This window comes from Streptomyces sp. SA15 (assembly GCF_002291145.1).
Lineage (GTDB): Bacteria > Actinomycetota > Actinomycetes > Streptomycetales > Streptomycetaceae > Streptomyces.
In genome coordinates this window covers 1-56774 of sequence record NZ_NTGE01000210.1, presented here as the reverse complement: position 1 = coordinate 56774, position 56774 = coordinate 1, and the positions used below count along the sequence as shown (strand labels likewise).

52 protein-coding genes and 2 pseudogenes (1 of these 54 running past the window's edge) are annotated in these 56774 nt (G+C 69.5%); 21 read left to right on the top strand and 33 right to left on the bottom strand.

Annotation, left to right across the window (positions count from 1 at the left end; all coding sequences use genetic code 11):
• The 5 genes in view from CLM62_RS44720 to CLM62_RS44700 are tightly spaced (at most 58 nt apart) and all read left to right on the top strand, a layout consistent with a single transcriptional unit that may run on beyond the window.
• Nucleotides 1–456, top strand: partial view of a nitrate- and nitrite sensing domain-containing protein gene (locus CLM62_RS44720; RefSeq protein ID WP_095755636.1) — the 3' portion only. The gene continues 2379 nt to the left of window position 1, outside the view; the window shows 456 of its 2835 coding nt (coding positions 2380–2835); its start codon lies off the left edge, out of view; the stop codon is at nucleotides 454–456.
• Nucleotides 453–977 carry a roadblock/LC7 domain-containing protein gene (locus CLM62_RS44715; RefSeq protein WP_095755635.1) on the top strand — a complete coding sequence of 175 codons (525 nt, stop codon included), beginning with the start codon at nucleotides 453–455 and terminating at the stop codon, nucleotides 975–977. Before CLM62_RS44720 ends, CLM62_RS44715 begins: the two co-directional genes overlap by 4 nt.
• Complete coding sequence (locus CLM62_RS44710; protein ID WP_095755634.1) at nucleotides 974–1393, top strand: DUF742 domain-containing protein; 420 nt, start codon at nucleotides 974–976, stop codon at nucleotides 1391–1393. Before CLM62_RS44715 ends, CLM62_RS44710 begins: the two co-directional genes overlap by 4 nt.
• Nucleotides 1374–2039 (top strand): ATP/GTP-binding protein, encoded by a 666-nt coding sequence (locus CLM62_RS44705; RefSeq protein WP_095755633.1) that lies wholly within the window; start codon nucleotides 1374–1376, stop codon nucleotides 2037–2039. Before CLM62_RS44710 ends, CLM62_RS44705 begins: the two co-directional genes overlap by 20 nt.
• A 58-nt stretch (nucleotides 2040–2097) precedes the next feature.
• Nucleotides 2098–3351: a styrene monooxygenase/indole monooxygenase family protein gene (locus CLM62_RS44700; RefSeq protein ID WP_095755632.1), complete on the top strand. Its 1254-nt coding sequence runs from the start codon at nucleotides 2098–2100 to the stop codon at nucleotides 3349–3351.
• Here the strand turns inward: CLM62_RS44700 and CLM62_RS44695 are convergent.
• From CLM62_RS44695 to CLM62_RS44675, 5 genes are all read right to left on the bottom strand, one after another.
• Nucleotides 3269–4453 carry a C40 family peptidase gene (locus CLM62_RS44695; protein WP_095755631.1) on the bottom strand — a complete coding sequence of 395 codons (1185 nt, stop codon included), beginning with the start codon at nucleotides 4451–4453 and terminating at the stop codon, nucleotides 3269–3271. The genes CLM62_RS44700 and CLM62_RS44695 overlap by 83 nt on opposite strands.
• Nucleotides 4454–4582: 129 nt before the next feature.
• Nucleotides 4583–4882: a hypothetical protein gene (locus CLM62_RS44690; protein ID WP_095755648.1), complete on the bottom strand. Its 300-nt coding sequence runs from the start codon at nucleotides 4880–4882 to the stop codon at nucleotides 4583–4585.
• 142 nt (nucleotides 4883–5024) lie between these two features.
• Nucleotides 5025–5672 (bottom strand): TetR/AcrR family transcriptional regulator, encoded by a 648-nt coding sequence (locus tag CLM62_RS44685; protein WP_095755647.1) that lies wholly within the window; start codon nucleotides 5670–5672, stop codon nucleotides 5025–5027.
• Nucleotides 5673–5708: 36 nt separating this feature from the next.
• Nucleotides 5709–6647 (bottom strand): diiron oxygenase, encoded by a 939-nt coding sequence (locus tag CLM62_RS44680; RefSeq protein WP_095755630.1) that lies wholly within the window; start codon nucleotides 6645–6647, stop codon nucleotides 5709–5711.
• A 121-nt stretch (nucleotides 6648–6768) separates the two neighbouring features.
• Nucleotides 6769–7107, bottom strand: a complete 339-nt coding sequence (locus tag CLM62_RS44675) for a hypothetical protein (protein WP_143659265.1) — start codon at nucleotides 7105–7107, stop codon at nucleotides 6769–6771.
• Between the two features lie 177 nt (nucleotides 7108–7284).
• Here CLM62_RS44675 and CLM62_RS44670 point away from each other — a divergent pair, with 177 nt between their 5' ends.
• Nucleotides 7285–9243, top strand: a complete 1959-nt coding sequence (locus CLM62_RS44670) for a nitrate- and nitrite sensing domain-containing protein (protein WP_179382488.1) — start codon at nucleotides 7285–7287, stop codon at nucleotides 9241–9243.
• A 182-nt stretch (nucleotides 9244–9425) separates the two neighbouring features.
• On the opposite strand, the gene CLM62_RS44660 is transcribed toward CLM62_RS44670, so the two are convergent.
• The 6 genes from CLM62_RS44660 to CLM62_RS44635 form a co-directional block, all read right to left on the bottom strand.
• A complete protein-coding gene (locus CLM62_RS44660) occupies nucleotides 9426–10895 on the bottom strand; it encodes a penicillin-binding transpeptidase domain-containing protein (protein ID WP_095755627.1) in 1470 nt (489 codons plus the stop codon).
• Between the two features lie 16 nt (nucleotides 10896–10911).
• Nucleotides 10912–12282, bottom strand: a complete 1371-nt coding sequence (locus tag CLM62_RS44655; protein ID WP_179382487.1) for an FtsW/RodA/SpoVE family cell cycle protein — start codon at nucleotides 12280–12282, stop codon at nucleotides 10912–10914.
• 49 nt (nucleotides 12283–12331) lie between these two features.
• Nucleotides 12332–12793 carry an SH3 domain-containing protein gene (locus CLM62_RS44650; RefSeq protein ID WP_095755626.1) on the bottom strand — a complete coding sequence of 154 codons (462 nt, stop codon included), beginning with the start codon at nucleotides 12791–12793 and terminating at the stop codon, nucleotides 12332–12334.
• A gap of 72 nt (nucleotides 12794–12865) precedes the next feature.
• Entirely contained in the window at nucleotides 12866–14143 is a 1278-nt protein-coding gene (locus CLM62_RS44645; protein WP_095755625.1) for an ATP-binding protein, read from the bottom strand.
• Complete coding sequence (locus CLM62_RS44640) at nucleotides 14140–14883, bottom strand: hypothetical protein (RefSeq protein WP_095755624.1); 744 nt, start codon at nucleotides 14881–14883, stop codon at nucleotides 14140–14142. The genes CLM62_RS44645 and CLM62_RS44640 overlap by 4 nt, the downstream gene beginning before the upstream one ends.
• A gap of 181 nt (nucleotides 14884–15064) precedes the next feature.
• Nucleotides 15065–15571: a dual specificity protein phosphatase family protein gene (locus CLM62_RS44635; protein WP_179382486.1), complete on the bottom strand. Its 507-nt coding sequence runs from the start codon at nucleotides 15569–15571 to the stop codon at nucleotides 15065–15067.
• 123 nt (nucleotides 15572–15694) lie between these two features.
• Here CLM62_RS44635 and CLM62_RS44630 point away from each other — a divergent pair, with 123 nt between their 5' ends.
• Nucleotides 15695–16498 carry a nuclease-related domain-containing protein gene (locus CLM62_RS44630; protein ID WP_095755623.1) on the top strand — a complete coding sequence of 268 codons (804 nt, stop codon included), beginning with the start codon at nucleotides 15695–15697 and terminating at the stop codon, nucleotides 16496–16498.
• 52 nt (nucleotides 16499–16550) lie between these two features.
• On the opposite strand, the gene ligD is transcribed toward CLM62_RS44630, so the two are convergent.
• Complete coding sequence (ligD, locus tag CLM62_RS44625) at nucleotides 16551–17432, bottom strand: non-homologous end-joining DNA ligase (protein WP_095755622.1); 882 nt, start codon at nucleotides 17430–17432, stop codon at nucleotides 16551–16553.
• A 73-nt stretch (nucleotides 17433–17505) separates the two neighbouring features.
• On the opposite strand from ligD, the gene CLM62_RS44620 reads away from it, so the two are divergent.
• Entirely contained in the window at nucleotides 17506–18657 is a 1152-nt protein-coding gene (locus CLM62_RS44620) for a Ku protein (protein ID WP_257004458.1), read from the top strand.
• A gap of 60 nt (nucleotides 18658–18717) precedes the next feature.
• Here the strand turns inward: CLM62_RS44620 and CLM62_RS44615 are convergent, their stop codons facing one another.
• The 3 genes from CLM62_RS44615 to CLM62_RS44605 form a co-directional block, all read right to left on the bottom strand.
• The gene (locus tag CLM62_RS44615; RefSeq protein ID WP_095755621.1) at nucleotides 18718–19218 is read right to left on the bottom strand and encodes a peptidylprolyl isomerase; all 501 of its coding nucleotides are present in this window, start codon (nucleotides 19216–19218) and stop codon (nucleotides 18718–18720) included.
• Between the two features lie 85 nt (nucleotides 19219–19303).
• A complete protein-coding gene (locus CLM62_RS52505) occupies nucleotides 19304–19564 on the bottom strand; it encodes a hypothetical protein (RefSeq protein WP_257004455.1) in 261 nt (86 codons plus the stop codon).
• Nucleotides 19565–19658: 94 nt separating this feature from the next.
• A complete protein-coding gene (locus CLM62_RS44605; RefSeq protein ID WP_095755620.1) occupies nucleotides 19659–19877 on the bottom strand; it encodes a hypothetical protein in 219 nt (72 codons plus the stop codon).
• A gap of 319 nt (nucleotides 19878–20196) precedes the next feature.
• On the opposite strand from CLM62_RS44605, the gene CLM62_RS44600 reads away from it, so the two are divergent.
• Complete coding sequence (locus tag CLM62_RS44600) at nucleotides 20197–21507, top strand: phytase (RefSeq protein WP_095755619.1); 1311 nt, start codon at nucleotides 20197–20199, stop codon at nucleotides 21505–21507.
• A gap of 52 nt (nucleotides 21508–21559) precedes the next feature.
• Here CLM62_RS44600 and CLM62_RS44595 read toward each other — a convergent pair whose 3' ends face one another.
• Nucleotides 21560–21934 (bottom strand): helix-turn-helix transcriptional regulator, encoded by a 375-nt coding sequence (locus tag CLM62_RS44595; protein ID WP_095755618.1) that lies wholly within the window; start codon nucleotides 21932–21934, stop codon nucleotides 21560–21562.
• A 95-nt stretch (nucleotides 21935–22029) separates the two neighbouring features.
• Between CLM62_RS44595 and CLM62_RS44590 the strand changes: the two genes are divergently transcribed.
• Nucleotides 22030–23403, top strand: a complete 1374-nt coding sequence (locus tag CLM62_RS44590; RefSeq protein WP_095755617.1) for an FAD-dependent oxidoreductase — start codon at nucleotides 22030–22032, stop codon at nucleotides 23401–23403.
• Nucleotides 23404–23422: 19 nt separating this feature from the next.
• On the opposite strand, the gene efeB is transcribed toward CLM62_RS44590, so the two are convergent.
• Entirely contained in the window at nucleotides 23423–24745 is a 1323-nt protein-coding gene (gene efeB / locus CLM62_RS44585) for an iron uptake transporter deferrochelatase/peroxidase subunit (RefSeq protein WP_095755616.1), read from the bottom strand.
• 40 nt (nucleotides 24746–24785) lie between these two features.
• Nucleotides 24786–26894, bottom strand: a complete 2109-nt coding sequence (gene efeU, locus CLM62_RS44580) for an iron uptake transporter permease EfeU (RefSeq protein WP_095755615.1) — start codon at nucleotides 26892–26894, stop codon at nucleotides 24786–24788.
• Between the two features lie 314 nt (nucleotides 26895–27208).
• Between efeU and pepN the strand changes: the two genes are divergently transcribed.
• The gene (pepN, locus tag CLM62_RS44575; RefSeq protein WP_095755614.1) at nucleotides 27209–29653 is read left to right on the top strand and encodes an aminopeptidase N; all 2445 of its coding nucleotides are present in this window, start codon (nucleotides 27209–27211) and stop codon (nucleotides 29651–29653) included.
• On the opposite strand, the gene CLM62_RS44570 is transcribed toward pepN, so the two are convergent.
• Nucleotides 29640–30143: an ATP-binding protein gene (locus CLM62_RS44570; protein WP_095755613.1), complete on the bottom strand. Its 504-nt coding sequence runs from the start codon at nucleotides 30141–30143 to the stop codon at nucleotides 29640–29642. The two genes, pepN and CLM62_RS44570, sit on opposite strands and share 14 nt — an antisense overlap.
• A gap of 143 nt (nucleotides 30144–30286) precedes the next feature.
• Between CLM62_RS44570 and CLM62_RS44565 the strand changes: the two genes are divergently transcribed.
• On the top strand, nucleotides 30287–31144 hold the full coding sequence (locus CLM62_RS44565; RefSeq protein WP_095755612.1) for a helix-turn-helix transcriptional regulator: 858 nt from the start codon (nucleotides 30287–30289) through the stop codon (nucleotides 31142–31144).
• A complete protein-coding gene (locus tag CLM62_RS44560; protein ID WP_095755611.1) occupies nucleotides 31141–31335 on the top strand; it encodes a DUF397 domain-containing protein in 195 nt (64 codons plus the stop codon). Before CLM62_RS44565 ends, CLM62_RS44560 begins: the two co-directional genes overlap by 4 nt.
• 74 nt (nucleotides 31336–31409) lie before the next feature.
• Here the strand turns inward: CLM62_RS44560 and CLM62_RS44555 are convergent, their stop codons facing one another.
• Nucleotides 31410–32300, bottom strand: a complete 891-nt coding sequence (locus CLM62_RS44555; protein WP_095755610.1) for a LysR family transcriptional regulator — start codon at nucleotides 32298–32300, stop codon at nucleotides 31410–31412.
• 119 nt (nucleotides 32301–32419) lie between these two features.
• Between CLM62_RS44555 and CLM62_RS44550 the strand changes: the two genes are divergently transcribed.
• The 4 genes from CLM62_RS44550 to CLM62_RS44535 all read left to right on the top strand — a co-directional run bounded on the left by CLM62_RS44550 (nucleotide 32420) and on the right by CLM62_RS44535 (nucleotide 35586).
• Nucleotides 32420–33262, top strand: coding sequence for an LLM class F420-dependent oxidoreductase (locus tag CLM62_RS44550; RefSeq protein WP_095755609.1), 843 nt, complete (start codon nucleotides 32420–32422; stop codon nucleotides 33260–33262).
• 37 nt (nucleotides 33263–33299) lie between these two features.
• Nucleotides 33300–34241 carry a zinc-binding dehydrogenase gene (locus CLM62_RS44545; RefSeq protein WP_095755608.1) on the top strand — a complete coding sequence of 314 codons (942 nt, stop codon included), beginning with the start codon at nucleotides 33300–33302 and terminating at the stop codon, nucleotides 34239–34241.
• A 296-nt stretch (nucleotides 34242–34537) separates the two neighbouring features.
• Nucleotides 34538–35395, top strand: coding sequence for a helix-turn-helix transcriptional regulator (locus tag CLM62_RS44540; protein WP_095755607.1), 858 nt, complete (start codon nucleotides 34538–34540; stop codon nucleotides 35393–35395).
• A complete protein-coding gene (locus CLM62_RS44535; protein ID WP_095755606.1) occupies nucleotides 35392–35586 on the top strand; it encodes a DUF397 domain-containing protein in 195 nt (64 codons plus the stop codon). The genes CLM62_RS44540 and CLM62_RS44535 overlap by 4 nt, the downstream gene beginning before the upstream one ends.
• A 197-nt stretch (nucleotides 35587–35783) precedes the next feature.
• Here CLM62_RS44535 and CLM62_RS44530 read toward each other — a convergent pair whose 3' ends face one another.
• From CLM62_RS44530 to CLM62_RS44510, 6 genes are all read right to left on the bottom strand, one after another.
• Complete coding sequence (locus tag CLM62_RS44530; RefSeq protein ID WP_095755605.1) at nucleotides 35784–37271, bottom strand: class I SAM-dependent DNA methyltransferase; 1488 nt, start codon at nucleotides 37269–37271, stop codon at nucleotides 35784–35786.
• 59 nt (nucleotides 37272–37330) lie between these two features.
• Complete coding sequence (locus CLM62_RS44525) at nucleotides 37331–38278, bottom strand: GIY-YIG nuclease family protein (RefSeq protein WP_095755604.1); 948 nt, start codon at nucleotides 38276–38278, stop codon at nucleotides 37331–37333.
• A complete protein-coding gene (locus CLM62_RS49135) occupies nucleotides 38278–39657 on the bottom strand; it encodes a restriction endonuclease subunit S (RefSeq protein ID WP_143659263.1) in 1380 nt (459 codons plus the stop codon). The genes CLM62_RS44525 and CLM62_RS49135 overlap by 1 nt, the downstream gene beginning before the upstream one ends.
• Entirely contained in the window at nucleotides 39654–42446 is a 2793-nt protein-coding gene (locus tag CLM62_RS44520; RefSeq protein ID WP_179382485.1) for a DEAD/DEAH box helicase family protein, read from the bottom strand. The genes CLM62_RS49135 and CLM62_RS44520 overlap by 4 nt, the downstream gene beginning before the upstream one ends.
• 605 nt (nucleotides 42447–43051) lie before the next feature.
• Nucleotides 43052–44362: an aspartate--tRNA(Asn) ligase gene (gene aspS, locus CLM62_RS44515; protein ID WP_095755603.1), complete on the bottom strand. Its 1311-nt coding sequence runs from the start codon at nucleotides 44360–44362 to the stop codon at nucleotides 43052–43054.
• Between the two features lie 480 nt (nucleotides 44363–44842).
• Nucleotides 44843–45523 carry a DUF899 family protein gene (locus CLM62_RS44510; protein ID WP_095755602.1) on the bottom strand — a complete coding sequence of 227 codons (681 nt, stop codon included), beginning with the start codon at nucleotides 45521–45523 and terminating at the stop codon, nucleotides 44843–44845.
• Between the two features lie 269 nt (nucleotides 45524–45792).
• Here CLM62_RS44510 and CLM62_RS44505 point away from each other — a divergent pair, with 269 nt between their 5' ends.
• Entirely contained in the window at nucleotides 45793–46545 is a 753-nt protein-coding gene (locus CLM62_RS44505) for an SDR family oxidoreductase (RefSeq protein WP_095755601.1), read from the top strand.
• A gap of 108 nt (nucleotides 46546–46653) precedes the next feature.
• Here the strand turns inward: CLM62_RS44505 and CLM62_RS44500 are convergent, their stop codons facing one another.
• Entirely contained in the window at nucleotides 46654–47337 is a 684-nt protein-coding gene (locus CLM62_RS44500) for a hypothetical protein (protein WP_257004454.1), read from the bottom strand.
• A gap of 272 nt (nucleotides 47338–47609) precedes the next feature.
• Between CLM62_RS44500 and CLM62_RS44495 the strand changes: the two genes are divergently transcribed.
• Entirely contained in the window at nucleotides 47610–48938 is a 1329-nt protein-coding gene (locus CLM62_RS44495) for a nucleotide disphospho-sugar-binding domain-containing protein (protein ID WP_257004453.1), read from the top strand.
• Between the two features lie 61 nt (nucleotides 48939–48999).
• Here the strand turns inward: CLM62_RS44495 and CLM62_RS44490 are convergent, their stop codons facing one another.
• The gene (locus CLM62_RS44490; protein WP_095755598.1) at nucleotides 49000–51015 is read right to left on the bottom strand and encodes a serine/threonine-protein kinase; all 2016 of its coding nucleotides are present in this window, start codon (nucleotides 51013–51015) and stop codon (nucleotides 49000–49002) included.
• Between the two features lie 246 nt (nucleotides 51016–51261).
• Here CLM62_RS44490 and CLM62_RS44485 point away from each other — a divergent pair, with 246 nt between their 5' ends.
• Nucleotides 51262–52044: a polysaccharide lyase family 7 protein gene (locus CLM62_RS44485; RefSeq protein ID WP_095755597.1), complete on the top strand. Its 783-nt coding sequence runs from the start codon at nucleotides 51262–51264 to the stop codon at nucleotides 52042–52044.
• 39 nt (nucleotides 52045–52083) lie between these two features.
• On the opposite strand, the gene CLM62_RS44480 is transcribed toward CLM62_RS44485, so the two are convergent.
• The 4 genes from CLM62_RS44480 to CLM62_RS44460 all read right to left on the bottom strand — a co-directional run bounded on the left by CLM62_RS44480 (nucleotide 52084) and on the right by CLM62_RS44460 (nucleotide 55238).
• On the bottom strand, nucleotides 52084–52962 hold the full coding sequence (locus CLM62_RS44480) for a cytochrome c oxidase assembly protein (protein ID WP_095755596.1): 879 nt from the start codon (nucleotides 52960–52962) through the stop codon (nucleotides 52084–52086).
• On the bottom strand, nucleotides 52959–53450 hold the full coding sequence (locus CLM62_RS44475; RefSeq protein WP_257004452.1) for a DUF2243 domain-containing protein: 492 nt from the start codon (nucleotides 53448–53450) through the stop codon (nucleotides 52959–52961). The genes CLM62_RS44480 and CLM62_RS44475 overlap by 4 nt, the downstream gene beginning before the upstream one ends.
• A 124-nt stretch (nucleotides 53451–53574) precedes the next feature.
• A complete protein-coding gene (locus tag CLM62_RS44470) occupies nucleotides 53575–54177 on the bottom strand; it encodes a hypothetical protein (protein WP_257004451.1) in 603 nt (200 codons plus the stop codon).
• A 329-nt stretch (nucleotides 54178–54506) separates the two neighbouring features.
• Entirely contained in the window at nucleotides 54507–55238 is a 732-nt protein-coding gene (locus tag CLM62_RS44460; protein WP_095755593.1) for a YqjF family protein, read from the bottom strand.
• A gap of 180 nt (nucleotides 55239–55418) precedes the next feature.
• Here CLM62_RS44460 and CLM62_RS44455 point away from each other — a divergent pair.
• Nucleotides 55419–56576 (top strand): annotated as a pseudogene (locus CLM62_RS44455) (glutamate--cysteine ligase); the annotation flags it as partial.
• A 32-nt stretch (nucleotides 56577–56608) separates the two neighbouring features.
• On the opposite strand, the pseudogene CLM62_RS52845 reads toward CLM62_RS44455, so the two are convergent.
• Nucleotides 56609–56774, bottom strand: a pseudogene (locus CLM62_RS52845) (amidinotransferase); the annotation flags it as partial.

Genomic DNA, 56774 nt, shown 5'->3' with positions numbered 1-56774 from the left:
GCCCCGGCACCGGAGATCCCGGCCGAGACCACGATGGCACTCCTGGTCCCGACTCCCGCGGCCGCCGACGGTGAGGACGCCCCACAGGGGCCACCCGCACCCGACGACGAAAGCAGCACGGGTGGTGCGGGTGGGAACGAAACCGTCGAAGGCGAAGCCGAGACGGAACACGAACGCACCCCGGACGCCCCGGAAGAACTTGTCACCGACAAGGGCCTCCCCAAGCGCACCCCCAAGATCACCGCCCCCGCCCCGCTGCCCCGCCAGCGCAGCGGCTCCGTGGACGCCGAAGCTCTCCGCCGCCGCCTCGGCGGCTTCCGCCGGGGGGCGGAGGCCGGCTACCGCGACGTAGAGGTGGAGATCGCCGAACAGACCGGCCGGACGAACAGGCCCGCAGTAGGAAACGCAGCATCCGAAGAAGCCACGGGGGGCACAGTCGAGGAGGCAAGCAGTTGACCGCGCCCAGTACCTTCGGAACCTTCGGACTGAGCCGTGAGGCCCGCAATCTTCACTTTCTGCTGACCAATCTCGTCGAGGAGGTGCCGGGCATCCGGTCGGTCGCCGTCGTCTCCTCCGACGGCCTGCTGCTGCTCTCCTCGGACCCCGGCCGAAACGCAGAAGCACGGGAAACACGCGACGAGAAACCCACCGGCCCCCGCGGCTCCTCCGCCGACCTGGCCACCATCGTCTCCGGCATCGGCAGCCTCACCATCGGCGCCGCGAAGCTGATGGAGTCCGGGCCCGTGAAACACACGATGGTCGCGATGGACGAGGGCAGCCTCTTCGTGATGTCGATCAGCGACGGCTCGCTGCTCGGTGTACACGGCTCCGCGGACTGCGACATGAGCGTGGTGGCGTACCACATGGCGCTGTTCGTGGGCCGCGCCGGACACGTCCTGACACCCGAACTCCGCAGCGAGCTACGGCAGTCCCTGGAGAACGACCTGGAGTCCAAGTCGACGGGGAGTACCCGATGACCAGTACGCCGAAGAAGCTGCCCGTGCGCGGCGCGGACCGCAAACCCGCCCGCGTGCGCCCCTACTCGCTCACCGGCGGACGTACCCGCTTCGGGCACGTCCTGCTGGTGGAGACGTTCGTAGCGAGCACCGCGGCCCTCGAAGCCCCCGAGGACCGCAAGGAACTGACGAATGGGTCCCTCACCACCCGGGTCATGCCGGAGATGAGGGCCATCGTCGAACTGTGCCGCCGTATGCGCACGGTGGCCGAGATCGCCGCGCTGCTGAAGATGCCGCTCGGCGTGGTCCGCGTGCTGCTCAGCGACCTCGCGGACCAGGGAAAGATCCGTGTGTACGGAACCGGAACCGGTCACGGCACGGGCCGTCCGGACCGCGCTCTGCTGGAAAGGGTGCTGAGTGGACTCCGTCGTCTCTGATGCCGCCCGTGGCATCCCCGCCCCTCGGGGCTTCGCTCCCCTTGTTGGGTCCGGCGATCCCGACGAAAACCTGAAGTCCTGGCAGACGGACCCCACCCGGGCCCCCATCGCCACGAAGATAGTCGTGGCGGGCGGGTTCGGCGTCGGAAAGACCACGCTGGTCGGCGCCGTCTCGGAGATCACGCCCCTGCAGACCGAGGCGCTGATGACCGAGGCGAGCGAGGAGCACGACGACCTCACCGCCACGCCCGGCAAGTCGACGACCACCGTGGCCATGGACTTCGGCCGCCTCACGCTCGACGACGACTTGGTGCTCTACCTGTTCGGCACGCCGGGCCAGCAGCGGTTCTGGTTCATGTGGGACGACCTGGTGCGCGGTGCGATCGGCGCGGTCGTGATGGCCGACACCCGGCGCCTGAAGGACTGCTTCCCGGCGCTGGACTACTTCGAGAGCTGCGGGCTGCCGTACGTCGTCGCGGTGAACCACTTCGACGGCAGCGAGCGGTTCGAGCCGGAGGACGTGCGGGAGGCGCTCACGATCCCGCGGCACATACCTGTCATGATCATGGACGCGCGGCGCCGGATCTCGGTGATCGAAACCCTGCTGGCGCTCGTGGCTCACGCACTCGAGGAAACCCCCGAGTAACCGTCCAGTAGCCGTCGTCCAGTAGTCGTCGTCCAGCAGTCGAGGAGACACCACCCGCATGCGGAAGATACTCGTCGTCGGAGCCGGCCAGTCCGGGCTCCAGCTCGCCCTCGGACTCCAGTCGCACGGGTACGAGGTCACCCTGATGTCCAACCGGACCGCGGACGAGATCCGCTCCGGCCGGGTGATGTCGACGCAGTGCATGTTCCACACGGCACTCCAGCACGAGCGCGACCTCCAACTGAACTTCTGGGAGTCCCAGGCCCCGAAGATCGAAGGACTCGGCGTCTCGGTCGCGGCCCCCGGCTCGCACGACCCCGGCCCGACGCAGCGGGCGATCGACTGGGTGGGCAAGCTGGACGGGTACGCGCAGTCCGTCGACCAGCGGGTGAAGATGGCCGGCTGGATGGAGACGTTCGCGCAGCGCGGCGGCCAGCTGGTCATCCACGGCGCGGCGGTCGGCGACCTCGACTACTTCTCCCGTACGTACGACCTGGTGCTGGTGTCGGCGGGCAAGGGCGAGCTGGTGCAGATGTTCGGCCGGGATCCGGAAAGGTCCCCCTACAGCGAGCCGCAGCGGGCCCTGGCGGTCTCGTACGTCCACGGCCTCGGCCCCCGCCCGGAGCACCCGGACCTGGAGGCGGTCCGCTGCAACCTGGTCCCCGGCGTCGGCGAGCTGTTCGTCATGCCGTGCCTGACCACCTCCGGCCGTGCGGACATCCTCTTCTGGGAGGGCATACCCGGCGGCCCGCTCGACGTCTTCAACGGCGTCAAGGACCCGGCGGAGCACCTCTCCCTGACCCTGGAACTCATGGAGAAGTTCGTCCCCTGGGAACACACGCGGGCCGACAAGGTGGAACTGACCGACGCGGGCGGGGTGTTGAGCGGCCGTTACGCTCCGACCGTCCGCAACCCCATCGGCCGGCTGCCCGGCGGAGGCCTCGTCCTCGGCGTCGCCGACGTGGTCGTCGCCAACGACCCGATCACCGGGCAGGGCTCCAACTCGGCGTCCAAGTGCGCGGCTTCGTATCTCGCGTCGATCCTCGAGCACGGGGACAAGGAGTTCGACGAGGCGTGGATGACGGCGACCTTCGAGCGCTACTGGGACACCGCGCAGTACGTCACCAAGTGGACCAACGCGATGCTGGCTCCGCCGCCGGAGCATGTGCTCAACCTGGTGGGGGCGGCGGGGCAGATGCCGCCGGTCGCGGATCGGTTCGCCAACGGGTTCAATGATCCGGCGGACTTTGAGAACTTCTTTTATGAGCCGGAGAAGACGCAGGCGTATCTGGCTTCGGTGGCTGGGGTCTAGTCGCCGTGGGGGGTGCGGGGGCTGGCGGCTGCGGGTCTTGTGTGGCCGGCCGCGCCTCTGGTGGGTCATCCGGGCGTACGGCTCCCAGGATCGGGTTGGATGCGATCGGGGAGAACGAGACCTGCTCGCCGGGGCGCGGGGCCTCCACCACCACCCCGTCCCCGAGATACATCGCCACGTGCGTCGCCTCAGGGAAGTAGATCACCAAGTCCCCGGGTCTCAGCTCGTTCAGCGGGATCTTCGGCAGCCGTGCCCACTGCTCCTGGCTGGTGCGGGGGATGGGCTTTCCGGCGCTCGCCCACGCCTCGGACGTCAGGCCTGAGCAGTCGTACGACTTCGGGCCCTCCGCACCCCATTCGTACGGCTTCCCGAACTGCTGTACGGCGTACCGCAGCGCGCGGTCGCCCTCCTTGGACGGTTTCCGGTCGTCGCCGAGCGCGCCGGACGCCATGAACCTCTCCTGCGCCTTCGCGATGCCGTTCTTCTCGAACTCGGCCAGTGCGGTGAGCTGTTCGGCGGTGAGGGAGGCGAGGAGTTTCTCGACGTCCTTGAGACGCTTCTGTACGGCGTCCCGGTCCTTCTTCTGCCGTTCGGCGAGGGCGAGCTGCTTGTCCAGGGCCTTGCGGGCCTCGCGCGTCAGCTCGCCGGCCTTCTTCTCGCTCACCGTCAGCCTGCCCACGGTCTCGGCTCGCTCCCGTGCCAACTGGCCGATCACATGTCCCTGGTCGAGGGCGTGCTGCGGGTCGCGCGCGAGCAGCAGCCGTACGTAGGGGGAGATGTCGGTGCTGTTCTGGTACTGCTGCCGGGCCAGGCGCCCTGCCACCCCTCGGCTGTCGTGCAGGGAGAGCCGGGTGCGGGCCAGTTCGGCGTCCAGCCGGGCCACCTCGGCGCGCTGCTTCTTCAGTCGCTCCTCGGTGGCGTTGTAGGTCTCGGTGGCCCGCTCGGCCTCCCGGTACCGGCGCTGAAGGTCCGTCAGCAGTTCGGAGACGGGGCGCTGACCCGGTGCGCGGGGCTCGAGGGCGGCCGCCGCGGGCAGGGGCGTAAGGGCGGTGCCGGCCGCCATCGCCGCCGTACAGACCAGACGTAGAAGCCTTCCTGACACGTCATCACCTCCGGTGCGCGGTAGGCGGACCCTCCGCGTCGTTCCGCATCGTGAGGATTAGACGTATATGAGGATTAGAGGCGTGTGCCGGGTTTACGTGCCCGGTGTACGCGGTTCGGCGCAACGAGGTCACCCATCGGTGTCGCCCGGCTTGCCAACCGGCCCGGCGTCCGGCTTGGACCAGGGCCACCTGAGCTTGCTCCCACGCTTGCCCTCGGGGTCGTACTCGTACTTCCACCCCTGCTGGAAGCCCAGCTTGCTGTGCCCGCGCGGCACGCGGCGGTAGACGAGCACGGTGGGCGGGCCGCCGGCGGCGTCCGGGACGGGGATGCGGTACGTCTTGGGCGGGTGCCCGGTGGGGCCCAGCAGTACGGGCAGCACGCGGCCGTCCATGGGGCCGCCCTCGAAGGGGGTGTCTTCGCTCTTCACGGCACCAGTGTCAGCCATCGGCCGCCGAGCCGGTTGTCACGGGCGTCCTCCGCCGGTGCCGGTTGTCCCGGGCATCCTGCCGGTTGTCCCGGGCGTCCTCCGCCGGTGCCCGTTGTCCCGGGCATCCTCCCCGCCGGTCGTTTCAGACGTCCTCCGCGAGCGCCTCGACCAGCGCCGAGGTCTGCGGGTCGCGGCGCGCGGTCACCGACAGGACCGCCACGAACTGCTCGACGAGCCAGTCCCGCAGTTCGTCGGCGGGCGGCTGCTTGTCCTCGTCCAGCCAGATGAGGGAGGCCGCCTCGACCGCCGTGATCCACATACGGACGGTCATCCGCAGCCGGGGACCGGGCTCCGTGACCTGCAGATGCCGCAGGATGTGCTCGGCGGCGGCCCGCCGTACGCCGTCCACGATGGCCGTCGTGCGGGAGGTCTCCACGACGCTGCCCCCTTGCAGCAGCGCGCTGAAACCGGCGTCGTGCTGGTCGACGAAGGTGAGGTAGCGGTCCAGGGCGCGGGCGAGCCGGGGGAGGAGCGGGCCCTCGCGGGGCTCGTCGAAGCACTGCTGGAGCTCCTCGGCGGCGGAGCGCAGGGCCGCCTCGTACAGCTGCTGCTTGCCGCCCGGGAAGTAGCGGTACACCAGGGGCCGCGACACCCCGGCCGCCTCCGCCACGTCGTCGAGCGACACGTCCTCGGGCACGCGGTGTGCGAAGAGGGTGAGGGCGGCGTCGAGGAGCTGGCTGCGGCGTTCCTCGACGCTCAGGCGGCGGTACGCGGGGGCCTGGGGGGTCATGACCAGCAGCGTATCGGCCCCGGCCCACGTCACACGCTAGGCCAACAGGCCAGACGACCTCCACAGCCGCCGCCCCACGCCCCGCAGCACCCCGATGTCGTCCAGGAAGTCGGTCAGCCGCTTCGCCCCCGTCCGCATGACCTCCCGGCGGTGCCCGCTCGCCTTCACCTGCGCCATGGCCTCCCGTTTGTCCAGTCCCACGTTCGTGTAGACCTCGGGATTTACGAACGCCACCGAGAACACCCGGGCGAACTCACCGGAGGTGACCCGGGTGAACTCCTGCGACCACTTCGGCGCCGTCACCATCTGCCGCCGCAGCTCCTCCCGGGCGTACCGCACATGCCGTGCCTCCTCCACCACGTGGATCCGCGTGACGCCCCGGATCAGCGTCTGCACCCGCTCGTCCGGGAAGGTCAGCCGCTGCATCCAGTCCAGGACCTCCTCGCCGAGCAGCGTGGCCGTGAAGGAACCCGGCGTGGTGGAGATGGTCTTGAACAGCCGACCGAGGGCCTGGTGCGGCCGGCTCACCGGGTACCAGGGCGTCCCGCCGTGCCTGATCAGCCGGGCGAACATCTTCGAGTGCCGGCACTCGTCCTCGATCTCGGTGAGCGCGTACCGCACATGCGCGCTCGTCGCCGCCTTGTCGTAGATGTGCCGCACGAGCAGCTGCATCAGGATGATCTCGAACCAGATCCCGAGCGAGGCGAGCGCGGCGGCCTCGTGCCGTGACAGCAGGATCCGCTGCTCCTCGCTCATCCGCTTCCACATCGGGGTGTCGTACAGCGACACCAGCTCCGGCGGCCAGAACCACTTGCCCTCCTCCAGGGGCGCGTCCCAGTCCAGCTCCTTGTCCGGGTCGAAGGAGTGCTTGGCGGAAGAGGCGAGCAGCCGCTCTGCCACCTGCTCCCGGTCCTTGAGCAGACCGAGCGCGTCACGCAGCCCGTCGAGCGCGTCGGCTTCCGTCAGGGTCGTCATGGCTGATTCACCTCGTTACCCGGGGTCACATCGTCCGGGATTTATGAGACTGCTTGTCAGCAAGGCCGTCAATCCCTTCCGCGTGACTTGTTGGCCATGACTGGCAGGGCGCCGGTGCGAATCAGGAGGACGTCGGTCCGAAGTCCGGGGGTTCGGGGAACACGACGGCGTCGATGCACTCCGCGATCTCGTGCGGGAGTCGGCCGAGCGGCAGTTCGCCCCTCTCCGACACCCTTAACTCCGCTCCGAAGGTCTCCGCGTAGGCGGAGCGAGGGCCGGTCAGTGTGAGGCTGATGCCCTGAAGGTCGTTCACCTCGAAGCCGCGTTCGGTGAAGAACGCGCTGACCCGCACCACATTTTCCGGCGCGGGCAGCATCGCCGCGACGATCCACGCCGTCGCGTCGGCCGGGGGCGTCTGCGGAGTGAGAATCACATGGGCTGACAGGGGCTGCTGGGTCACGGTATGTCCAAGGGTCGGAAGGTCCCGCCGGGCTATCGGTATATGACGGATGTCCAAGGAGAGCTGGTTCCGGCGGCCGGATCACAGTGGGCCCGGCCTGCACGTGAGTACCTGTGTACCGCCGTCTTACGGGCGGGAAACCGTCCTCTGACCGGCCCGCCCGTAGTCTCGACGGGCATGACGGGGAACGTACCGACCATCCTCCGCTCCACCCTGCGGGCGCCCGCCCTGCCCGGCTGGAGCTCCATCCGCGGGCGTATGGCCATCGTGCTGGCCGTCCCGACCTGCCTGCTGCTCGCCCTGATCGGGATCGGCGCCGCCGACCGGGCCGCCGACTGGTCCGCCGCCGGCGCGACCGAGGCGCATGTCGGCGTCCTGCTGCGCGTGCAGGATCTCGTCCGGGAGGTGCAGCGCGAACGGGGGCTCACCAACGGGCTGCTGGGCGGTGCCGAAGAGTACCGGGACGACGTGCGCGCCCAGCGGGGCCGTACCGACGAGGCGCGGGAGGCGCTCAGAGCGGCGCTCTCGGAAGAGAGCGGTGATCTGCCGCGGGCCGCCGTGTCCGCCCTCGACACCGCCGAGGCGCCTCTCGCCGCGCTCACGCAGACCCGGGTCGACGTCGACGCCGGGACCGCCGGCCGCGCCGCCACCCTGAACACCTACACCAAGGCCGTCACCGCCCTGATCGACGCCGAGTCCGCCGGCGCGCCCGAGGGCGACCGCCGTATCGCCCAGGGCGTGCAGGCGCTCCAGGCGCTGGCCCGCGCCACGGAGGCCGTCGCCCTCGAACGAGGCTCCCTCAACGGCGTGTTCGCCGCCGGGCGGTTCCGCTCCGGCGAGTACCTCGACTTCACCGAGATCCGCGCCATCCGCGTGGCCGCCATCGACCAGTTCCGCCAACTCGCCACCCGCGACGAGGAGCCCGCCCTCGACGACGCCTTCGCGACCGCCGCCGCCCGCCGCGTCACCGGCTACGAGCAGCAGGCCGAACGCGGTGCCGACGGCTCCGCCCTCACCGTCGCCCCCGCCCGCTGGTGGGCCGACATGACGACCCTCGTCGACGATCTGCACGACGTGCAGAAGCAGGTCGGCGACGATGTGGGCGCCCGGGCGGAGGAGACGGGGGACGCGGCCACCCGCCAGCTCGTCGGCTTCCTCGCCCTCGGCGGGCTCATCCTCGCCGTGGCCACCGCGCTCGCCGTGTTCTCGGCCCGCTCCATCACCCGCCCGCTGGGCGCCCTCGCCGACGAGGCGGACGCGGTGGCCGGCGCCCGGCTGCCCGCCGTGGTCCGGCACATTCAGCAGGCCGACCCCGACACCCCTCTCCCCGAGGAACCACACAAGCCCCAGCCTCCCGGAAGCGCACGGGAGATCAGCCGTCTGGCCGCCGCCCTGCGCAACGTCGAGCGCACCGCCGTCGACCTCGCCGCCGAGCAGGCCGTCCTGCGCCGCAACAGCACCGAGTCCCTGGCGAGCCTCGGCCGCCGCAACCAGACGCTCCTCAACCGCCAGCTCGGACTGATCACCACCCTGGAGAGCCAGGAACTCGACCCGGACGCGCTCTCCGAGCTCTTCGAACTGGACCACCTCGCCACCCGCATGCGGCGCAACGCCGAGTCCCTGCTCGTGCTGGCGGGCGAGGAGTCCCCGGCCCGCGTCTGGCGGGGAACGGTCGCCGTGCACGAGGTCGTGCAGTCGGCCGTCTCCGAGGTCGAGCAGTACCGGCGCGTCGCCGTGGCCGGAGTCGAGCCGTGCCGCGTCCGCGGCCATTGCGTCGCCGAACTCTCCCACCTGCTCGCGGAGCTGGTGGAGAACGCGCTGATGTTCAGCCCGCCGAAGCAGCCCGTCGAGGTCTACGGCTGGCGGGACGGCGGCGAGTACTGCCTCGCCGTCCTCGACCGGGGCATCGGCATGACCGCCGAGCGCATGGCGGAGGCCAACGCCCTGCTGTCCGGCCGGACCTCCTTCCTCAAGGCACCCACCCGGTTCCTCGGTCACCACGTCGTCGGCGCCCTCGCCGCCCGCCTCGGCGCACACGTCGAGCTGCGGCCGACCGAGGGCTCGGGCGTGACGGCCTACGTGGCCCTGCCGAGCTCGCTGGTCCAGGAGGTGTCAACCGCGGCCGCCGCCCGATGAACCTAGGGGGTGTTTTGAAAGTCCCGCACAGCACCCGCGGCGCCCGGCACGCACCCTCGCCGCACCGGCCAAAGGCCCAAGTAGCTCCGCTACGAGGGCCTTCGTCCGGCACGCCGAGGGCACGCACCGGACACCGCGGGCACCGCACGGGACTTTCAAAACACCCCCTAGCCCCGCCTCCATCACCGCCCGCCCGCTGAACCGAGCACCGCCTCCATCACCGCCCGCGCGATCGGCGCCGCGTCCCCGCCACCGCTGATCTCCCCGCGGTCCGCCTCCGCGTCCTCCACCACCACCGCGACGGCGACCTTGGCCTCCATGTGGCGGTCGCCCCGCGCCCAGGAGACGAACCAGGCGTACGGCGTGCCGGAGTTGCCGAGGCCGTGCTGGGCGGTGCCGGTCTTGCCACCGACGGTGGCGCCGGGGATGGCGGCCTTCTTGCCGGTGCCCTTCCTCACCACCTCCTCCATCAGCTTCCTCATCCGGGCGGCCGTCGACGGCTGCATCGCCTGCCGCACGGGGCGCGAGCCGGCCGTCGTCAGCGTGACGCCGCTCGCCCGGGTCGTCCGCTCCACCAGGTACGGCTGCCGCACCTGCCCCCCGTTCGCGACCGCCGCCGCGACCATCGCCATCTGGAGCGGCGTGGCCCGCGTGTTGTACTGGCCGATGGACGACAGCGCCAGCTGCGCCCTGTCCACGGTCGTGTCGAAGGTGCTCTGCGCCACCGAGAAGGGGATCCGCAGGGCCGTGTCGTTGAAGCCGAAGGCCTGTGCGGTGGCCGTCATGCCGGCCACGCCCACGTCCGCCCCCAGCTTCGCGAACACCGTGTTGCACGACCACTTGAAGGCCTCCCGCAGGGAGAGGTCCTCGCAGCCGTCGGACTCGTTGGTCAGCCTCGTCCGCGTCCCCGGCAGGCGGTAGGGGTCCGGCGAGTCGGTCGGCGCGTCGAGGTTCTTGATCACCCCCGCGTCCAGCGCGGCCGCCGCGGTGACCACCTTGAAGGTCGAGCCCGGCGGATAGGTCTTGCGCACAGCCCGGTTGAGCATCGGCTTGTCGGCGTCGCGGTTCAGCCGCGCCCAGGACCGGCCCACCGCCGCGTCGTTCCCGGACAGCGCCGCCGGGTCGTACGACGGGGTCGACACCAGCGCCAGGATCCGCCCGGTCGACGGCTCGATCGCCGCCACCGCGCCCTTGCGGTCGCCCAGCCCGTCGTACGCCGCCTCCTGCGCGGCCCGGTTGAGGGTGGTCACGACGTGGCCGCCCGGGTTCTGCGAGCGCGTGAAGTCGTTCCACAGCGGGAGCGGCGAGAGCATCGGGTCCGTGCCGGACAGGATGCCGTCCTCGGCGTGCTCCAGCAGGGTCGTCCCGTACTCCTGCGACGCGAAGCCGGTGACGGGCGCGTACAACGGGCCGTCGGCGTACGTCCGTTCGTAGCGGAGCTGCTCGCCGGTGTCCCGGGAGCCGGTGACCGGCTCGCCGCCGACCAGGATGTCGCCGCGCGGCTGGCCGTAGCGGGCGATGCTGGTGCGGCGGTTGGCCGGGTTGTCGTCGTAGGACCGGGCCTGGAAGACCTGGATGCGGGCGGCGTTGACCAGGAGGGCCACGAGCAGCAGGGCGCAGAAGCAGGCGGCGTGCCGGATGTAGCGTGTCAAGACGGCTCCTCGGGGGTCACGGGGCCACCTGCCCGTCGTACTGGCCGCGGGCCGAGTCGCTGACCCGGATCAGCAGCGCCACGATCGCCCAGTTGGTGACGACCGACGAGCCGCCCTGCGCCAGGAACGGCATCGCCATGCCGGTCAGCGGGATCAGGCCGGTCACCCCGCCCGCGATCACGAACACCTGAAGCGCCACGATCGACGCCAGCCCGACCGCGAGCAGTCGGCCGAAGGGGTCGCGCAGGGCGAGGCCCGCACGGTAGCCGCGCTCGACGAGAAGGGCGTAGAGGAGGAAGATCGCGCCCAGGCCCGCCAGGCCCAGCTCCTCGCCCGCCGTGGCCAGGATGAAGTCCGACTTGGCGGCGAAGCCGATGAGGATGGAGTGGCCGAGGCCGAGGCCGGTGCCGAGGATGCCGCCCGCCGCGAAGGCGAACAGGGACTGCGCGAGCTGGTTCGGTCCCTCGCCCGCCTCGATCGACGCGATCGGGTGCAGCCAGTCCTCGACCCTGCCGTGCACATGCGGCTCCAGCCAGCCCACGGCGACCGCGCCCAGCGCGGCCAGCAGCAGTCCGACGGTGATCCAGCCGGTGCGGCCGGTGGCGACGTAGAGGAGGACCACGAACAGGCCGAAGAAGAGCAGCGAGGTGCCGAGGTCGCGTTCCAGGATCAGCACGCCGACGCTCACCAGCCAGACGGCGACGATCGGGCCGAGGACGCGGCCGGTGGGCAGCTGCATCCTGGTGAACCTCCCGACCCTGCGGCCCGCGTACGCCAGCGCGTTGCGGTTGGCCGCCAGGTACGCGGCGAAGAACACCGCCAGCAGCACCTTCGCGAATTCGCCCGGCTGGATGGAGAACCCGGCGATCCGGATCCAGATGCGGGCGCCGTTCACCGCCGGGAAGAGGATCGGCAGGGTGAGCAGGACCAGGGCGGCGGCGACACAGACGTAGGAGTAGCGCTGCAGGACCCGGTGGTCGCGCAGCAGGAGCACCACCACGATGAACAGGGCCACGCCGAGCGTGGACCACATGAGTTGGGTGGGGGCCGCCCGGTCGTCGGGCGTCTCCAGGTCCAGCCGGTAGATCAGGACCAGGCCCAGGCCGTTGAGCAGGACGCCGATCGGGAGCAGGAGGGGGTCGGCGTACGGGGCGCGTAAACGCACCGCCAGATGCGCGAGGAGCGCGAGCACGCCGAGCCCGGCGCCGTAGCCGGCGGCGCCGGGCGGGACGGTGCCGTTCTTGGCCAGGCCGACATCGCAGTAGCCGTACACGGAGAGGAATACGGCCAAGACGATGAGGGCCAGTTCGATGCCACGGCGCCGTGGGAGGCGTGCGACGGGAGCGGGGGTGCCCGCTCGCACCATGGTGATTCCGGCCTTGGTCATGTCCGGAACTTACCCAAATAGTGCGTATTTTCCGCCTTCGCCTTGGTCTTCAGCACCAACGAGGCGTGGGACCGATGTTGGCGATGTAGCGGGCCGAGCCCCAGGCCCAGGTGCCGTCCGTGAGGAGGTACCAGTGGCGGTTGCCCTGGATGGACTGGCCGGTGGTCTTGCAGAAGATGGTGACGATGTCGCCGCGCAGGGCGTACCGGATGATCCGGGAGCCGCGGTTCGGCGCGCTGCGCAGCGCCAGCGTGCTCGCGGTGACGCGGCCCTTGTAGAGGCGTGGATTGCGGTGGTCGCCCTGGTTGTCGGTGCCACCGCTCTGCTCGATGCCGCCGCTCTGGTCGGTGCCGCCGCTCTGGTCGGTGCCGCCGCTCTCACTCAAGTCTTTCTGGCTGCTGAGGACCGGGTCGTCCTCCCCCTCGACGCTCGCGACGGCGGGGGTGGCTGCGGTGGCGAAGGCAAGGGCGCCGGCGGCCACGGCTATGGCGAGGCGGGAGAGCAGGGACATGGGGGTACCTCCGTGCATGAGGCGAAACCTGACTAATCGCCACATTAGGGGTACTTTCGGGTAGGCCGCGCGTCACGCTGGGCCATCGGGGAACTCGCCCCCCGACGGAGGAGACTGAGGGAGCGTCAGGGTGGCCAGGGCTCCGCCGTCCGCCGCGTTGCGGAACGTCAGCCGCGCGCCCAGTACCTCCGCCTGCCCCAGCGCGATCGTCAGCCCGAGCCCATGCCCCCTCGCGCCGCCCTCCGTGCGGAACCGCTGCGGCCCGTGCTCCACGAGGTAGTCCGGATAGCCCTCCCCGTGGTCCCGCACGGTCACCACCGGCCCGTCCACCGTCAGCACCACCGGCGCCCGCCCGTGCCGGTGCGCGTTCGCCACCAGATTGCCGAGCACCCGCTCCAGCCGCCGCCGGTCCGTCTCCACCGCCACATCCCGTACGACGTCCACCTCGGTGTCGGTCCCCGACGCCCGCACCACCCGCTCGGCCAGCGCGCCCAGATGCTCGGTGTCCAGCTCCAGCCGCTCCCGCCCGGTGTCCAGCCGGGAGATCTCCAGCAGGTCCTCGGTCAGCGTGCGCAGCGCCGCCACCCGGTCCCGGACCAGCTCGGTCGGCCGGCTCGCCGGCAGCAGCTCGGCCGCCGCGTGCAGACCGGTCAGCGGGGTGCGCAGCTCGTGCGCCACGTCCGCGGTGAAGCGCTGCTCGGCGAGGAGCTTGCCCTGCAGCGACGCGGCCATCGAGTCCAGCGCGGCGGCGACCGCGGCCACCTCGTCCTGCGGGCGCGTCGGCTGCTTCGTACGGGGGTCGTCGACGCGTGCGTCCAGGTCGCCCGCGCTGATCCGCCGGGCCACCCGCGCGGTGGTGTGCAGCCGCCGGGTCACCCGGGTCACCGCGAACGCGCCCACGATCAGGGTCGCCCCGATCGCCAGCGCCGACGACCAGACGATGGCCCGGTCCAGGCCGTCGATGGTGCGTTCGCCCTGCGAGTAGTCGACCTCCACGGCCAGGGCACGGCCGCCGTCGACCGGGCCCGCCGCCCACATCGTGGGGCGCCCGTGGTGCTCGCCGACCATCGTGCCGCGCTCTCCGGCCGCCGCGAGTTCGCGCAGCGGTTCGGGCAGGCCCGGCGGGTCGACGCCGGCGCCCCACGTCAGCGTGTCCCCCGCCTCGAACGCCGCCGTCGCCTCCGTCAGCTTGGTCAGGGCGAGCTCGCGTGCCTGGCCGACCGTCTGGTTCGTCACCGAGACGTGCACGAGGACGCCGAGCAGCGCGGCCAGCGCGCAGCACATCACGGTGATGAAGACGGCGGCTTTCACGGCGAGCGTGCCGGACCACCGGGGGAGCGCGAGCCTCATCGGCCACTCGCGGAGGGGGACGGGGAGGGGGGCGGGGCGGAGGTCGGTGTGGGGGACGGTGTCTTCTTGCGCGGGCCGGTGCGCAGCATCTCGTCGTGCGTGAGGAGCATCGCTTTCTGCTGCCGGTCCCAGGTCCACTGGAGCCGGTACTCGTACCCGGCGACCTCCGACGGCGAGCGGATGATCACCGACCGCCCGGCCAGCTCGACCCCGCTCATGGCGTCCTCCCAGGCCATGACCTGCGTGAGCCGGTGCTTGTCGACGGTGTAGACGCGTACGGCCGTCAGCTTGCCGGGCAGCTGCCGGAAGCCCAGCGTCAGGTCGTCGCGCCCGTCTCCGGTCAGGTCGCGGTAGTACGGCTGGAGGACCGGGCACCTGCCCTTCCCCGCGCCCTCGCCGCACTCGGCCATCCGGCTGCCGGTCTCGTGGTACGGCGAATCGGAGCCGTAGTCGCCCGGGCTCGCGGTGACCTCCTTGCGCACGATCGCGACCGGGTCCACCTCGCGGATGTCGTCGCCGGGTACGGCGATCCCCTTGATGACCTCGGTGTTCACCTCGCCGATCTCGAAGGCCGGACTCGACACCGGCGGCAGGCCCGGCCACAGCTTGTCCGGGCTGATCGCGGTCGGCGTCGGCCCCGCGCCGCGCAGCCCGCCCGTGTCACCGCAGGCCGTCAGGGCCGCCAGGGTCGCCAGCAGCAGGGCGACGGTGGAGGCGGTCCGGACGGGTCTGGGGGGCACGGTGCTCCTGCGGTTCGGGGCGGGGCTGGGCGGCTCGGGGCGGGGCGGGGTGGGGCGGGGTGGGGCGGGGCGACTCGGGACGGGGTGGTCGGCGGCCCGTACACCTTATTCCGCACGAAGTCCTTTTTGCGGACCGGCGGAGGACTGAGCGGCTCCGGGGCCTGTCAGGGGCAGAAACGATTTACTCGGCAAGCTCCTCCAGCAGCCGAGCCGTCGGCAGTCCGGCCCGCAGGTATTCGACGAAGAGCTCGTTGTGCAGGGCCCAGGGCGAGCGCCGGTCCCGGACCAGCCGGATCGCCTCGTCCGCGGAGCTGCCCTGCTGGATCAGGGCGTGCGCGACGACCAGGCCCGAGCGGTTGTAGCCGTGGTAACAGCGGACGAGGACCCTGCGGCCCCCGTCCAGCGCCTCGCACGCGGCCCGCGCCAGCCGGATCACCCCCGCGAGCTGCGTACCGTCCAGCGGCCCGTCGGGAATCGGCCACACATGGTGCTCCACGTCGGCGTCCGGCCCATGCCCCGGCAGCCTCAGCAGGGTCTGCACGACGTCGAACTCGTCGCGCACGACGGCGAACTCCACCGCCCCGGTCCGCCCCCGGAACTCGTGCCCGCCCATCCACAGCCCGGGCACGATCTCGTTCCACGGGCTGTCCGGAGCGGGTACGTCGGCTTGCTTCCTGCGCGTCCGCAACGGCGCCTCCCCAAGGCCCTGCCAACTCATCCATAGGTACCCGGCGGGAGTCGGCCTCAAAGGTGACCCGGCTCCTTGCCCCGGGAGCGTCCCGCCTGTTCCCATGGTCTGGGGTGATGCTGCATGAGCGGACTGCGCGTGGTACCGACTTGGCGGCACGGTCAGGAACGGCTGTACGTCTGCCTCACGGACGGCAGGAACATCGCCTGGTACGACCGTGAGGCGGCCCGGGTCAACCTGCTGAGCGAGGACCTCAAGGACGACGTACTCCACGCACTCGGACCCTTCCTGACCGGCCCGGTGGCGGTCGGGCCGCCCCCGGTGCCGAACCCGGCGGAGCTGGCCCGGCTCTCCCTCCACCCGGACGACGACCTGGCGCCCAACCGCCCCGGCGAGGCGCTCCTGATCGCCCTGGACCGTGATCCGGGCCCCACGCACCGGCTCCGCCCCGACCCGCGCCGCCGGGCGCTGGCGGCCGAGCAGGCGGTCGGAGAGGCCCTGGACGGGCTGGACCGCGCGGGCTGGCACGCCCTGCACTCGATACCGCTCCCCGGCGGCGACCGCATCCACCACCTGGTGATCGGCCCGGGCGGCCTCTTCGCCGTCCACACCCTGTACGCGCGCAAGCAGCGGGTCACGGTCGCCGACCCCATGGTCACGCCGGGCCGCCGCGAACCGCGCCCGCTGCTGCGCCGCGTCCGCGCCGACGCCGACCGTGCCTCCTACGCCCTGACGGCCGAGGTCCACCCGGTCCTGGCCCTCGTCGGCCCCAGCGCCGTGTCGCTCACCGCCCCGCCGCGCGAGGTCCGGATCATCACGGACACGGAGGTCGAGGACCTGGCCCGGCTGGGCGGCGTGCTGAAACCGGCGGACGTGGAGGCACTGCACGCGATGGCGCGGGACCGGCATACGTGGGCGCGGGTGTGACCTTCAGCAGCCGGGTGTGACCTTCAGCAGCGGTGAGCTGCCTGCGGGGTGTTCAGGGCAGCCGCCCCGCGCGTTCCGGATCGAGCAGCGGGGCCAGCAGATCGCCGTGGTCCTGTAGGCGGGGTGCGATGTCCGGTGCCTGGAACGTCAGCTGCGCGGGCGCCCCGCAGTCCTCGACCTCGACCCACGTCACCGGCGCGGACACCAGCGGCTGCGCCCGGGCCCGCAGCGTGTAGGGCGTGGCCGTCGTCTTGCGGGCGGCGTTCTGGCTCCAGTCGACGAACACCTTTCCGGGCCTGAGGCTCCGCGTCATCCGGTGCAGGACCAGCCGGGGCATCGCCTTCTCCGCCTCCACGGCGAGTTCCTTGGCGTATTCCGACACCTGATCGGACGAAGCCCCCCGTACGGCTGCCAGCAGGTGCAGCCCCTTCGACCCGGCGGTCTTGACGTACGCCTCGATCCCGTCCGCCGCGAGCCGCTCCCGCAGCCAGAGCGCGACCTCGCAGCAGTGGACGATCGTCGCCGGCGGCCCGGGGTCGAGGTCGAAGACCAGCCGGTCGGCCTCGCCGGGCGCGTCGACCAGCCACTGGTGGGTGTGGAACTCGGTGACCAGGTTCGCCGCCCAGATCAGGCTCGCCAGATCCTGCACCAGCACCATCCGGGCCGGCCCCTCCGACCGGGGCACCTCGGCGGTGGTGACCCAGTCGGGCGTACCGGGCGGGACGTTCTTGGTGAAGAACACCTGGCCGTCGGGCCCGTCCGGATAGCGCAGGAAGGACACCGGCCGGTCACGCAGATGGGGCAGCAGGACCTCGGCGGTGGTCGCGTAGTAGTGCAGCACCTCGGCCTTGGTGAACCCGGTCGCGGGATACAGCACCTTCTTCAGATTGCTGAGCGCGAGCCTTCGCCCCTCCACCTCTGTGATCGGCGTCATACGATGAGAATCCCAGATATTTGGCCGGAAACTGTAGTAACTCGTGGTGATCCATCACAAAGCGATCGAAAGGGTGCTGCACGTGCGATCCATATGGAACGGCGCCATCTCGTTCGGCCTGGTCAGCATCCCGATCAAGCTGGTGAACGCCACGGAGAGCCACTCGATCTCCTTCCGCCAGATCCATACGGAGGACGGCGGCCGTATCCGCTACCGCAAGGTCTGCGAGCTGGACGACCAGGAGGTCTCCCAGGCGGAGATCGGCAAGGGATACGAGGACGCCGACGGCACGATCATCCCGATCACGGACGAGGACCTGGCCCACCTGCCGCTCCCGACGGCCAAGACGATCGAGATCGTGGCCTTCGTGCCGGCCGACCGGATCGACCCGCTCCAGATGGACGCCGCGTACTACCTCGAGGCGGGCGGCGCCGCTGCCGCCAAGCCGTACACACTCCTGCGCGAGGCCCTCAAGCGCAGCCAGAAGGTCGCCATCGCCAAGTTCGCGCTCCGGGGCAAGGAGCGCCTGGGCATGCTGCGGGTGGTGGGCGACGCCATCGCCCTGCACGGACTGCTCTGGCCGGACGAGGTCCGCGACCCCTCGGGCGTCGCCCCCGACACCGACGTCACGGTCAACGACAAGGAGCTCGACCTCGCGGACACCCTCATGGAGACCCTCGGCGAGATCGACCTCGACGAACTGCACGACGAGTACCGCGAGGCCGTGGAGGAGGTCGTCGCCGCGAAGGCGGCCGGGGAGGCCCTGCCGGAGACGCCCGAGCCGGCGCGCGCGGGCAAGGTCCTCGACCTGATGGCCGCGCTGGAGAAGAGCGTGCGGGAGGCGAAGGAGTCGCGCGGGGAGGAGCCGGCCGAGGAACCCGCGGAGGTCAGACGCCTTCCGGCGGGCAAGCCGTCGCGGGCGACACCGAAGCAGGCGGGCGGCAAGAAGTCGACGGCGAAGAAGACGGCCGCCAAGAAGACGACTGCCTCCGCGAAGAAGTCGACGGCGAAGTCGGCGCAGGGGGAGAAGAAGACCGCTTCATCGAAGACTGCCGAATCCAAGACTGCCGCATCGAAGACCACGGCGAAGAAGAGCACCGCCAAGAGCACGGCCGCGAAGAAGTCGACGGCGAAGCAGTCAGCGGCGAAGCAGTCCACGGCGAAGCAGTCCACGGCCAGGAAATCAACGGCGAAGAAGACCGCAGCCGGCAATCGGACCGCGTGACCTGCGCACCGCGCGAACGACGACTCCGCGGCCGCAGGTCCCGTCAGCCCTGTCGGTCCGTCAGCCGAGGACCTTCGCGCCCTCGATGATGACGGGCTGGGTGGGAACGTCCTGGTGGCCGCGGCTGCTGCCCGTCCGCACCTGTGTGATCCGGTCGACGACGTCCTGCCCCTCGGTGACCCGGCCGAAGACGGTGTAGCCCCAGCCGTTGGGGCTCTTGGCCGTGAAGTTGAGGAAGTCGTTGTCCGAGACGTTGACGAAGAACTGCGCGGTCGCGGAGTGCGGGTCGCTGGTCCGCGCCATCGCCACCGTGTAGGCGTTGTTCTTCAGGCCGTTGTCGGCCTCGTTCTGCACCGGCGCCATGGTGGGCTTCTGCACCATGTCGGGGGTGAAACCGCCGCCCTGGACCATGAAGCCAGGGATCACCCGGTGGAAGATCGTGCCGTCGTAGTGCCCGTTGCGGACGTACGTCAGGAAGTTCTCGACGGTCTTGGGGGCCTCGGCGTCGTTGAGCTCGAGAACGATGCGGCCGAAGTTCGTGGTCAGCTCGACCCTGGACATGGAAATCGTCCCTTTCTGGCGGGGCTTGGCCGGAGCATCTTGTCACACGGCCCCTTTCCCGTCGGTCGGGCAGGCCGACGCGCCGTCAGGCGGCCTCCTCAAGAGCGTGCTGCGGGCCCTCCGGCCGATGGGGCGGACACGCTCCCGCCCGCCACCGTCCCGAAAGCAGCACCAGCGCGAGACCCGCCGCCATCCCCAGCGCGGGCAGCACGGGGAACCGCAGCCCCCACCACGCCACGGACCCGAAGCGCGGCTCGGGCGCGAGTCCGGTCAGATAGAACGCGGCGGCGACGACAAGCACAGGCACCATGTGCCACAGCACCATGTGCCACAGGTACAGGGGCATGCTGGCCCCGCCCACAGGCCGCACCACCCGCCACACCCGCTCCCGTACGCGATTCGGGCGTGGGGCGGCTGTGAGGTGCTCCGGCCGCTCGGGGCTATGTGCTGCCGTTCCAGTCGTACGGCCCCCCGCCGCGCCACTCGATCAGCTCGGGGTCGTCGATGGCCATGTCCTCGGCGGGCAGGCCCGCGCGGTGCAGGTACTCCATCACGTCGAACAGGCTGTACGCGGTGCCCGCGCGCTCGCCGTGGATCGTCACCTCCCGCCCACCGTCCGGTGAGGGCGGGAGCACGATCACGGGCGGGTGCTCATCCATGCCACCACCATGCGCCGCAAAGCGGCGGCGTGCAGCTTGACTGCGCGATCCGGACGACACTCGGTACTCCGTAGGGCACTCGGACCTCCGTCCGACACTCCGTACTCCGTCCGACACTGACGCACTGTCGTACGCCCTCTCCCGCTGTCGTACCTTCCCACGCCCCCCGCTGTCGTACCTCCCGTCGGACTGTCGTACGCCCCCTCGCACTGTCGTACCTCCCGTGGCGGCATGTACAGATCACGTCCTCCTGTAGGCAACCTTTCCCGCGCACCATCTGCGTGCCGCCCCCCGCGTCCTCGAACGTAAGGAAGCACCTGTGAGAACGTCCCGCACCGCGCGCAGAGCCGCAGTACTCGCCTCGGGCACCGCGCTGGCCACCCTCCTCGCAGCGTCCCCGGCCGGGGCGGCCGACCTGCCGACGGTGACCGCCACCAGCGAGACCGCCGCCCTCTACGACGACGAGGCCGGCGGCAACTCCGACGCCGACGACCCGGCGATCTGGCGCAACCCCGCCGACCCGGCCGGCAGCCTCGTCGTAGCCACCGCCAAGGAGGGCGGCCTGCGCGTCTACGACCTGGACGCCCGCCTCGTGCAGTCGCTGGCCGCCCCGAAGCCACCGGCCGAGGACGACGCCCCGGGCCGTTTCAACAACGTCGACCTGGTCTCCGGCCAGCGCACCTCGACCGGCCTCGCCGACGTGGCCGTGGTGAGCGACCGCGGCAACGACCGCCTGCGGATCTACCGCATCGACCCCTCCCGCCCCGGCGGCCCGCTGACCGACATCACGGACCCGGCCGCCGCCCCCGTCTTCTCCGCCGACCAGACGGAGATCAACGACCAGCACACGGCGTACGGCGTGGCCACCTGGAAGGACAAGTCCACGGGCCGCACCTACGCGCTGGCGAGCCAGCGCGAGCGCACCCGCCTCGCCCTGCTCGAACTCGTCCCCACCGCGAACGGCACGGTCGGCTACCGCAAGGTCCGCACCCTCGACCTTCCCTCCTCCTTCCGCCTGCCGAACGGCACCTCCTGGACCCCCTGCCTGGAGCCCGGCGAGCTCCCGCAGATCGAGGGCATGGTCGTCGACCCGGCCACCGGCACGCTCTACGCCGGCCAGGAGGACATCGGCATCTGGCGGCTGCGCGCCGACCTCACCACCAAGCCGGTGCTCATCGACAAGACCAAGGAGTACGGCGTCCCGGGTACGTACGACGAGGCGACCGAGGAGTGCACGCCGGGCGCCGACCCCGGCTACGGCGGCACGCGGCTGTCGGCCGACGTCGAGGGCCTGACGATCTATCAGGAGCAGGACGGCGACGGCTACTTGATGGCCTCCAGTCAGGGCGACAACACCTTCGCGCTGTACGACCGTGAGGTGAGCGAGAGTAACGAGTACGAGGGCGGCTTCCGGATCGGCGCCGCGACGACCACGCTCGACGGCGTGGAGGAGTGCGACGGAGCCGCCGTGGTGAACGCCTCGTTCGGCGCCCGCTTCCCGCGCGGCCTGCTCGTCGTCCAGGACGGCCACGAGACCCCCGAGGTGCCGGACGGAGAGGGCGGCACGCGCACGGCGACCGGCTTCAAGTTCGTCGACCTCGGTGCGGTGGTGGACGCCACCGACATGTGACAGCCCTGAACGGGCCTTTCATGTGACAGCCCTGTATGGGGCTTTGGGGTCCTCAGCCGCGGATGCCGCTGAGGACCCCGCCGAGCGCGGCCACCACGGACGGCTCGACCTTGTAGTACACCCAGGTGCCCCGCCGCTCGGAGGTCAGTAGCCCGGCCTCCTTGAGCTTCTTCAGATGGTGGGAGACCGTCGGCTGGGACACGCCGACGTCGGAGATGTCGCACACGCACGCCTCACCGCCCGCGTGCGAGGCGACCAGCGAGAACAGCCGCAGCCGCACGGGGTCGCCGAGCGCCTTGAACATCCGCGCGGTCCGCTCCGCCTCTTCGATCGTGAGGGGACGCTCGGTGAGGGGCGGGCAGCAGGGGGCCGCCGCCGGGGCGTCGACGACCGGAAGCTCCACCTCCACCACATGCGAATTCGACATGTGTCGATATTGACATCCGTCGATGCGCGAGGCAAGGTCGGTCTTGTATCGATGGACATCGATGCAGGACGCCGATGCGTGGAGGACAGTGCCCGATGAGTGACAGCACCCCCATCCCGACCGTGATCATCGGAGCCGGCCCCGTCGGCCTGGCCGCAGCGGCCCACCTGGTTGAACGCGGCCTCGACCCCCTGGTCCTCGAAGCGGGCCCGACCGCCGGCACGGCCGTACGCGACTGGTCGCACGTCCGCCTGTTCTCGCCCTGGTCCGAGGTCACCGACCCTGCCGCCGAGAAGCTGCTCGCCCCGACCGGCTGGGTACGCCCCGACGGCACGACGTACCCCACCGGCGGCGACTGGGCGGAGCACTACCTCCAGCCGCTCGCCGACGTCCTGGGCGACAAGGTCCGCTACGGCACGACCGTGACCGGCGTCGCGCGTGCGGGCCGCGACCGGATCGTCGACTCCGGCCGCGAGGAGCAGCCGTTCACGGTGCACATTCGGACGACGGAGGGCCGTGAAGAGCGGATCACCGCCCGCGCGGTCATCGACGCGTCCGGCACCTGGTCCGGCCCGGCCCCGCTGGGCGCCAACGGCCTGCCCGCCCTGGGCGAGAAGGCCTGCGCCGACCGCATCTCCTACCGCGTCCCCGACCTCAAGGACCCCGCCGTACGCGCCCGTTACGCCGGCAAGCGCACCGCGGTCGTCGGCTCCGGCGCCTCCGCCTTCACGGCCCTCGCGTACCTGGCCGACCTGGCGAAGGAGGAGGCCGGCACGCACGCGGTGTGGATCCTGCGCCGGGGCCTGGGCGCCGACACGTACGGCGGCGGCGAGGCCGACCAGCTCCCGGCTCGTGGCGCTCTGGGCCTGCGCGCCAAGGCGGCCGTGGAAGACGGGCACGCTTCCGCCGTGACCGGATTCCGTACACAGGCTGTGGAGCAGGAAGGGGACCGGCTTGTCCTCGTCGCCGAGGACGGCCGCCACCTGGACCCGGTCGACGAGGTCATCGTCCTGACCGGCTTCCGCCCCGACCTGTCCTTCCTCTCCGAGATCCGCCTCGGCCTGGACGAGCGCCTCCAGGCCCCGACCGCGCTCGCCCCGCTCATCGACCCCAACGTCCACTCCTGCGGCACGGTCTACCCGCACGGCGTGAAGGAGCTCTCCCACCCGGAGCAGGGCATCTACCTCGTCGGCATGAAGTCCTACGGCCGCGCACCCACGTTCCTCGCCATGACCGGCTACGAGCAGGTCCGCTCCATCACGGCGGCACTCGCCGGCGACCAGGAGGCGGCCGAACGCGTGGAGCTGACCCTCCCGGAGACCGGAGTCTGCGGCGGCGCCGGCCTGTTCGACGAGCCGGAGAACTCGGAGAACGCCGAGCGGTCCGGCGGAGGCTGCTGCGCCCCCGCCACCGTCCAGACCCTCCAGATCGGCGGCCCGGCCACCACCGCGTCCGGAGGCGGCTGCTGAGGCGGGCCGGCGTCGGTGGTCAGCCCAGTCCCAGCAGCGAGCGGCCGAACCAGTCGGAGCGGTCGCGCACGCCGGGCAGAGCGAAGAAGTAGCCGCCCCCGGTGGGGGTGATGTAGTCGACCAGGGGCTCGTCGATGAGGCGTTCCTGCGTGGCCTCGAACTGCCGCTTGACGTCCTGCTGGTAGCAGCAGAACACCAGCCCCATGTCGAGGTCGCCGACCTTGTCGACGCCCCGGTCGTAGTTGTAGCCGCGCCGCAAGATGCGCGAGGAATCCGTCCTGGCGGTACGCGGGTTGGCGAGACGGATATGAGCGTCGAGCGGGATCGCCTCGCCGTGCGGGTCCTTGGCGTAATGGGGCGTGTCGGTCTCCCGGGCACCGTCGAGCGGGGCGCCGGTGTCACGGCGCCGGCCGATCATCTGCTCCTGCTCGGTGAGCGAGACCCGGTCCCAGAACTCCACCCGCATCCGGATGATCCGGATCACCTGGTAGCTCCCACCGACCGCCCAGGACGGCTCGCCGTCGGCCCCGGTCACCCACACCAGCCTGTTCATCTCGCGCGCGGAGGAGGTGTCGGGATGGGCGATGCCGTCCTTGAAGCCGAGGAGGTTGCGCTGCGCGCCGGACGGCCGGGAGGGGTTCTGGAAACCGTCGATACGCCACTTGACCTGCATGGCACCCCGGGTGTGCCGGGCGATGTCGCGTAGCGCGTGCAGCACGGTGTCGGAGTGGCCCGCGCAGATCTGGAGGGACAGGTCGCCGTGGCACTCGGCGGCGTCGAGATCGTCGTTGGGGAAGGTGCGCATGGGGGTGAGGTTCCGGGGTTTGGCGGCGGCGAGGCCGTAGCGGTCGCCGTGGCCGTCGCCGTCGCCGTCGTGGCGGTCGTCGAAGAGGGAGGCCCCCAGGCCGACGGTGACGGTCAGACCGTCGGCGGGTATGTCGGGCCCGAGGATGCCGCTGTCGGAGGGAGGGGCGCCGACGCCCAGGTCCTCGGGGGCACCGCCGGTGGTCAGGAAGCGGGCCCGGGTGGTGAGGGTGCGCAGCAGATCGGCCAGCTCGCCACGGTTCTCGGCGATGACGTCGAAGGAGACGAAGGCGGCGGCGTTCTGCTGCGGGGTGGTGATGCCGGCCTGGTGGACGCCGTGAAAGGGCACCGGGCTGCCTGCGGCCGTGTCGCCTTCCGCGGCGGCGGCGGTCCCCCTGCCGGTGAGCTCGCCCCCGGCGAACCCGGCCGCCCCGGCAACGCCGACACCGAGGGCGGTCTTGACGAACGTACGACGGCCGCGGCCGGTGGGGCAGGCGCCCTCGGGCCCCGGGGTGGGGCCGGGCTGCTGGGACGTCATCGGTGGTGGGGTCCTCTCTTATATGGGGCGTGGTCGGGGCTCAGGCGGCCTTGCGGATCTCCAACAGATCGGGAATCGGGGCGAGTTCCTCCAGCAGCTGCCCCATGGCCCCGTCGAGCCGCTCGCGGGTCGCGGCGGAAAGGCTGCCGACGGGGGACCAGCCGCCGTCCTTGCGGCGGGCGGAGAGCACAACCCGCTCCGTACGCCGCATCCAACTGTCCACGGCCGTAAGCACCTTCGGATCCCGACGCTCGATCAGCGGCCGCAACAGCCCGAGCAGAACCCGGGTGCCTTTGATGTTGGCCTCGGCGGTGGCCAGGTTGGTGCCGCTGCCGTAGTCGGTGGCGTCGGTCAGCTCCTGCTGGAGGGTGCCCTCCAGAATTTCGTGGGTACGCAGCGGCAGATCGCCCGGATCGAAGTCCTGGTGCGGAAAGTCCCGCCGCAGCCCGGCGACGTCGAAGCTGAGCCGCCGGGCAGGCGCTCGCAGGGACAAGGCCGACCCACCATGCCACAACCCATACTCGACCCGATGGAATCCGGTGAACCCGGCGTCCTCCACTCCGCCGGGCAGCCCGGCCGTAGTCCCGTTGATCTTCGCGTCGAAGTCCCCGAACGTGCCATAGGCGGCCCCGAGCGAGGCGTACTCCTCATGCGCGGTCAGCCAGTCCTCACGGGCGCGGCCGAGGCGCCCGGCGTCGATGTCGTGCTGCAGGGTCCGGACCTGGGCCAGCAGGCGGGTCAACCCTTTCTGGACGTAGGCACGGTATGAGGCGAGGGGTGCGGCGAGATCCTTCTCGCTCACCGGCAGTACGGCCGTCTCCGCACCGCCACCCGTAACCCGTACGGCGGCGGAGGTGACGGCCTTGCCACTGGCCGGCACGCAACGCCAGGCGTAACTCCCGCTGCCGATCGTGGCGGTCAGGGCACGGGTCGTACCGGGCGCGACGCCCTCGACCTCGCCGTAGACGGCAGCCGTGGCCGGATCGATCAGGTACGCCTCGACGGTGCTCCGCCCGGTGTTGCGCACCTGGAAGGACCGGCGTCCGGGCGCCGGGGCGGCGAATCCCTTGCCGCAGTCGGCCGGGGAGACGGTGACGGTGGTGGCAGGGGGCTTGTCGCCGCTGACGGCCACGAGGATGCCGGCGAGGAGGACGGGGACGGCAAGGGCGGCCGTGGGGACTACCCAGCGGGGGAGGCGTCGCGGGGCGGGTGGTTCGGGTACGGGTCCGGGTGCGGGCGCGGGGGTGGACGGAGCCGGGACGCCCGCAGCAGGCACGCGTGCGGCACGGACCCCGCGCACCCCTGGCACTCCCCGCACTTCCCGCACTCCTCGCACTCCCCGTACGAACAGCGCCAAGACCACGGCGAGATAGGAGCCGTAGGCCGTGACCTGCAGCCAGGTCATCTGCGGGGTCAGGTTGAGCGTGCCGCTGACCAACGTGGCGTACCAGGACCCGGAATCGACACTCCCCGACCAATCGAAGGCGTACGCACCCGCCCCCGGCAGCAAGCCCCCCTCCTGCAGATCGCGCATCCCATAACCGAGCACCCCGGCCGCGATCACGACGAGTGCGACGCCGGTGACGGTGAAGAACCGGGTCAGATTCAGCCGAAGCACACGCCGATACAGCCCCCAGCAAACCCCACCGGCCAACACCAGCCCCGCCCCCGCACCAACGAGCGGCCCGGCGGACTCCCCGGCGGCCTGCCCCGTGGTCCAAAGAAACAGGGCGGTCTCCAACCCTTCACGCCCGACGGCGAGGAAGGAGATGACGACCAGCAAGCCCGCGCCCGTACCCGGCCCGGCCCCCAGGGCGTCAGTGACCTTCTCCTTGATCTCCCCGGAGAAACCCCGAGCCGACCGACGCATCCAGAACACCATGCCGGTCACAAAGGCGACGGCGACAACACTGAGCACACCACCGAACGCCTCCTGAGCCTGCCCGGAAAGCCCGGTGGAGGTAAAGGTCAGCACCGCCCCGAACCCCATGGACACACCAACGGCGGCCAGCACCCCGGTCCACACATGCGGCAGCCGCGCCCGCTGACCGGCCCGCACGAGAGTGGCCACCAGCACGGAAACGATCAGTCCGGCTTCCAACCCCTCACGCAGCCCGATCAGAAAACTCGGCAGCGCGTTGTCCCACACCAGAGAACTCCCCTCGGGCACGCCACGGACGCCCCCGACACGGCCACATTCCGGCCAAGGTGGGCTTAGCGTAGGCAAACCTAACCATCTGGCGTGGGTGGGGAGTTGAGACGGGAGTAAGAGTCCGGTAGGAGCCCGAGCAGCCGGGCTGTCCGCCCTGGGCCGGTCATAGCTGTCATGGGGTCATGGCGGGGTCATGGCGGGGTCATGGGGGGGCCATGGGTTCATGGGGGCCATAGGGGCCCGAAAAACGCCTGCGATCACCGGCGATCTCCGTCGTACGCTGACGTCCGCTGTCTGCCGAGGGAGGACACATGGAGATCCGAAGCCTGACCCGTACAGAAGCCGAGCGCCGGGCCGCGCTGTTGACGGTCGAGCGGTACGACGTGGACATCGACCTCACCGCACTGCCCGACGGACCGGACATCCGATGCGTCTCCACCGTGACCTTCACCTGCCGCGAGCCGGGCGCGGAGACCTTCGTGGACTGCGCGGCACAGGTACGGAGCGCCACGCTGAACGGCATCGCCCTCACCCCCACCGGTGACGGCCGTATCTCCCTCCCCGCCCTGGCCGAGCACAACGTGCTGCGGGTGGAGAGCGTCCAGGCAGACACGGCCACGGGCGAGGGCGTGCGCAAAGCGATCGACCCCGCGGACGGCGAGGTCTACGTGTGGATGAGCTTCGAACCGGACGAGGCCCGGTTCGTCTGGGCGTGCTTCGACCAGCCCGACCTCAAGGCCCCGCACGCCTTCACCGTCACGGCCCCGCCCGCATGGACGGTCACGAGCAACTCCGGCGAGGCACGCGTCGAGGAACTGGGCTCTGCTCGCCGCTGGACCTTCCCCGACACCCCACCCCTCTCGACGTACAACACCGTCGTCAACGCGGGCCCCTTCCACGAGATCCGCCGCGAGGCCGACGGCCATGACCTCGGCCTCTACGCCCGCCGCTCCCTCGCTCCGATCCTCGACCGCGACGCCGACGAGATCTTCACCCTCACCCGCCAGGGCCTCGCCTTCTTCGGCGAGGCCTTCGCGATGCCGTTCCCGCAGCGCAAGTACGACCAGGTGTTCGTGCCCGAGTTCGGCGGGGCGATGGAGAACTACGGCTGCGTGACCTGGTCCGACGCGTTCCTGCGGCGGGCCACGCCGACGCCCGCCGAGAGCGAGCTGCTCGCGAAGGTGCTGCTGCACGAGATGGCGCACATGTGGTTCGGCAACATCGTCACCATGCGCTGGTGGGACGACCTCTGGCTGAACGAGGCGTTCGCGGAGTTCGCCTGCCACTGGGCGGCCGAGCGCGCCACCCGGTACACCGACGCGTGGGCGGGCCACCTGGTGGGCGACAAGCTCACGGCGTACCTGTCCGACCAGGGCCCCGTCTCCCACCCCATCCACCAGCCCATCCACGACGTCGCCCAGGCCGCGTCGATCTTCGACAACATCACGTACCCGAAGGGCGCCTCCGTCCTCCAACAGCTCATGACGTACGTAGGCGAAGAGCGCTTCAGGGCCGGCATGACCGCCTACTTCGCCCGCCACGCATGGGGCAACACCACACTCCAGGACCTGATCGACGCCCTCTCCGAGGCCGGCGAACGCGACCTGGACGCCTGGCGCACGGCCTGGCTGGCGACGGCGGGCACCGACCGCTTCTCACTGGAGCGTGACGGCGAGACGGTCACGCTGGTGGCCGCCGGCACCCCGCGCCCGCAGGTGCTGGCGGTGGGCGCGTACGGCAGGAACGGCGAAGCACTGGAACGCAGGGCGCTGGTGCGGGTAGAGGTGACGCAGCCCCGCACTCCGGTCACCAGCCTCCCGCCCGCGGCGGACATCGACGCCCTGCTGATCAACGACGAAGACCTGACCTTCGCCACAACCCGCCCGGACCCCACGACCAGGGACGCCCTCTTCCATATGGCGGCACAACTGCCCACGGCCATCTCCCGAGGCGTGGCCGCCGCCACCGTATGGGACATGCTCACGACCGGCGAGGCCACGGCGGCGGAAGCCGGACGGTGCCTCACCGCGGTCCTGGCGGCCGAGACATCCGACGCCGTGATCGAGCCCTATCTGACCCTCGCCGCGAACATCGCCGAACTCTGGGCGCCGCCCGGCGAACGCGCCGACCTGACGGCGGCGGTGGCGGCAACCTGCCGCCGCCTCGCCACGAACCCCGGCCGCCGCCAGGTCGCACTGCGCGGTCTGGCCCGCACCGCGACGAACGCCGACGACCTGACCTGGCTCCGCGAACAGGCGGGCGACGACGTGGACTTGCACTGGCGCGCGCTGGTCCGCGAGGCGGAACTGGGCGGCGACGTCGCATCCGAAGCCGCATCGCTGCTCGAACGCGACCCGGACCCCGACGCCTGGACCCGCGCCCTCACCGTACGAGCCGCCCTGCCCGACCCCGCCACGAAGGCAGAGGTCTGGCAGAAGCTGGCCGTGGACCGCGCGGTCCCCGTCAGCTCGGTAGCCCAAGTGGCAGCGGCCTTCTGGCGCCCCGCCCAGGACGCCCTACTGACCCCCTACGCCCAGCGCTACCTGGACTCGATCCCTCACCTGCACGAAGGCGGGATGATCCCAGCGATGGTGTACACGGGCCGCCTCTTCCCACCGCACGCCATCGACCCCACGTACATCGAAAAGGCCCAACAGATGTCCCAGGACGCCGCCCCCGTGGTCCGCACCACCCTCCTGGAACGCTCGGACCAGGTCAGCCGAATGCTGCGCGCCCGCTTGATCACTTCGCCCTGACGTTCCTGACGTTGGCCCGATCGCCGGGGCGAACGGCATAGGCAAGAGGGATCTCAGCCCAGACCGTCTTCCCGGCCGGCGGCCACGCCTCGCTACCCCACCGCGTAGCGAGCGAGCCGACGATCAGCAGCCCGCGCCCCGCTTCTTCCTCGGTGGGCGGGGTGGTACGAGGCAGGGGGCGCCGATCACCTCGCAAATCCGTCACTTCGATACGGAGCGTGTCCAGGCCCTCGACGACAAGGGAGAGCCGGAATCCTCGGCCCGCCACCCGCCCATGGGTGACCGCGTTGGTGGCCAGTTCGGCCACGACCATGGCCGCGGACTCACTGACCGAGCAGGTCTCGGGCCAGCCCCACTGGGCGAGCTGCTGCACGGCCAGCAGCCGGGCGAGGCGGGCGCCGCGCGGGGTGGCACTGAGGAGTTGGGTGAAGCGGCGGGTGGACTGCGGAGCGGCAGGAGCGGATTGCGGGGTGGAGATTTCTGACTTCATGTCACCGAGCGTGGTCGGCTCGCTCTACCCTGACCAGGGAATCTTCCGGTACGGAGGGTGCGTGCACCGACACGGACGGTATCTCGTACGGGGTGTCGGCCGTGACTTGGTTGGGGCGTGTACGACAGCAGGGCGGGTGTGGGATGACGGTGACGGAGCCGCAGGAGACGTACGACGAGGGCGAGCAGGCCAGCGACCTGAACCGGGCGATTGGCAAACAGGTCAAGGTACTTCGGGAGCGGGCCGAGTTCACACAGAAGGAGCTGGGGGAGCGGCTCGGGTACAGCGAGGACCTGATCTCGTCGCTTGAGCGGGGGAGACGTACCCCGCAACCGGAGTTCCTGGCGGCGGCGGATGAACTGCTGGGTGCTGGTGGCCTGTTGAAGGCCACGATCGAGGACGTGGAGAAGGCCAAGGCGAAGGCGAGGGTTCGGCATCCGGCTTGGTTCCGGGACTACGCGCGGCTGGAGCGAGAAGCCGTCGAGATCAACTTCTACAACAACCATGACGTCCCTGGCCTGTTGCAGACCGAGCGGCGAACCCGCGCACTGTACGAGATGCGCAAGCCCCTGTTGGACGAGGAGACCATCGAACAGCGGGTGGCCTCGCGAATGGCCCGTCAGGAGATCCTGACCGGTTGGCCTCCGCCCATGGTCACCGCCGTCATTGAGGAGGTGGTGCTGCGCCGCTGCCTCGGCGGAAGGGAAACCCACAGCGAGCAGCTGGAACAACTGCTCAAGCTCGGACGGCTGCGCAACGTGGAACTCCAGGTGATGCCCACGGAGCGCCTGGAGCACGCTGGGATGGGTGGCCCCTTCGTGCTCCTCACGCCGAAGGGAAAAGCCCAGATGGGATACACCGAGGCGCAGAACTCCAGCCGACTGATCACGGACCCTGAGGAAGTACGTATCCTGGCGGCACGGTACGGCAGCATCAGGGCACAGGCGCTCACCATGCGGGAGTCCCTCACCCTGATCGAGGACTTGCTGGGGGAACGATGAGCACTGCGGAATCCGCCCGACTCGCCTGGTTCAAGAGCAGCTACAGCGGCAACGAGGGCGGCGAGTGCGTCGAGGTCGCCGCAGCTCCCGGTACCGTCCACGTCCGCGACTCCAAGGCCCCCTCCCGCGCCCAACTTGCCTTCGCCACGACAAGGTGGGCCGCCTTCGTGCAGTACGCGGCCCAGGGCTGACGCTCGGGCGAACGCGCAAAGTCCCGACCAGGTACCGGGCGGGTGCGGGCTGGGGCGCCTCCTTGGGGTGTTCGTCAGGCTGCCGTGCAGAGGCAACAGGCGTCGATGAAGACTCGCACGGCTTCGCGATGGTCTCCTGTGCGCCAGACGACGGCGAGCTCACTGGGAGAGAGACCGGTGACCGGTCGGCAGGTGACGTTTTCTCGCTTGTAGATCTCGGCGTTGCCCGCAGAGAGGAGGACTATCCCGAGTCCTGAAGCGACCGCCTCGAAAGTCTCGTCGGCGGTTTCGGCCGTCGCAGCGATCCGTGCCGGTGTCCGACGGTGATCGTTGCCGAGCCAGAACTCGCGGAGCGTTCCGGCCGCCGCCGGAAGGGCGATGAAAGGCTCATCGGCGAGATCCTCGAAGCACACGACAGGACGGTCGGCCAGCTGGTGATTGGTTGGGAGAGCGACCCAACGATCTTCGCTGGTGATCACCTTGTGAGAGAAATCGCCGCTCGTCGGGATGGGCAGCCAGGCGATGGCGACATCGACATCGCTGCCGGCAAGTCCCACCGTCGGGTCGGCCCAGGTCACCTGGCGGAACTGGAGTCGCCAACCGGGAAGCAACTTCTCCATCGTGGCGGTGACGGCCGGGATGAGTCCGCGACCGATGCTCGTCTGGAAACCGACCGTAAGAGTCGTGTCCTGCGCCGCTGCGGCATCAACAACCGCACGCTGCGCTTTCTCCCACTGCTCGATCAGACGCCGGGCATGGGGCAGGAGGGCTCTGCCCGCGGCGGTCAGGGTGACCGTCCGCCGGTCGCGCTCGAAGAGCGCGGTCCGAAAGGAGAGCTCCAGTTGGCGGATCTGTTTGCTCAGCGTCGGCTGTGAGACGAAGAGCCGATCGCTCGCGGCTCGGGTGAAGCTGAGTTCCTCTGCGACCGCGACGAAGTAGCGCAGGTCCCGGACGTGGACATCCATAGCCAAAGGCTATAACAGCAGCTCTTGGACAGATGGCGTGCGTGATCCCACGATTGATTACGTGGGCGCGAGCAGGGCGCCTACGGTTTCGCCGACCGGGGCGGATGGAGGGGGCACTGGTGGAGCTAGGCGTACATGGGCTGAACGCCAAAGCCGTGCTGGGTCCTGCGGAGACGTTCCGGCTGGCTCGGCTGGCGGAGGAGTTGGGGTACCGGTCGTGGTGGGCCGGTGAGCACGTCGTGCTGCCCAGCCCTCGGGTACCGGCCGCGCCGATGGAGCCGACGGACCCGATTCTCGACCCGCTGGTGCATCTGGCCTACGTCGCAGCCGTCACTGAACGGCTGGAACTCGGCACCGGGATCGTCATCCTGCCGCAGCGCAATCCGCTGGTGCTCGCCAAGCAGGTCGCGAGCCTCGACGTGCTCAGCGGTGGCCGACTGCTTCTGGGGGTCGGCGCCGGATACCTCGAACCGGAGATGACCGCGGTAGGAGTGCCGTATTCGGAGCGTGGCCGACGCACCGACGAGTACCTGGACGCGATGAGGGCGCTGTGGACCCAGCCCGCGCCGTCCTATCAGGGCCGGTACGTGGCCTTCGACGGCATCGACGCACACCCGCGGCCTGTCAGGGAAGACGGGCCGCGAATCGTGATCGGCGGTCACAGCCCGGCCGCTTTCCGGCGGGCGGTCGCCCGCGGCCACGGGTGGTTCGGCAATGGTGACAGCCCGGATGATCTCGCCGGGCACCTCGCCGGGCTACGGAAGGCGGCCACCGAGGTCGAACGGCCGGAGCGGCTGGGCCGACTGGAGATCAACTTCATGCAGCTCTCCCCGGTGAACGCCGACACCGCCCGGCGTTACGCCGACCTCGGCGTCGACCGGCTCGTTGTCTACCCACTGCCGCTGGAGCATCCAGCGGACGTCGCCGCATTCCTCGAACGTCACGCCGACCTGCCGCACTGACGTCGTTCAACAGTCTTACGAGGACATGAGGAGCAGAATGCGAGCGCTGATCTACGAACCTGAGGTACCCGCAGGCCTCCGCCTCAGCACGGTTCCCGAGCCGGTGCCCCGTGACTCGCAAGTCCTGATCGAGGTGCACGCGGTCTCGCTCAACTTCGCGGAACTCGCATTCAAAGCTGATCGAACACGACCAGGCACCATCCTGGGGCTGGACGCGGCAGGCGTCATCATCCAGGCCGCAGCCGATGGCTCCGGGCCACCGCCCGGCGCACGCGTCGTGACCTTCGGGTGGGCGTCGGGGGCCTGGGCCGAGCGCCGCGCCGCCGACACCGCAGAGCTGGCCGTCGTTCCCGACTCCGTCGACCTCGCCTCCGCGAGCGCACTTCCGGCAGCAGGTGTCACCGCCCTGCGGGCGCTGCGGCAACTCGGTTCCGTGGTGGGCCGGCGCGTCCTGATCACAGGGGCCTCAGGCGGTGTCGGACGCTTCGCGGTGCAGCTCGCGGCCCACGCCGGCGCGCATGTCATCGCGTCCGTGGGGAGCCAAGCCCGGGGAGAAGGGCTCCGCGAGCTGGGGGCCGACGAGATCGTCGTAGGCCCCCAGAACGTCACCGCACCCGTCTTCGGGGTGCTGGACAACGTGGGTGGCACGCAACTGGCTGAGGCCTTCAGCCTCCTGGAGGACGGGGGCTGCGTCGAGAGCATCGGGATGGCCTCGCGCGAGCCGACCACCATCGACTTCGAGCGGGAACGTCTGAACGGCGGGCGCAAGCGCCTCGAATCCTTCACGGTCGGCGACCCGGGCTTCGGCCCCGGCTTCGGCTCAGACCTCGCCTACCTCGTGCACCTCCTCGAAAACAAGGCACTCGATCCTCAGATCGGCTGGCGCGGCTCCTGGGAACGCGCTCCGGAGGCGGCCGAGGCGCTCCTTGCCCGCCGTGTCATGGGTAAGGCCGTGCTCGATGTCAAAGCGGAGCGGTAAGGTCCCGCCCTGGTTCAGACACCGCTCGCAGCAGGCGTGCTCTGTTGGCCCGGCACCGGACCGGATACAGGACATCATCGATCGTTCGCCGCGCTGCTGGGTGGCCGACCCCACTCACTGAACAACCTGCTGGGCGGAGATATCTGACTTGCTGTCACCGATCGTGTCCGCCCCGCTCTACCCTGACCAGGGAATTATCCGGTACGCAGGGTGTGCGTACCGGTACGGACGGTGTCCTGTGCGGGGTGTCGGCCGTGACCTGGTTGGGGCGTGTACGACAGCAGGGCGGGTGTGGGATGACGGTGACGGAGCCGCAGGAGACGTACGACGAAGGCGACCAGGCCAGCGACCTGAACCGGGCGATTGGCAAGCAGGTCAAAGTACTTCGGGAGCGAGCCAGTCTCACGCAGAAGGAGTTGGGGGACCAACTCGGATACAGCGAGGACCTGATCTCGTCGCTTGAGCGGGGGAGACGGACACCGCGACGAGAGTTCCTGGACGCGGCCGATGAACTCCTGAACGCCAGCGGCCTGTTGAAGGCCACGATCGAGGACGTGGAGAAGGCCAAGACGAAGGCGAGGGTCCGGCATACGGCCTGGTTCAGGGACTATGCGCGGTTGGAGCGGCAGGCGGTCGAGATCAACGACTACAACTGCCATGACATCCCTGGGTTGCTCCAGACCGAACGGCGGATCAGGGCTCTGTACGAGATGCGCAAACCGCTGCTGGACGAGGAGACCATCGAGCAACGGGTCACCTCTCGGCTGGCACGGCAGGAGATCCTCACACAGTGGCCCCCTCCGATGATCACTGCGGTCATCGAAGAGTCGGTGCTGCGGCGCCCTCTCGGGGGACGAGAGGTCCACAAGGAACAGCTGGAGCATCTGCTTCAACTCGGCGGGCTGCGCAACGTGGAACTGCAGGTGATGCCGATGGACCGTACCGAACATGCCGGCATGGGCGGTTCCTTCATCCTGCTGACGCCCAAGGGGAAACCCCAGTTGGGATACACCGAGGCACAGAACTCCAGCCGACTGGTCACGGACCCCGAAGAGGTCCGTATCCTGGCCGCACAGTACGGCAGCCTCAGGGCGCAGGCGCTCACCATGCAAGAGTCCTTCGCCTTGATCAAAAAGATGCTGGGAGAGCTATGAGTACGGCGGAACCCGCGCGCCTCGCCTGGTTCAAGAGCAGCTACAGCGGCAACGAGGGTGGGGCGTGCATCGAAGTCGCCGTCGCGCCCGGCACGGTCCACGTCCGCGACTCCAAGACCCCTTCCCGCGCCCAACTAGCCTTCGCCACCTCAAAGTGGGCCGCGTTCGTGCAGTACGCGGCCCAGGGCTGACGCACGGGCGAGAGGGGTACAGCGCCAACGCAGTACAGCAGACACGTCAGTTGGTGGCCTGCGTCCTCCCTCTGGAGGATTCGAGTAGCCATAACCGACGTGTCCCGTCCGTAAGTAGTCCACGGTCGTGGAACCGGTAGCCGCGGGCTTGCAGCCCTCCCCGCACCGCAGGCGCCAGCGCCGCTTGCCTGGGCCTCTTACTCGACGGACTCCGTCTCGGTGTCTTCCAAGGAAGAGGCGATGGCGGCGAACTCCTCAAGGGCAGCGGTGAGGTCTTCGACGATCTCGCGGGCGATGATCTCCGGAGCTGGCAGGTTGTCGAGGTCCTCGAGTGACTCGTCGCGCAGCCACGTGATGTCGAGGTTGACCTTGCTGCGGGCGATCAGCTCGTCGTACGTGAACGACTTGAAGAGCTCTGTCTCCTCGCGTTCCTCGTGAGGGTGTCCCGGGTTGGCGCAGGCCACGAAGTCGTCCAGGTGCTTGCGCGTCAGCGGGTTCTTCTTGGGTGTGAAGCGCTGGTTGGTACGGAGGTCGTAGACCCACAGTTTGTTGGTCCACGGCGTCTCGCTGGCCGGCTTCTTGTCGAAGAACAGCACGTTCGCCTTGACACCCTGGGCGTAGAACACGCCGGTGGGTAGGCGTAGCAGTGTGTGCAGCTCGAAATCCCTCAGCAGACGACGGCGCAGGACTTCTCCGGCTCCGGCGTCGAACAGCACGTTGTCGGGCAGCACCACGGCCGCACGGCCGTTGATGTCCAAGATCGTCATGATGTGTTGCAGGAAGTTGAGCTGCTTGTTGCTCGTAGTAGCGACGAAGTCCTGGCGCTCGATCGTCCGATCATCTCGGTTGGCCTTGCCGTCCACGCCGACCATGGTGACCGACGACTTAGTGCCGAACGGCGGGTTCGCAAGGACCACTGACCACCGCTTGCCGGGGTCGGCGATCAGGGCGTCCTTGACCTCTACTAGTGAGTCCCCTGTGGGGCTGCCGATGCCGTGCAACATCAGGTTCATTGCCGCGAGGCGAGCAGTGCCATCCACTAGCTCTACGCCGTGGACGAAGGAGTCGCGCAGATGCTCGCGTTCCGGGGGCGTCATGTGCCTGGCGTTCTTGGAGGCGTACTCGTGCGCGGTCAGTAGGAAGCCGCCGGTGCCGCAGGCCGGGTCGACGACGGTGTCGGCCACGGTGGGCCGCACGATGTCGACCATTGCGGAGATGATCGAGCGCGGCGTGAAGTATTGGCCGGCCCCAGAACCTTTGTCGCTGGCCCCCTTGGCCAGGAGGGACTCGTAGGCGTCACCGTTGATGTCGGTCCCGGTGGACGACCAGTTCTCCTTGTCGATCAGGTCGTGGATCAGGCGCTCCAGCTTGGCCGGGTCCTGGATGCGGTTCTGGGCTTTGCGGAAGATCGTGCCCAGCGTTCCGCGTTGCCTTCCAAGGCCCAGCAGGATTCGCGTGTATTCGGCTTCCAGAGCAATACCCTTGGCATCCAGCAGACGTTGCCAGGAGAATTCGTCGGGGACGATCTTCTCCGGTTTGAGCTTCCGATGGGCGCGCTCGTGCGCCATCTTCAGGAACAGCAGGTACGTCAGCTGCTCGGTGTACTCGATGACTCCGACGCCATCGTCACGCAGGACGCCCGCGTAGGACCATAGCTTGTCGACCAGTCGGCGACCATCCGCCATGATTCTCTTCCTTCGAACACCGGGGCATCTGCCCCACAAGACCGGTTAATGCGGACGGGTTACTGCACGTCGCGGCTCTCCCACTCGCCGAACCTGGTGCCGTCCTCAGTCCCCCAAGCCTCGCGCCCGTTGATGGACGCCGATCCCTGCACGATTGCACCTGCGGCGGACGAGGATGAGAAGACAACGTCCCGGGTGAGGCGGGCGACCCCGTTGGCTCCGATGACGATGGAGCCGTCTTCGAGCAGTTTGTGGTGTTGCTCCTGCCTAACTTTGTACTGGCGAGCGGTGGACTCGCTGAATCCGTCCCGGTCCGGCATGGCAGCGCACACGACGGAGCCGGCGAGGACCGTGAACTCGCCATCAATCAGCTGCGCTTGGGCGTCCACGCCGATCTTCGGCCGCTTGAACCGGAATACGGGAGATGTTGTCGCTTGTGCGGCGGTGACGGGCGCCGGCGCGGAAGCGGGTCCCGATCCGGCAGGAGCGATACGGGTCTCGCGCCCGCGGAACATGTCGATACCGAGGACAGGCAGGAGGACGCGAAGCTGCTCGATGAAGTACTCCATGTCCGACGCATCAGCCTCGGGTAGGTCAGCGCCCCCGGTCGGCTCGTTGCCGTTCTCCAGGGGTATGCGGCCGATGGACTTAGCCAGCCGGATGAGGCGCGCTTCCAGGTAACGTACATGGGCGCTAGTGAGGTTCGTGTCCTTGGAGGTGATGACCACGACCTCGGACCAAAAATCTTTCCTCGCGTCGTGCTGAATCAGGCGATTGGCGACGTCGTCGGACTGGCCGATGTAGGCAATGCGGTCTCCGACAGACTTCAGGTCGTCGCCGAGAAGTATGTAGACGCCGGTGCGCCGGGCTTCCGGGCGGGTCCGGATCTCGCCGAGCTTCTCACGCTTTCCCTTGAGAACGTGCCCGGTCCAGTTCATGATCTCGGCGGTCATGAGTCCGCCGGGTGTCCCGTCCACAAGAAACAGGCGAACCTGCTTGCCGGCCATCAGAACAGCACCCCTTCGCGAACAGGGGAGGGCAACTCCTCTGTCAGTGGGTCCATGACCTCAGCATTAGTCGAGCCTGAGTCCCCGACTAGTCTTCCAGAAAACGCAGCACTCAAAAGGGATTTTCGTAGACGCTCGGCGCGTTTCAGTTCCCCCTCGACAACAGAACGAAGGCGTCGACTGCGTTCAAGCATCTCGCGAATCTGCGCGAGTCGTTCATCCTGTACTGACAACGGCGGCACCGGGATCGGCATGGTCTTAATCACCTTGAGGCTGATGGAAGCAAGATTCACGCTTTGCTTGCCGTGCCTCTGCGCCCATCGAGCGCCATAGGTGTTCGCGCACCAGGCCAGCCACTCAGACCGCATATCAGGTCGCGGACGTGCACGGAATACGTGATTCTGGTGGATGCACCCTTCGATCTGCTCCTCCCAGACCCAACCTCGGGCAAGCTTGTCGCGGTCCCCTCCTTCGTTCATGAGAACGTCTCCGTGCTGTAGGAGGAGTGTCTTTGCCTTGGCTGGGGGGACACGGAGAACAGCGATGTTGTCCAAGTCCAGACGTGCCCGCTGGACGTTGGCGACCCTCAAATAAGGAACCTCGACGTAGGACGGATCCGTCTGCTTCTTCGTGTCCTTCGTGACTCCGCCGACAACATCGGCGACATCGGCAAGTTGCTTCCATTCCCACCTTGGAGCAAGCTGCGGCAAGTTGCCATTGAGGATCTGCTGGACACCGTCCGTACTGGTCTCTGTACTACCGAGGGCACGCATGATGATGGCGTCCTCATACGTAGCCACACGCCGGAGCACGGTTTGGAGGTAAGCGACGCCGGCGTCAAGGCGGGACAGGTGCTCCTCCAGCACCTCGACGATCCGCTCCTGCTGGGGCAGCGGGGGTACTGGGATACGAACGCCGCCACGGAAGCGAGCTAGGCTCACTTTCAACTGAGCGACACCAGCGGTGATCCCTGCGACCTGGCGGCGAGCATCAGGCGCCTGAAGTGCGTAGGCGATGTAGCTGGGATGAAAATCAGGCGCGGGACGCAGGCGGATGCAGTCCGCCGTAATGACGGCCAGACCCGAGCCGCTATAAACCACACTATCGCCGGGTGGGTCACCCATTTTCGTCACCAGCACGTCTTTTGGTTTCACGAGATGCGCGCTAAGTTCCTCAGCCTTGGCAGCGCTGACGAAGGCACGGGGGTGTGAGAACGAACTATTACGGATGTCACGAACGAACACGAGCGGTACGCCCTCGGTCGTGTAATCCGACGTCTTCAGGTTGCTTCCGAACGGGCCGATCACGAGCGATGAACGGTCCTCGCCAGCAATTTCATGGGGCGTTAGCCAACGCCAACCTGCGGGCAGGTCATTCACGCGGTGAGCTCCTGGTTGAGGGTCTCCAACAGGTCGCTGGCGGAGTCGCCGAGGTCGCGCAAGGCACCGTCGACGCCACCGCGTTCGACGAAGGGTGATTCGTCCAGATCGTCGGCATCGATTCCTGCTGACGCTGCGATCACCTCGGCCATGTTGTCCAGCCACCACCTCTGCGCGTCCGTGAAGACTACTCCGGCCTGTTTCTGCTGCAGCAACCAGCCCTCATACCGCTTGCGTACCTTGTCGGCGTACGGAACCAGCTCGTCGTCACTTTGCAGGGTAAACCGGAGCAGAGAAACCAAGTCCGTCACTGTTGCCTTGGCGTTCGGCCGGACCCGGCCCTTCTCGACCTGCTCGTACGCCTTCCACAGCACACCAGGCGTCCAGCGATGGGGCGGGCGAGCGATGCGGTCGGCCAGCTCCTGGATCTGCGCGAAGACATCGCCCGCAGGGCGATAGCCAGAGCGGCCAGCCTCTTCCAAGATCTGGAGCGCAGTGATTTCGCTGCGATGCTCGTGCAGATAGGCGCGCCAGTCCAAGACGATCTCCATCGCCTTGTCATCGTTGACGACTCCGTAGGCCTCCAGGAGGGTGTCAGGGTTGGTGTCGTCGATTATCAAATCGTGCTGACGGCGCAGCTCCATGATCCGGTTGCGCAGCTCTGGGTTGGCCGCGAGCGGCTCGACAGCGGCCTCGATCATCTCGTCTACGACTTGTTCGCGGCTCACCCCCGGGCCAGCGGTGGCGAGGGCCCCGGCCTGGTTCTGCGGGTCGCAGGCCTCGACAAGCCGCTTCACGATCGCCTTGAGCGGCCGATCCGCCACGCTCTCCAGCTCGGTGTGCTCAGCAGGCTTGAGCTGCAGTTCCAGCGCGGCGAGGCGGGAGGCGAGCGTGGCGGTCTCGTCCTCGGTGATGGTCAGGTTCGCGGCCTTCTGAAGCAGCTGCTGCAGCGAGACACTCTTGGTGCGGTTCAGCGGAGGGTCGACGAAACTATGCTCGGAGACGCCGATGGCATCGACTATGACGAACCGGGTTTTCTCCTTGGCCTTCGGGTCGGGAGTCACCGCCTGGAAGTCGGCTGGAGCAATCGTCCGCGCGCCGCGGCCTTTCATCTGCTCGAAGTACTGGGCCGAGCGCACGTCTCGCATGAAGAAGACGCATTCCAACGGCTTGACATCGGTGCCGGTTGCGATCATGTCCACGGTCACGGCGACGCGCAGGCTCGGGGATGTGCGGAAGGATTGCAGATGCCCCTTGGGGTCTTTTGCCTGGTAGGTGATCTTTGCGGCGAAGTCGTTGCCCTTGCCGAAGACCTGCCGCACCTGCGTGACTACCTCTTCGGCGTGGGCGTCGTCTTTGCAGAAGATCAGTGTCTTGGGGACGGCCGTGCGTCCGGGGAAGATCTCCGTGGACAGCCGGTCGCGGAAGGTCTCCAGGACGGTCCGGATTTGGTTGGGGTTGGTGACCGCGCGATCGAGCTGCGACTTCCGGTACTCCAGCGTTTCGTCGATGGCCTCGATCCGCTGTATGCGGGTGCGCCGGTCTACCTTCGGCACATGTGTGCCAGCCTCGATCGTTGCTCCGTTCTCGCTGATCTCGGTCTTGATCCGGTAGATGTCGAAGTCGACGTTCACGCTGTCCGCCACGGACTCCGTATAGGTGTACTGCGACACCAGATTCTGGCGGAAGAACGCGAACGTCTGCTTCCCGGGCGTGGCCGTCAGTCCGATGACATGGGCGTCGAAATATTCCAGGACGCCCTTCCACACCCCGTAGATCGAGCGGTGCGCCTCGTCCACGATAATTAGGTCGAACGACTCGGGCGGCATGGTCGGGCTGTATTGGACGGTAACCGGCTCGTCCGGCGTCCAGTCGTCCAGCCGCGGGTCGTCGCCGCCCGGGACCTCCTTGCCGCGCAGCACCGAGTAGACGCGCTGAATTGTGGAAATCACGACACCGGAGCTGGCAAGCATGCCCGCTGCTGAGAGCTTCTGCACCGAGTAAATCTCGGTGAAGCGTCGCCCGTCGTCAGGGGTGGCGTAGTTGGCGAACTCGCCGGCCGTCTGGTCTGCCAGGTTGTTTCGGTCCACCAGAAATAGGATCCGCTTGAAGCCTGCGTACTTCAGCAGCCGGTACGACAGCGTGACCGCGGTGTAGGTCTTGCCAGCGCCGGTGGCCATCTGGATCAGGGAGCGGTCGGCACGCTGCACCGCAAGAGACTCCTCGGCGCCCTGAATCGCATTGATCTGCGCGGGACGCAACTTCTCGGTGGCCAGCGGTGGCATCGCCCGCACTTTCGCCCTCCATGTGGGGGCATCCGGGGTGGTGTCGGCGTCCCGGATGACTCGGGCCAGCGTTTCCGGCCGCGGGAACGCGAAGATCTTCCGGGCGCGCGGCTCGGGGTCGTAACCGTTGGTGAAGTGCGTCTCGGCGCCGGATGCTTCGAAGACGAACGGCAGGCGTTCGCCCCGCAGGTGGGACCGCTTCCGGTGCCGCTCCGGCAGTCCTGTGGCGTACATGGAAGACTGCCACTCCACGCCCGACAGCGTGGTACCCATGGGCTTGGCCTCGATGACGCCGACCACCTTCCTGCCGACGTACAGCAGGTAATCTGCCCGCCCGTGTCCGGCGGACATGATGACCTCACGCACTGCGATACCGTCGCCGGCGAACAGGTTCAGATCCTTGCCGTCCTGTACCTGCCAGCCTGCAGCCGCGAGCTGCTCGTCGATGCGTTTTCGGGCGCGCGCCTCGGCAGGGAGTCTGTCGTCATCGGTCGCGGTCATCATCGCCTCAGTGCAGAGCAGGGGATTCGGTGTAGGGAGCAGGGAGATGGTGGACACTGAGCATGCCCTGCCGTCCGCGCCTGGCACAAGTCGCCCGTTGATACTGCTGATCTTAGGGCCGATGCCATTTGAAGACCTATGCGGTGATCGGCAACTCCCATGCTTGCTGGGGCGCTTGGGCCAGCAGCTCCCTGGCCGCGGTCTGTCCTCCGCTCGTGCCTAGCTGACCGCACACGGTCGTGCGAGCACGGTCCCGCCAACACCCGTTTTGGGAGTTCGCTCGGGCGGCCTGCCAGGGGACTTGGCACACTTGCTGGTGCAACGCTCTTGGTCGCTCACGGCCGCCTGATGCGTCGTCGTTGATGTCAGATGGTGTGACACCCCGCTGGGTCGCCACCGAGTCGGCGCTCGCCATGAGCTTCATCCTCTCCCACAGTGGGTCGTGCCACCAGGGACGCTTCTCCGAGCGGGGAGTTGGCACTGCGGGCCTACTGGGACAAGAACCCCGCCGAAGCATGGGCATGACCTGCGCAATGTCCGCTACTGAGGCTGCGTGCCACGACACCAGGCCGCCCTTGCCCGGGTCGTGGGACGCAGCCACGACCGGGTTACGGAGAAAGCCGGTTCGGCCCCCGGAACAGAAAGGTCGCCTCCCGAATCGAGTCCAGGCCGAGCATCACCATCAGCACCCGCCCGAGGCCCATGCCAAGGCCCCCGTGCGGAGGGCACCCGTACCGGAATGCGTTCAGGTAGTCCTGCATCGGCTCCGCGCTCATGCCCTTCTCAGCGGACTGCTTCAGCAGCACGTCGTACCGGTGCTCGCGCTGCGCGCCGGTGGTGACCTCAAGGCCCTTCCACAGCAGGTCGAAGCTCAAGGTCACGCTCGGGTCGTCGGCAGGACGCATGTGGTAGAAGGGCCGGATACCGACCGGGTAGTGCGTGATGAACACGAACTCATGCCCTGTGGCCTCCTTGATGTGGGTCGAGATGCCGCGCTCGCCCTCCGGGTCCAGGTCTTCCTTGACCCCTGCGGGGTCCCAGCCGCCCTTGCGCAGGATCTCGTGTGCCTCGGTCATGGTGATGCGGGGAAAGGGTGTCGTGGGCACGGCGACCTCGACGCCGTAGTGCTCGGCGATCGTCTCGCCGTGGGCGTCGGCGACCTTGGCGATCGCGTGGGCGAGCATCTGCTCCTCGAACGCCATCACGTCCTCGACCCCGTCGATCCAGGCCAGCTCCACGTCGACGCCGGTGAACTCGGTGGCGTGCCGGGAGGTGAACGACGGCTCGGCGCGGAAGACCGGCCCGATCTCGAAGACCTTGTCGACGCCGGCCGCGATCGCCATCTGCTTGAAGAACTGCGGCGACTGCGCCAGGTAGGCGCTGCGGCCGAAGTAGCCCAGCTTGAAGACCTCCGCGCCGGACTCCGAGGCGGTGCCCATGAGCTTGGGGGTGTGCATCTCGGTGGCGCCCTGCGTGTAGGCGTACTCGCGCATGCCCTGTTCCAGGGTGGTCTGCACGGCGAACATCAGCTGGGTGGCGGGGCGGCGGCGCACGTCCAGGAAGCGCCAGTCCAGCCTCTGCTCCAGGCCGGTGTGGTCGTCGATCGGCAGCGGTGTGGCGGCCGGGTTCAGGACCTCGACCGCCTCGGGAACGATCTCCAGGCCGCCCAGCTTGACCTGGGCCGCGTCGACGACGCGGCCGGTGATGCGGACGGCGGACTCGGATGTGAGGGCTTCGAGCTGGGCCTCCAGCGGCCCTTCATCGCGCTTGTGGGTCACCTGCACCATGCCGGTGCTGTCCCGCACGACGACGAACTGCATCTTGCGCTGCAGGCGGAGGGTGTTCACCCACCCGCAGACGGAGACAGTACGGCCTACGTGTTCTCGCAGGTCGGAGACGTGTACGCGGCTGTGGATCATTTCGGTCCTCCGAAGGACATCGTCATGATCCCTTGGGAGTGCGGGCGAGAAGGGCAACTCGCGGTGCCACCGCACTTTCGCCGCCACCTGATGGCGGCCTCATTCGGGCCCGGTGACGGGGGCCGGCCGGCGGGGCATTGGACCACCAGGCGGGGTCGTTCCTCCCCGCGCTCGGGAGGGTCTTCACCTCGGGGTGCGAGACCGCCTTCACAGCTTCCGGCGGCTCTCTCGGCTCGCGTGATCCGTGGCTACTCGTCTCCGTCGACGCGTTGCCCAGCAGGATACGGAGCGTGTGGCGGCGGTTGCAATCAAGAACCCCCTCGTGGAGGGGAGGACCTGCCATGAGCGTGCCCGTGCGATGGGCGGTGGTCGCTGATGCCGGGGAACTCGCCCACAAGATCCAGACGCGCGTGGCAGTGCCGCGAAATTGCGGATCGACGGAGGTTGGGCGATTGCTACTTCCCAGTCGGCTCGCCGCCGCTAGTAGCTGAGTGCCGCGGACCAGTCGTCTCGGCCTTGGCGAGTGAGGTCGAGGATGTGCCATACGGGGCTGAGCAGGTCGATGCCTCGCTGGTCGATGTCGTCGGACATCCGGGGGTGCACCGAGTAGAAGTGGCGTACCGACCCGTCGTCGTCGCGGGTGAACACCGACACCGTCGAGTCCTGGTTGCCCTCGGCGTCCTCGCTGCCCAGGTCGTACTTGAAGGTACTGGACCCGGCGCTGAGCAGACGCAGATTCGTCCACTTCCGGTTTCGGGCGTGCGCACGGAGCGCGGGCAGGTCGGCCGCGGCGACGATCGCGAGGTCGACGTTCTGCGCGATGTGGTGGGCCACTCCGTTGAACCCATCGATCCACATCGTGCACATGGGGCACGGCTCGGTCTGGTTCTTGCCATACATGAAGTGGTAGACGACCAGGTCACGCCCGGGTCGAGTGAACAGTTCACCCAGGCGCACGGTCTGCGTCGGCGCGTCGCCCGCCTGGAGATCAGCAGGGCCCTCCTCGAACACGTAGTCATCGACGACAGGGCCCAGCGGCAACCGGCGACGCAGCTCGGCGACGCGTTCACGATGGCGCATCAGCTCGATCTCGGCTTGCCGCAGCTCCTCGCGGGCGCTGACGTATGCGGCTGACTCCCCAGTGAGATTGGTTTGACGCATCGCTACCTCGGCCTAGCTGCTGTCTGGTGGTCACTCTGCTCTGGCCCACCAGCGTATGCCTGCGCACAGGGCTCGCCAGGTAGCGAAACGACACGGCGCGGATCCGCCGGCGGATCCGACCCCGATGGACCTGGCGATCGTCTGTGCAGCCATGGCGGTGCCAACGGCGCCGGGTCACCCAGAACTGCGCCCGGCGCCGCCGCACCCGATGCTTGCGGCAGGGCACCGCAACGCAGCCGGGCTCAATGCTCCGGGCTCAGGAGGGCACGATGGGACGTCTCAGCGAGCAGGTGGCGATCGTCACCGGCGGGGCCGGTGGGATCGGCGCCGCGGTGGCGCGTCTCCTCGCGGGCGAAGGTGCCGCCGTGGTGGTCGCCGATATTCGGGACGCCGAGGGGGCGGAGGTGGCGGCTGAGCTCGGTGGGCGGTGCCGGTATCTGCGGCTGGACGTCAGTAGTGAGGACGGCTGGCGGCGGGCGGTGGGGGAGACGGAGCGGGAGCTGGGGGCGGTCTCGGTGTTGGTGAACAACGCGGGGATCATGGAGTGGGGGTCGATGGAGGAACAGAGTCTCGAGTCGTTCCGGCGGGTCATCGAGGTCAACCTGCTGGGCGCGTGGCTGGGCATGCGGGCCGTGGCGCCCTCGCTGCGCCGGGCCGGTGGCGGGGTGATCGTGAACATGTCCTCCCTTGCGGGGCTGACCGCCTATGCCGGCGTCGGAGCGTACGTGGCCGGTAAGTGGGGGTTGCGCGGGCTGACGAAGACCGCCGCGCTGGAGCTGGCTCCCGATCGGGTGCGCGTCTGCTCCGTCCACCCCGGTGCCATTCGCACGCGGATGACTGCCGGATTCGACGAGTCGTACGTCTCCGGGCAGCCCGTTCCCCGGTTCGGTGAGCCCGAAGAGGTGGCCCGGATGGTGCTCTTCGTCGTCGCCGACGCGACCTTTTCGACGGGGAGCGAGTTCGTCCTGGACGGCGGCATCCTCGCCGGGCCGGCGCCCACCGTCCTGAATCCGGCCGACTGACCCGAGTCCTGCTCCCTGACCCGAGTCCGGGCCCTTGACCCGAGTCCGGGTCCTTGCCCCTAGTCCGGGCCCTTGACCCGAGTCCGGGCCCTTGACCCGAGTCCGGCCTCAGCGGCCGATGGCGCTCGCGTCCAGCACGTCGGTCTTGGCCGGGGGCCGCACGTCCATGGGCTTGTCGAAGGCGCTGAACGTGGTGGTGCTGACGTATTCGGGGCCCTTGAAGACGACCTTGAGGATGTACGGCTTGCCCTTGGTGGCGACGTAGAAGGTGTAGGTGCCGCCGTCTTTGTCCGCCTTGTCCGTCACCATCAACGGAATCGCCGGGGTGCCGTCGACCTTGGTCGGTGCGCCCTTCCTCGCTTTGCCGAAGGAGGCGAACGGGCGGGTGCAGTCGGACAGTCCGTCTCCCGGTTGCGCATTGCTGGTGGGCGTCTTGATCCAGCGTTTCTGGTCTCCTGTGCCGGACATGGCCTTGCCCGACCACCGCTCGATGTAGGCGCGGTTCGGGCGGACGTAGTCCGTCTCGCCGATTCGGATCTGTTCGAGGCTGGTGCCCTTGGCCCAAGTCGTCTTGGACACGCAGTTGGCCTTGAGGTCGGTCGTCACACGGCTGGAGAAGCTGCCGCGGTCGGGCACGGAGTTGACCATGTCGATGGTCACCGACTTGAGGTCGTTCATCGTGTCGTTCGCGTCGTCGAGCATCTGCTTGGCGGAGGGTTCCTCCGCGGTGGTGCCGTTCGTGCAGCCGGCCACCGTGGCGCCCACCACTAAGCAGGTCAGGGCAGCCGTCACAGCGGTCGATATCGTTCGCACAAGTCCCCCACAGTCCTCACAAGCCCCCCCAATGATGAGCGGTCAGATTATCGCCCCGCGCTCGCTCGGGCTGACTCTGTGTTCCCTCGTGAACGCCGCGCCGGCCACGGTGGCGCCTCATCGGCCGACATACGTCTTGACCGAGCGCCTGGACCGCTGGAAGGTCGTGCGCGGCGGTCAGCGGAATGGGCCTGCCACGGCGGCGCCGTGACGGTGTCGCGAACGGTCGAGCACCAGGGGGAGAGAGCTTCGTGAGACCGCTGACGATCCTCTTCGCGCCGGAGAGCGCGTACGGTCCGACGAACAACTGCGTCGGCATCGGCGACGTACTGCGCCGCCGGGGGCACCGGGTGGTGTTCGCCGCGGAGGCGTCCTGGAAGGGTCGGCTCACCGCGTTCGGCTTCGAGGAGGAGCTGATCGATCTGGCGCCGCCGCCCGAACAGCCGCAGGAGGCGGGACAGTTCTGGAAGGACTTCATCCGCGACACCGCCCCCGAGTTCAGAAAGCCGACGATCGAGCAGCTGGAAACCTGGGTGAAGCCCGTCTGGCAGGAGCTGGTCTCCGGCGCCCGGTACTGCGAGCCGCAGCTCAGGGCGATCATCGAGCGGGTCCGGCCGGATGTGATCGTCGAGGACAACGTCGTCTGCTTCCCCGCTCTCACCACGGCGGGCGTACCGTTCGTGCGGATCGTCTCGTGCAACCCGCTGGAGGTGAAGGGCGACCATGTCCCTCCGCCCTTCTCCGGTTACCCGTCCGGTGACCGCACCGGCTGGGCGGAGTTCCGCGCCGAGTACGACCGTACCCATCGGGAGCTGTGGACCGAGTTCAACGGCTGGGTGGCCGAACAGGGCGCACGGCCGCTGCCCGACCTGGAGTTCATCCACGAGGGCGACCTGAACCTCTACGTCTACCCCGAGACCGCCGACTACACCGACGCCCGGCCGCTGGGCCCCACCTGGCACCGGCTGGACTCATCGGTACGGGAGACCGACGAGGAGTTCACGCTGCCGACGGCACTCGCCGGGCCTTCTGCCGCGCCTTCCGCAGGGCCTTCCGCAGGGCCTTCCGCCGGAGCGGAGGGGAGCGCGCTGATCTATTTCAGCCTCGGCTCGCTCGGCTCCGCCGACGTGGACCTCATGCGCCGGATCATCGCCTCGCTGGCCCGCACCCCGCACCGCTACATCGTCTCCGAAGGGCCGCTGCACGACGAGATCGAGCTGCCGCCGAACATGTGGGGCGCGGAGTTCCTCCCGCAGACGCGGATTCTGCCGCAGGTCGACCTCGTCATCACCCACGGCGGCAACAACACCGTCACCGAGTGCTTCCACTTCGGCAAGCCGACGGTGCTCCTCCCGCTGTTCTGGGACCAGTACGACAACGCCCAGCGCGTCGCCGAACTGGGCTTCGGCATCCGGCTCGACCCCTACCGCTGCACCGACGCACAGCTGCACGCCGCCGTGTCCCAACTGCTCGCCGACACCCGAGCACGAGCCGTCCTGGCCGACGCCGCCCGAACCATCCGGGCCCGCGACGGCCTGCGCACCGCCGCCGGGCTGATCGAGCGGGCGGCGGCACGCTGAACACCGGGGCACGGGCTCGGCCCCGTCTCTCTCCCGTGCGTCAGCGTGTCTCCCCCGTGCTTCAGCGTGCGGGGAGTTCCGCGGCGGCGGAAGCCGTGAGCTCGGTGGCCATGGCGCAGAGCTCGTCCATGGGGCGCTGCCCGCCGACGTACAGGCGCAGCATCTCGGCGGCCGTCTCGGCGTTGTAGTCGCCGTACTCGCGGTACTTCACGAAGATCGTGCAGGTGTCCTCGCCGTTTCGTTCGGGGACGACGTAGGCGTCGTAGCCGCTGAGCCGGATCGGGTCGCCGTACTCCGAGGACACCTGATCGCGGTAGAAGCTCACCTCGGTCTCCAGATCGTCGACGTCGCTGAACCATTCGCAGTCCCAGTTCGCGACACCGACCTCCGGCGCGGCGGCCCGGATGCCGGGGATGACGGACAGCGCCTTCGCGTCGAGCAGCTCGCAGGCGTTCACCCAGGCCAGCGACGCGTCCGGGTAGGGCGGGGAACGGCGGGGGAGCGGGCCCTGGTTGAGGTCCTCGGCGGCGCTTCGGGCGGCCGCGTGGGCGATCGTGCACAGCGTCGCGGTGCCGCCGGCCACGGAGCCGTCCTCCACGTTGACGCGGATCCTGACGAGGGTGTCGTCGACGTTGCCGTCGGGCGGCAGCAGGAGCAGCCCGCATTCGTCGCTCTCCGGCTCCTCCTCCAGGATGCCGATCTCCCCGATGGTCTGAGCGGGTTCCGACGTCTCGGGCGGAGAGCCCCGGCGGAAGCGGATCGACACGTCGATACGGGTCTTGTCGTCGGGGCGGACGAGTACGTCGCAGCGGTCGAAGTTCCCGTATTCCGGGTCCACTTGGGCCTTGCCGAACCGGCTGACAGCGGCGGGGTCGGCCAGGGCGCAGAGGTCGGCGGTGTGCGGATCGCCGATCAGAGCCGACTGCTTGGCGTCCGAGGCGTCCGAGGCGTCCGAAGCGTCTGAGGCGTCCGAAGCGTCCGAGGCGTCTTCGGCGAGCCTGCTCCGGCCGGACTCGCGGGTGGCTTTCCCGCCGTCGCCGTCGGCCCGGTCAGGCAGGGCGACGAGCCCCAAGGCCAGCGCGGCGCTGACGCCGAGGACCGCGGCGAGCAGCCGCCGGTTCCTTCGCGGGCGCCGGGGGGCTGTCGCCGGTACGGGTCCGGCGATGGCCTCCAGGAGCCGCCTGACCTCGGCGGCGTCGGGGCGTCGGCGTGGATCGCGTTGCAGCATGGCGGTGAGCGCGGGGGCCAGGGGGCCTACCGCGGGGGCGTCGATCTCGACGACGCCCTGCTCGGCCTTCCAGTACCTCAGGCGCTCGGTGTCCTCCCCCTTCCTGCTGGGGGCATCCCCGTCACCGCGCGGCGGGGAGCCGGTGACCAGCGCGTGGAGGGTGGTGGCCAGGCAGAACACGTCCGACGCCGGCTGCGGGACGTTGCCCCGGGCCAGCTCGGGGGCGGCGTAGTCCGGGGTGAAGCTGAACGGGCCGTTGGCCGTGATGGTCTCGGTGCCGCCGACCCGGTAGGCGGCGCCGAAGTCCAGCAGCTTCCCGGTACCGCGTCGGGAGAGGCCGATGTTGGCGGGCTTGAGGTCGCAGTGGACGATGCCCGCCTCATGCAAGGCGGCGAGGGCGTCGGCGAGTTGGGCACCGACGCGGGCCGCCCGGAGCGGAGACATCGGTGGCTTCCGGTCCAGGCCGCCGCCGGGCACGTACTCCATGACGAACCAGTACGTCTCCGGCTCGTCCCCGTCCCTGTCCCCGTCTTTGTCCCCGTCTCTGTCCCCGTTCGCGTCCCTGTCCCTGTCCCTGTCCCCGTTCGCGTCCGCGTTCCCGTCCTGCGGCACGGTCACGACGTCGTACAGCGTCACGACGTGGGGGTGGTCGCGGAACTTGGCCATGGCACGCGGCTCGCCCAGCAGCCGCCGTACCGCGGTCTCGCGGTCGCCATCGATCCGCTCCGGTTTCAGGGCGACGTCCTGCCCCACCACCGTGTCGTGGGCCAGCCACACATCGCCGCTCCGACCCGCGCCGATGACCTCTTTGAGGACATAGCGGCCGGCGAACTCGTCCCCGGAACGCAACGGATCCTCCCCCTCGTTCGAGTCCAGAACGCGCACGGCCCAGGGGCCGTATGCGCGGATCGAACCTACTGCGTACGGCGGACCGTACGCAGTGTCTACCCAGAGACTTCATCAGTCGCACTCATGCCTACCGCTCAAAGGATTCCGGGACCGGTCCCGACAACGACGACTACGGTTCACCGCGGCCCGAACCGAACACCCCCCGACAGTCCTCCGATAGTTCCCCAACAGTGAGGAAAACCCCCCATGCCAAGCACCCGCACCTGCGTGCTGGCGGGCGTCACCGCGGTCGTTTCGACCGCCGTGCTCACGCTGTCCGCCCAGGCCGCCACTCCGGCCGCGCACGAGCGGGCGGCCGCCCGGTGCGCGTATCCGTCCGAGGTCCTCGACCTGACCAACTGGAAGCTGACCCTGCCCACCGGCGAGGACGAGGATCCCACCGAGATCACCCAGCCCGAGCTGGCGACCTTCTCCGCCTCCCCCTGGTTCCGGGCCAACGCCGCCTGCGACGCGGTCCGGTTCCGGGCGGCCGTCAACGGTGTGACGACGGGAGGCTCCAGCTATCCGCGCGCCGAGCTGCGGGAGATGACCGACGGCGGCGCGGACGAGGCCGAGTGGTCCACCACGGACGGCACCCACACCCTCGTGGTCACCGAGGCGTTCACGGCACTGCCCAAGGAGAAGCCCCAGGTGGTCGGCGCGCAGGTGCACGGCGGGGACGACGACGTCACGGTCTTCCGCCTCGACGGCAGCAGGCTCTACATCACCGACGGCGACGACAGCCGCCACCACCTCGTCACCGACGACTACGAGCTGGGCACCGAGTTCGAGGCCAAGTTCGTGGCGGAGGACGGCGAGATCGACGTGTACTACAACGGCGAGCTGGAGACCACCATCTCCCACGACGGCGACACCAACTACTTCAAAGCGGGCGCCTACACGCAGGCCAACTGCGGCAACTCCGACCCGTGCTCCGACAAGAACTACGGCGAGGTCCGCATCTCCGCCATCAAGGTCACCCACTCCTGACACGGTCCACGCCGATCGTTCCCCGACCGGACCGAGCGCTCAGCTCCGGGTCCGGGCGCGGTCGGGACGGCCGATCCACTCCGTCGTGCCGGCCGTTCGGTTGTCCCGCGACGGGTACCGGTTTCGGCGCGCACGCCGGACCCGGGCACGTCCGCCGGCCGTGTACCAGCCCACCCCCAGCACCACGGCCAAGGCCGCTTCCACCACGTCGCCGCCGTAGTACATCCACTGGGCCCCGCCGCGCAGGTCGGCAGTGGTGAACCCGGTGCCGGGCGGGGGATGGGCGTACAGGGTCTTGGCCAGCAGGCCGTGTGCGGCACCGGCTGCCAGCAAGGTGGCACCGCGTACGGCGATGCTCCAGCGGCGGCACACCGGATCGAGCTGACACACGGCGAAGGCGAACAGCAGACCTGCCGCCGCCAGGTGCGCGTGCACCGCACCGTGCAGGAGCGGCTGGTGTTCCATGGCCGCGAACAGCTCTGTGCGGTACAGCAGCCACAGGCCGCCGACGTCCAGCAGCGCCGCCAGGGGAGGGAAGACGAACCAGCCGACGGTACGGGAGTGCGCGAGCGCCGGCAGGAACCGTCGCGCCCGGCCGGGTGCGAGGGCTCGCAGGGCGAGGGTGAGGGGGCGGGCAAGGGCAAGCAGCAGCGGGGCCGCCATGCCGACGACCAGGTGCTGGATCATGTGGCCCGTGAACGGCCCGCCCGGCAGCACTCCCACCGCCGCCCAGGCCGTACCGCCGCCCCCGGCCGTGCAGGACACGTCCCGCCACCGGGGCCAGGCATCCCCGCGACGCCGCAGACGCCCCGCGGCCGACAGATAAGCGACGGTCACCAGCAGCGCGGCCACGGCGGTGACCGACTCGAGGGGACCAAGCCCCGTGTCCGGGCCCGGGTGGACGTGCGCGAGTGTCACGATGCCGATCCGGCCCGGTCGCGGCGGGCCGCGTGCACGGCGAGGGCCACGCCGGTGAGCAGCAGGATCAGGCCGGCGATGTTCCAGGCCCAGTCGTACGGGGTGACATCCACGCCGTAGCGGACCTGGTGCAGGCGCAGCAGCTTGTGGTCCACGATCCCGTCGAACAACTGGAAGATCCCCAGGCCCAGGAAGAAGCCCGACCACGCGTGGACCGGCGCCAGGGCCTCGCGGCGGCGCAGGTCGGCGTAGAAGAAGAACCCGGCGACCAGAGCCAGCAGTTCGGCGCTGTGCAACAGCCCGTCGGACAGCAGGCCCGCGCCGGTGGTGGAACGGTCGTAGAAATGGTGCCAGTTCAGGATCTGGTGGAAGACGATCTCGTCGACCGCGGCCATCACCGCCGCCCCGATCAGCGCGCACACGGCCATCGACCTGCGGGGCTCGCCGCGTGTGCCCGGCGCGGTGTCGGGCCGGACCGATTCGCTCATGGGCTCTGCCTTCCTGCCGTACGAGGGCGTCGTCCGCCGCCGGCGCCGGGCACCTTCGAACTTCCCTGCCGCTGCGCCGCGCGTGACGCTGCCCTGTACTGCCCCCTCTGCACTACCCCCTGTACTACCGGCCGTAGGCGTCCGTACGGGGCAGTGGGCCGACGTCCGAGCGGCGGCCGGGCCTCAGCGCGGCATGTCGCCTGCCGGGGCCGGGGCCGTCGCGGCCGGAGAGGGCGTCGGCGACGGCTCCGGTGGTGAAGGCGTAGACGGCCTTGTGCAGCAGGTCGACAGCCAGCTCCGGCCGAGGCCAGGTCTGCGGTGGGGCGCCCACACCGGTGGCGTTCTCCAGGATCTGGTCGTTGGTCAGCCGCACGACGGCGAACTGGGCCGAAGCCCACGGGCCACGGAGCCCGGCGTGCGCCATGACCGAGCGCAGGATGCCCAGCAGCGCGCCCTGGGCGATGTGCATGGCCAGGTTCACCGGCTGCGGCTGCCGACCGGGCCGCTCGCGCATGCCGGTCAGGCGCTGGAGGACCCGTGCCGGGACATGGGAGTCCGGCCTGCTGGTGAGGCGCTGCTCAGCCTTCTCTCCCAGCGTCATCACCGCCGCCCCGGCCATACCGGCGATCAGCCCCTGCCACACCGCACGCCTGAACATGCCACCACGAGCATCCCCCTGTCCGTCGAGCATCCGCCCGGGCAGGGAAACCAGCAGCCGGTCTCTCATCGTTCGGCCCTCCTGGCGTTCGAGGTGCTCTTTCCGGGGGCGGAGCGCGGCAGGGACGGCCCGGGTACCCGCGCCGTCCCGCGGGAAACGAGGTCACGCGCCCAGCTCCACCGTCGTCGTGACCCGCGTGAGGGTGGGTTTCCGGGGCACCGAACAGCCGTTCCCCGTCGGCCCGCTCGATCATCACGTCGCTGAACGGCCCGAACGGCGACCGCTGCCAGTGCCCCAGCACCAGGCGCGTCCCCGAGGACGTGCCCATGCCCGCGATCGAGCCGTCGAAGCGCAGCCGCGGGCGCCGTCCGGGTGTGCCGCGCGTGCGGCTCGCGGTCCTACTCCCCGTACATACCTGGCGTCGGGACACACGGCCTGGAGGCCCCGAGTCGTACATGCCGGACTCCTGCCGAGAAGTGCGCCAGCGGCTCAGCCGTGGGCGCGGGAAGGCCCGCCGCGGTGGTCAGCGTCTCCTCGAGTACGTCGACGGCGGCGTCCCGCAGCGGCCAGGGCTCGTGCTCGGTCGGCGTCACCCAGAGCCTGCCGAGCCGGCGCGTGTACGCCCGCCAGCGCGAGGTCAGCCATACGTCCCGCTCGGTGGGCCTGATCGGGTCGCCGGGGCGGACGACCAGGCGGTAGGAGGCTCCACCGCCCCACCTCGAACCCGTGTACGAGACGGCATCCCCGTTCACGGAAACGCGCAAGGTGCCCGGGTTGTACGGCACGCCGACCGCCCTGGCCGCAAGCATCAGCGGGCAGGCCACCTCGATGGACAGGAACCAGAGCCCGTCCCGCCCGTTGCGGTACCGGACAAAGGTCCGCAGGTTGGTCTCCGCGAACGCCGGCAGCCCGGGCAGCGCACGGGGTATGCCGGGAGGGCGCACGTCGGCCATGACGAAGGGGGTCACACCCACCCACGCCGCGCCCTCGTACTCGTCCACGACCAGTTCCTCGGGCAGCAGCGCCTGCACATCGTCCGGCGGGAAGGGCCAGTGGACGAACGCCTGCCTCAGCCAGCCGGCGCGCAACGCGGGAACGCGTACCCGCTGCTCCGCTCCATACGCGACCACACACGGCGAGTCCCCCGCCCTGGCCAGCGGAAACGGGCGGGCAACGGGCGCCCCCACAGCTCCGCCGCTCATATGTGACGCGGCAGCGGCACACGTGCACGGCGGCGCTTACGTGCGCGGTTGCCGGGCACTTGGACTCCACACAGCAGGCAGAGACCGGCAGGGGCCTGAGGAGAGACCGTGACCGTCCGCATAGGAGTAGAAGAAGAGTTCCACGTGCTCGACGCCGAGCGCGGGTTCCTCGTCCCACGCGCGGGAGCGGTCCTGGACCGGATGCGCCGACCCGAGTTCACGACCGAACTGCAGCAGTCGGCCGTGGAATGGAACAGCGGGGTCCACGCGTCCCTGGACGCACTCCACGCCGACCTCACCCGGGCACGGCGGCGGCTGGACGCGGCGGCCTCCTCGCTGGGGCTGGCCGCCGTGGCGGCCGGGACCGTGCCGCTGGCCCGGGTGACCGGCAAGGACTTCACCGCCGATCCCCGCTACCGGCACATGGCCGACACATACCGCAGGGTCGCCGACGAACAGCTGATCTGCAGCGCGCAGATCCACGTCGACGTACCCGACCGCGACACGGCCGTACGCGCCATGTGCGCGATATCGCCCTGGCTGCCGCCCCTGTTGGCCCTGTCCGCCAGCTCCCCCATCTGGCTCGGCACGGACACCGGATACGCCAGCTGGCGCACGATGGTGTGGCAGCGCTGGCCCACCGCCGGCCCGGTGGGCTGCTTCGCGGGGGCCGCGGACTACGACGCCGCCGTCGACGGGCTGATCCGCTCCGGGGTGATCAGTGACGCGGGCATGGTCTATTACGACGTACGGCCCTCCGCGCATCTGCGGACCCTCGAGATGCGCATCTGCGACGCCTGCCCGCGCGCCGAGACGGTGGTCCTCATCGCCGGATTGTTCCGCGCCCTGGTCCGGGACGCCTGTGAACGGTCGGCGGAGCCGGACGCCGACGTGTGCGACGGCGGGCACGACTGGCTGCGTGCCGCCACCTGGCGTGCGGCGCGCTCCGGTCTGGAGGGCGACCTCATCGAACCGGTCACCCGCCTTCCGGCGCCCGCCCCCACGGTGCTGCGCGGCATGGCCGAACGGCTGCGCCCGGCCCTGGAAGCCTCCGGTGACCGCGACACCGTGTCGGACCTGCTCGAGGACGCCCTGGCGGCGGGCAGCGCCGCGCACCGGCTGCGTCGCGCGGCGGAGGCGGACGGCTTGATCGCCGGCGTGGATCTGCTCGTCGCCGAGACGCGGGGCGAACGCGGTCGGCGCCGGCGGTCGGCGCCCGCTGTCCGGGGGCACGTCGCCACGACCGTCGGGCCCTCTGTCGGAGGGTTACGCACCGCTTGCGTGGCTCGGCGCCGCCCTCAATCGACATACGACTCGAGCGTTCCGCGGCGCCGACTGTCGAGCGTCGCGCAGTGGAACGATCCGCCGAACGGCGCGTAGTGCAGCAGGTCGCACGGGATCGGCTCGAACCCCCACTTCTCGAGCGCGCGCAGCATGTTCGTGTGATGCCGCTCCGCGATCACC

Excerpts from the sequence above, each read along its gene's own strand:
- aspS (WP_095755603.1), bottom strand. The coding sequence starts at position 44,362 with ATGATCCACAGCCGCGTACACGTCTCCGACCTGCGAGAACACGTAGGC.
- CLM62_RS44530 (WP_095755605.1), bottom strand. The coding sequence starts at position 37,271 with ATGGCGGATGGTCGCCGACTGGTCGACAAGCTATGGTCCTACGCGGGC.
- CLM62_RS44540 (WP_095755607.1), top strand. The coding sequence starts at position 34,538 with ATGACGGTGACGGAGCCGCAGGAGACGTACGACGAAGGCGACCAGGCC.
- CLM62_RS44670 (WP_179382488.1), top strand. The coding sequence starts at position 7,285 with ATGACGGGGAACGTACCGACCATCCTCCGCTCCACCCTGCGGGCGCCC.
- CLM62_RS44650 (WP_095755626.1), bottom strand. The coding sequence starts at position 12,793 with ATGTCCCTGCTCTCCCGCCTCGCCATAGCCGTGGCCGCCGGCGCCCTT.
- CLM62_RS44645 (WP_095755625.1), bottom strand. The coding sequence starts at position 14,143 with ATGAGGCTCGCGCTCCCCCGGTGGTCCGGCACGCTCGCCGTGAAAGCC.
- CLM62_RS44525 (WP_095755604.1), bottom strand. The coding sequence starts at position 38,278 with ATGGCCGGCAAGCAGGTTCGCCTGTTTCTTGTGGACGGGACACCCGGC.
- CLM62_RS44560 (WP_095755611.1), top strand. The coding sequence starts at position 31,141 with ATGAGCACTGCGGAATCCGCCCGACTCGCCTGGTTCAAGAGCAGCTAC.
- CLM62_RS44630 (WP_095755623.1), top strand. The coding sequence starts at position 15,695 with ATGAGCGGACTGCGCGTGGTACCGACTTGGCGGCACGGTCAGGAACGG.
- CLM62_RS44680 (WP_095755630.1), bottom strand. The coding sequence starts at position 6,647 with ATGACGACCCTGACGGAAGCCGACGCGCTCGACGGGCTGCGTGACGCG.
- CLM62_RS44555 (WP_095755610.1), bottom strand. The coding sequence starts at position 32,300 with ATGGATGTCCACGTCCGGGACCTGCGCTACTTCGTCGCGGTCGCAGAG.
- ligD (WP_095755622.1), bottom strand. The coding sequence starts at position 17,432 with ATGACGCCGATCACAGAGGTGGAGGGGCGAAGGCTCGCGCTCAGCAAT.
- pepN (WP_095755614.1), top strand. The coding sequence starts at position 27,209 with ATGGAGATCCGAAGCCTGACCCGTACAGAAGCCGAGCGCCGGGCCGCG.
- efeB (WP_095755616.1), bottom strand. The coding sequence starts at position 24,745 with ATGACGTCCCAGCAGCCCGGCCCCACCCCGGGGCCCGAGGGCGCCTGC.
- CLM62_RS44605 (WP_095755620.1), bottom strand. The coding sequence starts at position 19,877 with ATGGATGAGCACCCGCCCGTGATCGTGCTCCCGCCCTCACCGGACGGT.
- CLM62_RS44470 (WP_257004451.1), bottom strand. The coding sequence starts at position 54,177 with ATGAGAGACCGGCTGCTGGTTTCCCTGCCCGGGCGGATGCTCGACGGA.
- CLM62_RS44535 (WP_095755606.1), top strand. The coding sequence starts at position 35,392 with ATGAGTACGGCGGAACCCGCGCGCCTCGCCTGGTTCAAGAGCAGCTAC.
- CLM62_RS44655 (WP_179382487.1), bottom strand. The coding sequence starts at position 12,282 with ATGACCAAGGCCGGAATCACCATGGTGCGAGCGGGCACCCCCGCTCCC.
- CLM62_RS44685 (WP_095755647.1), bottom strand. The coding sequence starts at position 5,672 with ATGACCCCCCAGGCCCCCGCGTACCGCCGCCTGAGCGTCGAGGAACGC.
- CLM62_RS44565 (WP_095755612.1), top strand. The coding sequence starts at position 30,287 with ATGACGGTGACGGAGCCGCAGGAGACGTACGACGAGGGCGAGCAGGCC.
- CLM62_RS44545 (WP_095755608.1), top strand. The coding sequence starts at position 33,300 with ATGCGAGCGCTGATCTACGAACCTGAGGTACCCGCAGGCCTCCGCCTC.
- CLM62_RS44700 (WP_095755632.1), top strand. The coding sequence starts at position 2,098 with ATGCGGAAGATACTCGTCGTCGGAGCCGGCCAGTCCGGGCTCCAGCTC.
- CLM62_RS44570 (WP_095755613.1), bottom strand. The coding sequence starts at position 30,143 with ATGAAGTCAGAAATCTCCACCCCGCAATCCGCTCCTGCCGCTCCGCAG.
- CLM62_RS44505 (WP_095755601.1), top strand. The coding sequence starts at position 45,793 with ATGGGACGTCTCAGCGAGCAGGTGGCGATCGTCACCGGCGGGGCCGGT.
- CLM62_RS44510 (WP_095755602.1), bottom strand. The coding sequence starts at position 45,523 with ATGCGTCAAACCAATCTCACTGGGGAGTCAGCCGCATACGTCAGCGCC.
- CLM62_RS44590 (WP_095755617.1), top strand. The coding sequence starts at position 22,030 with ATGAGTGACAGCACCCCCATCCCGACCGTGATCATCGGAGCCGGCCCC.
- CLM62_RS44710 (WP_095755634.1), top strand. The coding sequence starts at position 974 with ATGACCAGTACGCCGAAGAAGCTGCCCGTGCGCGGCGCGGACCGCAAA.
- CLM62_RS44485 (WP_095755597.1), top strand. The coding sequence starts at position 51,262 with ATGCCAAGCACCCGCACCTGCGTGCTGGCGGGCGTCACCGCGGTCGTT.
- CLM62_RS44595 (WP_095755618.1), bottom strand. The coding sequence starts at position 21,934 with ATGTCGAATTCGCATGTGGTGGAGGTGGAGCTTCCGGTCGTCGACGCC.
- CLM62_RS52505 (WP_257004455.1), bottom strand. The coding sequence starts at position 19,564 with ATGCCCCTGTACCTGTGGCACATGGTGCTGTGGCACATGGTGCCTGTG.
- CLM62_RS44615 (WP_095755621.1), bottom strand. The coding sequence starts at position 19,218 with ATGTCCAGGGTCGAGCTGACCACGAACTTCGGCCGCATCGTTCTCGAG.
- CLM62_RS44520 (WP_179382485.1), bottom strand. The coding sequence starts at position 42,446 with ATGATGACCGCGACCGATGACGACAGACTCCCTGCCGAGGCGCGCGCC.
- CLM62_RS44475 (WP_257004452.1), bottom strand. The coding sequence starts at position 53,450 with ATGAGCGAATCGGTCCGGCCCGACACCGCGCCGGGCACACGCGGCGAG.